The organism is Arthrobacter sp. UYCo732, assembly GCF_040547265.1.
Taxonomy (GTDB): Bacteria; Actinomycetota; Actinomycetes; order Actinomycetales; family Micrococcaceae; genus Arthrobacter.
The window spans coordinates 1-54590 of sequence record NZ_JBEPPJ010000013.1; the positions used below are offsets into that span (position 1 = coordinate 1).

53 protein-coding genes, 3 tRNA genes and 4 pseudogenes (1 of these 60 running past the window's edge) are annotated in these 54590 nt (G+C 65.7%); 35 read left to right on the top strand and 25 right to left on the bottom strand.

Going from position 1 to position 54590, the window contains the following annotated elements; genetic code table 11:
• Positions 1–206: 206 nt before the first annotated feature.
• From ABIB45_RS15335 to ABIB45_RS15350, 4 genes are all read right to left on the bottom strand, one after another.
• A complete protein-coding gene (locus ABIB45_RS15335) occupies positions 207–1418 on the bottom strand; it encodes a YhjD/YihY/BrkB family envelope integrity protein (RefSeq protein ID WP_354216707.1) in 1212 nt (403 codons plus the stop codon).
• Between the two features lie 93 nt (positions 1419–1511).
• Complete coding sequence (locus ABIB45_RS15340; protein ID WP_354216708.1) at positions 1512–2120, bottom strand: DUF3618 domain-containing protein; 609 nt, start codon at positions 2118–2120, stop codon at positions 1512–1514.
• Entirely contained in the window at positions 2117–2548 is a 432-nt protein-coding gene (locus ABIB45_RS15345; RefSeq protein ID WP_354216709.1) for a phage holin family protein, read from the bottom strand. The genes ABIB45_RS15340 and ABIB45_RS15345 overlap by 4 nt, the downstream gene beginning before the upstream one ends.
• Positions 2548–3582, bottom strand: coding sequence for a hypothetical protein (locus tag ABIB45_RS15350; RefSeq protein ID WP_354216710.1), 1035 nt, complete (start codon positions 3580–3582; stop codon positions 2548–2550). Before ABIB45_RS15350 ends, ABIB45_RS15345 begins: the two co-directional genes overlap by 1 nt.
• A gap of 192 nt (positions 3583–3774) precedes the next feature.
• Here ABIB45_RS15350 and ABIB45_RS15355 point away from each other — a divergent pair, with 192 nt between their 5' ends.
• Entirely contained in the window at positions 3775–4464 is a 690-nt protein-coding gene (locus tag ABIB45_RS15355; RefSeq protein ID WP_354216711.1) for a hypothetical protein, read from the top strand.
• Positions 4465–4594: 130 nt separating this feature from the next.
• The gene (locus ABIB45_RS15360; protein ID WP_354216712.1) at positions 4595–5548 is read left to right on the top strand and encodes a spermidine synthase; all 954 of its coding nucleotides are present in this window, start codon (positions 4595–4597) and stop codon (positions 5546–5548) included.
• A gap of 8 nt (positions 5549–5556) precedes the next feature.
• Here the strand turns inward: ABIB45_RS15360 and ABIB45_RS15365 are convergent, their stop codons facing one another.
• A complete protein-coding gene (locus ABIB45_RS15365; protein WP_354216797.1) occupies positions 5557–6468 on the bottom strand; it encodes a LysR family transcriptional regulator in 912 nt (303 codons plus the stop codon).
• A gap of 131 nt (positions 6469–6599) precedes the next feature.
• Between ABIB45_RS15365 and ABIB45_RS15370 the strand changes: the two genes are divergently transcribed.
• Positions 6600–7982 carry an MFS transporter gene (locus ABIB45_RS15370; protein ID WP_354216713.1) on the top strand — a complete coding sequence of 461 codons (1383 nt, stop codon included), beginning with the start codon at positions 6600–6602 and terminating at the stop codon, positions 7980–7982.
• A 70-nt stretch (positions 7983–8052) separates the two neighbouring features.
• Positions 8053–8802 (top strand): 3-hydroxybutyrate dehydrogenase, encoded by a 750-nt coding sequence (locus ABIB45_RS15375; RefSeq protein WP_354216714.1) that lies wholly within the window; start codon positions 8053–8055, stop codon positions 8800–8802.
• A gap of 98 nt (positions 8803–8900) precedes the next feature.
• Here ABIB45_RS15375 and ABIB45_RS15380 read toward each other — a convergent pair whose 3' ends face one another.
• A complete protein-coding gene (locus tag ABIB45_RS15380; protein WP_354216715.1) occupies positions 8901–9164 on the bottom strand; it encodes a hypothetical protein in 264 nt (87 codons plus the stop codon).
• A gap of 224 nt (positions 9165–9388) precedes the next feature.
• Positions 9389–9661: pseudogene (locus tag ABIB45_RS15385) on the bottom strand (winged helix-turn-helix transcriptional regulator); the annotation flags it as partial.
• Between the two features lie 2 nt (positions 9662–9663).
• Here ABIB45_RS15385 and ABIB45_RS15395 point away from each other — a divergent pair.
• Positions 9664–10339, top strand: a pseudogene (locus tag ABIB45_RS15395) (NAD(P)H-binding protein).
• Between the two features lie 105 nt (positions 10340–10444).
• Here the strand turns inward: ABIB45_RS15395 and ABIB45_RS15400 are convergent.
• On the bottom strand, positions 10445–11929 hold the full coding sequence (locus ABIB45_RS15400; RefSeq protein ID WP_354216717.1) for an amino acid permease: 1485 nt from the start codon (positions 11927–11929) through the stop codon (positions 10445–10447).
• 240 nt (positions 11930–12169) lie between these two features.
• On the opposite strand from ABIB45_RS15400, the gene ABIB45_RS15405 reads away from it, so the two are divergent.
• The 4 genes from ABIB45_RS15405 to ABIB45_RS15420 all read left to right on the top strand — a co-directional run bounded on the left by ABIB45_RS15405 (position 12170) and on the right by ABIB45_RS15420 (position 15292).
• Positions 12170–12325 (top strand): hypothetical protein, encoded by a 156-nt coding sequence (locus ABIB45_RS15405; RefSeq protein ID WP_354216718.1) that lies wholly within the window; start codon positions 12170–12172, stop codon positions 12323–12325.
• Positions 12319–12552 carry a helix-turn-helix transcriptional regulator gene (locus tag ABIB45_RS15410; RefSeq protein ID WP_354216719.1) on the top strand — a complete coding sequence of 78 codons (234 nt, stop codon included), beginning with the start codon at positions 12319–12321 and terminating at the stop codon, positions 12550–12552. Before ABIB45_RS15405 ends, ABIB45_RS15410 begins: the two co-directional genes overlap by 7 nt.
• The gene (locus ABIB45_RS15415) at positions 12549–13520 is read left to right on the top strand and encodes an NAD(P)-dependent alcohol dehydrogenase (protein ID WP_354216720.1); all 972 of its coding nucleotides are present in this window, start codon (positions 12549–12551) and stop codon (positions 13518–13520) included. The genes ABIB45_RS15410 and ABIB45_RS15415 overlap by 4 nt, the downstream gene beginning before the upstream one ends.
• 353 nt (positions 13521–13873) lie before the next feature.
• Complete coding sequence (locus tag ABIB45_RS15420) at positions 13874–15292, top strand: HNH endonuclease signature motif containing protein (protein ID WP_502914537.1); 1419 nt, start codon at positions 13874–13876, stop codon at positions 15290–15292.
• Between the two features lie 21 nt (positions 15293–15313).
• Here ABIB45_RS15420 and ABIB45_RS15425 read toward each other — a convergent pair.
• Positions 15314–15759, bottom strand: a pseudogene (locus ABIB45_RS15425) (mycothiol transferase).
• A gap of 139 nt (positions 15760–15898) precedes the next feature.
• Between ABIB45_RS15425 and ABIB45_RS15430 the strand changes: the two are divergent.
• From ABIB45_RS15430 to ABIB45_RS15445, 4 genes and pseudogenes are all read left to right on the top strand, one after another.
• Positions 15899–16675 (top strand): IclR family transcriptional regulator, encoded by a 777-nt coding sequence (locus ABIB45_RS15430; RefSeq protein WP_354216800.1) that lies wholly within the window; start codon positions 15899–15901, stop codon positions 16673–16675.
• Positions 16676–16962: 287 nt separating this feature from the next.
• Complete coding sequence (gene hutU / locus ABIB45_RS15435) at positions 16963–18681, top strand: urocanate hydratase (RefSeq protein ID WP_354216721.1); 1719 nt, start codon at positions 16963–16965, stop codon at positions 18679–18681.
• A 9-nt stretch (positions 18682–18690) separates the two neighbouring features.
• Positions 18691–20267 (top strand): annotated as a pseudogene (hutH, locus tag ABIB45_RS15440) (histidine ammonia-lyase).
• A 159-nt stretch (positions 20268–20426) separates the two neighbouring features.
• Positions 20427–20663 (top strand): hypothetical protein, encoded by a 237-nt coding sequence (locus ABIB45_RS15445; RefSeq protein ID WP_354216722.1) that lies wholly within the window; start codon positions 20427–20429, stop codon positions 20661–20663.
• 74 nt (positions 20664–20737) lie between these two features.
• Here ABIB45_RS15445 and ABIB45_RS15450 read toward each other — a convergent pair whose 3' ends face one another.
• The 5 genes from ABIB45_RS15450 to ABIB45_RS15470 all read right to left on the bottom strand — a co-directional run bounded on the left by ABIB45_RS15450 (position 20738) and on the right by ABIB45_RS15470 (position 24760).
• Positions 20738–20995 (bottom strand): hypothetical protein, encoded by a 258-nt coding sequence (locus tag ABIB45_RS15450; RefSeq protein ID WP_354216723.1) that lies wholly within the window; start codon positions 20993–20995, stop codon positions 20738–20740.
• Positions 20996–21183: 188 nt separating this feature from the next.
• Positions 21184–21564 carry a universal stress protein gene (locus ABIB45_RS15455; RefSeq protein WP_354216724.1) on the bottom strand — a complete coding sequence of 127 codons (381 nt, stop codon included), beginning with the start codon at positions 21562–21564 and terminating at the stop codon, positions 21184–21186.
• Positions 21565–21633: 69 nt separating this feature from the next.
• Positions 21634–23241 carry a tripartite tricarboxylate transporter permease gene (locus ABIB45_RS15460; protein ID WP_354216726.1) on the bottom strand — a complete coding sequence of 536 codons (1608 nt, stop codon included), beginning with the start codon at positions 23239–23241 and terminating at the stop codon, positions 21634–21636.
• Entirely contained in the window at positions 23241–23753 is a 513-nt protein-coding gene (locus ABIB45_RS15465; protein ID WP_354216727.1) for a tripartite tricarboxylate transporter TctB family protein, read from the bottom strand. The genes ABIB45_RS15460 and ABIB45_RS15465 overlap by 1 nt, the downstream gene beginning before the upstream one ends.
• Entirely contained in the window at positions 23750–24760 is a 1011-nt protein-coding gene (locus ABIB45_RS15470) for a Bug family tripartite tricarboxylate transporter substrate binding protein (RefSeq protein WP_354216728.1), read from the bottom strand. Before ABIB45_RS15470 ends, ABIB45_RS15465 begins: the two co-directional genes overlap by 4 nt.
• Between ABIB45_RS15470 and ABIB45_RS15475 the strand changes: the two genes are divergently transcribed.
• From ABIB45_RS15475 to ABIB45_RS15485, 3 genes are read left to right on the top strand one after another with little or no spacing between them, the layout of a single operon-like run.
• Complete coding sequence (locus tag ABIB45_RS15475) at positions 24759–24947, top strand: hypothetical protein (protein WP_354216729.1); 189 nt, start codon at positions 24759–24761, stop codon at positions 24945–24947. The two genes, ABIB45_RS15470 and ABIB45_RS15475, sit on opposite strands and share 2 nt — an antisense overlap.
• Positions 24948–25004: 57 nt before the next feature.
• Entirely contained in the window at positions 25005–26582 is a 1578-nt protein-coding gene (locus ABIB45_RS15480; RefSeq protein WP_354216801.1) for a sensor histidine kinase, read from the top strand.
• Positions 26579–27244 carry a response regulator gene (locus ABIB45_RS15485; protein ID WP_354216730.1) on the top strand — a complete coding sequence of 222 codons (666 nt, stop codon included), beginning with the start codon at positions 26579–26581 and terminating at the stop codon, positions 27242–27244. Before ABIB45_RS15480 ends, ABIB45_RS15485 begins: the two co-directional genes overlap by 4 nt.
• A gap of 34 nt (positions 27245–27278) precedes the next feature.
• Here ABIB45_RS15485 and hutG read toward each other — a convergent pair whose 3' ends face one another.
• Together hutG and ABIB45_RS15495 are read right to left on the bottom strand one after the other, a co-directional pair.
• Positions 27279–28238 carry a formimidoylglutamase gene (gene hutG, locus ABIB45_RS15490; RefSeq protein ID WP_354216731.1) on the bottom strand — a complete coding sequence of 320 codons (960 nt, stop codon included), beginning with the start codon at positions 28236–28238 and terminating at the stop codon, positions 27279–27281.
• A gap of 97 nt (positions 28239–28335) precedes the next feature.
• Positions 28336–29778, bottom strand: coding sequence for an NCS2 family permease (locus tag ABIB45_RS15495; protein ID WP_354216732.1), 1443 nt, complete (start codon positions 29776–29778; stop codon positions 28336–28338).
• A gap of 171 nt (positions 29779–29949) precedes the next feature.
• Here ABIB45_RS15495 and ABIB45_RS15500 point away from each other — a divergent pair, with 171 nt between their 5' ends.
• Positions 29950–32343 (top strand): ATP-binding cassette domain-containing protein, encoded by a 2394-nt coding sequence (locus tag ABIB45_RS15500; protein ID WP_354216733.1) that lies wholly within the window; start codon positions 29950–29952, stop codon positions 32341–32343.
• Between the two features lie 62 nt (positions 32344–32405).
• The gene (locus ABIB45_RS15505; RefSeq protein WP_354216734.1) at positions 32406–33062 is read left to right on the top strand and encodes a copper resistance CopC family protein; all 657 of its coding nucleotides are present in this window, start codon (positions 32406–32408) and stop codon (positions 33060–33062) included.
• Here the strand turns inward: ABIB45_RS15505 and ABIB45_RS15510 are convergent.
• Positions 33059–33691 carry an NAD(P)/FAD-dependent oxidoreductase gene (locus ABIB45_RS15510; RefSeq protein ID WP_354216802.1) on the bottom strand — a complete coding sequence of 211 codons (633 nt, stop codon included), beginning with the start codon at positions 33689–33691 and terminating at the stop codon, positions 33059–33061. The genes ABIB45_RS15505 and ABIB45_RS15510 overlap by 4 nt on opposite strands.
• 430 nt (positions 33692–34121) lie before the next feature.
• Between ABIB45_RS15510 and ABIB45_RS15515 the strand changes: the two genes are divergently transcribed.
• From ABIB45_RS15515 to ABIB45_RS15535, 5 genes are all read left to right on the top strand, one after another.
• Positions 34122–35159, top strand: coding sequence for a universal stress protein (locus ABIB45_RS15515; protein ID WP_354216735.1), 1038 nt, complete (start codon positions 34122–34124; stop codon positions 35157–35159).
• Positions 35160–35246: 87 nt separating this feature from the next.
• Positions 35247–38015, top strand: coding sequence for a PEP/pyruvate-binding domain-containing protein (locus tag ABIB45_RS15520; RefSeq protein ID WP_354216803.1), 2769 nt, complete (start codon positions 35247–35249; stop codon positions 38013–38015).
• Between the two features lie 87 nt (positions 38016–38102).
• Positions 38103–39401 carry a hypothetical protein gene (locus tag ABIB45_RS15525; RefSeq protein ID WP_354216736.1) on the top strand — a complete coding sequence of 433 codons (1299 nt, stop codon included), beginning with the start codon at positions 38103–38105 and terminating at the stop codon, positions 39399–39401.
• Entirely contained in the window at positions 39398–40462 is a 1065-nt protein-coding gene (locus ABIB45_RS15530; protein ID WP_354216737.1) for an ABC transporter ATP-binding protein, read from the top strand. The genes ABIB45_RS15525 and ABIB45_RS15530 overlap by 4 nt, the downstream gene beginning before the upstream one ends.
• Before the next feature lie 106 nt (positions 40463–40568).
• On the top strand, positions 40569–41375 hold the full coding sequence (locus ABIB45_RS15535) for an ABC transporter permease (RefSeq protein ID WP_354216804.1): 807 nt from the start codon (positions 40569–40571) through the stop codon (positions 41373–41375).
• 99 nt (positions 41376–41474) lie between these two features.
• Here ABIB45_RS15535 and ABIB45_RS15540 read toward each other — a convergent pair whose 3' ends face one another.
• The 4 genes from ABIB45_RS15540 to ABIB45_RS15555 all read right to left on the bottom strand — a co-directional run bounded on the left by ABIB45_RS15540 (position 41475) and on the right by ABIB45_RS15555 (position 45489).
• On the bottom strand, positions 41475–42908 hold the full coding sequence (locus ABIB45_RS15540) for a C40 family peptidase (protein ID WP_354216738.1): 1434 nt from the start codon (positions 42906–42908) through the stop codon (positions 41475–41477).
• Positions 42909–43129: 221 nt separating this feature from the next.
• Positions 43130–44050: a cation diffusion facilitator family transporter gene (locus ABIB45_RS15545; protein ID WP_354216739.1), complete on the bottom strand. Its 921-nt coding sequence runs from the start codon at positions 44048–44050 to the stop codon at positions 43130–43132.
• A 10-nt stretch (positions 44051–44060) separates the two neighbouring features.
• Positions 44061–44489, bottom strand: a complete 429-nt coding sequence (locus ABIB45_RS15550) for a metallopeptidase family protein (RefSeq protein WP_354216740.1) — start codon at positions 44487–44489, stop codon at positions 44061–44063.
• 40 nt (positions 44490–44529) lie between these two features.
• Positions 44530–45489: a DMT family transporter gene (locus tag ABIB45_RS15555; protein ID WP_354216741.1), complete on the bottom strand. Its 960-nt coding sequence runs from the start codon at positions 45487–45489 to the stop codon at positions 44530–44532.
• 129 nt (positions 45490–45618) lie between these two features.
• Here ABIB45_RS15555 and ABIB45_RS15560 point away from each other — a divergent pair, with 129 nt between their 5' ends.
• On the top strand, positions 45619–46314 hold the full coding sequence (locus ABIB45_RS15560; RefSeq protein ID WP_354216742.1) for a DsbA family protein: 696 nt from the start codon (positions 45619–45621) through the stop codon (positions 46312–46314).
• Between the two features lie 9 nt (positions 46315–46323).
• Here ABIB45_RS15560 and ABIB45_RS15565 read toward each other — a convergent pair whose 3' ends face one another.
• Positions 46324–47343, bottom strand: a complete 1020-nt coding sequence (locus tag ABIB45_RS15565) for a PHP domain-containing protein (RefSeq protein WP_354216743.1) — start codon at positions 47341–47343, stop codon at positions 46324–46326.
• A gap of 167 nt (positions 47344–47510) precedes the next feature.
• On the opposite strand from ABIB45_RS15565, the gene ABIB45_RS15570 reads away from it, so the two are divergent.
• The 4 genes from ABIB45_RS15570 to ABIB45_RS15585 all read left to right on the top strand — a co-directional run bounded on the left by ABIB45_RS15570 (position 47511) and on the right by ABIB45_RS15585 (position 48895).
• Positions 47511–47583 (top strand) — tRNA-Glu (locus tag ABIB45_RS15570).
• A 91-nt stretch (positions 47584–47674) separates the two neighbouring features.
• A tRNA-Asp gene (locus ABIB45_RS15575) sits at positions 47675–47748 on the top strand.
• Positions 47749–47796: 48 nt separating this feature from the next.
• Positions 47797–47872: transfer RNA gene (locus tag ABIB45_RS15580), tRNA-Phe, on the top strand.
• 309 nt (positions 47873–48181) lie between these two features.
• Entirely contained in the window at positions 48182–48895 is a 714-nt protein-coding gene (locus ABIB45_RS15585; protein ID WP_354216744.1) for a hypothetical protein, read from the top strand.
• Between the two features lie 632 nt (positions 48896–49527).
• Here ABIB45_RS15585 and ABIB45_RS15590 read toward each other — a convergent pair.
• Both ABIB45_RS15590 and ABIB45_RS15595 read right to left on the bottom strand, forming a co-directional pair.
• Positions 49528–49767, bottom strand: coding sequence for a LapA family protein (locus ABIB45_RS15590; protein ID WP_354216745.1), 240 nt, complete (start codon positions 49765–49767; stop codon positions 49528–49530).
• A gap of 374 nt (positions 49768–50141) precedes the next feature.
• Positions 50142–50315 carry a hypothetical protein gene (locus ABIB45_RS15595; RefSeq protein WP_354216746.1) on the bottom strand — a complete coding sequence of 58 codons (174 nt, stop codon included), beginning with the start codon at positions 50313–50315 and terminating at the stop codon, positions 50142–50144.
• Between the two features lie 275 nt (positions 50316–50590).
• Between ABIB45_RS15595 and ABIB45_RS15600 the strand changes: the two genes are divergently transcribed.
• The 4 genes from ABIB45_RS15600 to ABIB45_RS15615 all read left to right on the top strand — a co-directional run bounded on the left by ABIB45_RS15600 (position 50591) and on the right by ABIB45_RS15615 (position 51744).
• Positions 50591–50908, top strand: coding sequence for a hypothetical protein (locus ABIB45_RS15600; RefSeq protein ID WP_354216747.1), 318 nt, complete (start codon positions 50591–50593; stop codon positions 50906–50908).
• On the top strand, positions 50889–51038 hold the full coding sequence (locus tag ABIB45_RS15605) for a hypothetical protein (RefSeq protein WP_354216748.1): 150 nt from the start codon (positions 50889–50891) through the stop codon (positions 51036–51038). The genes ABIB45_RS15600 and ABIB45_RS15605 overlap by 20 nt, the downstream gene beginning before the upstream one ends.
• Positions 51039–51140: 102 nt before the next feature.
• Positions 51141–51347, top strand: a complete 207-nt coding sequence (locus ABIB45_RS15610) for a hypothetical protein (RefSeq protein ID WP_354216749.1) — start codon at positions 51141–51143, stop codon at positions 51345–51347.
• 145 nt (positions 51348–51492) lie between these two features.
• On the top strand, positions 51493–51744 hold the full coding sequence (locus ABIB45_RS15615) for a DUF2382 domain-containing protein (RefSeq protein WP_354216750.1): 252 nt from the start codon (positions 51493–51495) through the stop codon (positions 51742–51744).
• 304 nt (positions 51745–52048) lie between these two features.
• Here the strand turns inward: ABIB45_RS15615 and ABIB45_RS15620 are convergent, their stop codons facing one another.
• Positions 52049–52657 carry an SDR family NAD(P)-dependent oxidoreductase gene (locus ABIB45_RS15620; RefSeq protein WP_354216805.1) on the bottom strand — a complete coding sequence of 203 codons (609 nt, stop codon included), beginning with the start codon at positions 52655–52657 and terminating at the stop codon, positions 52049–52051.
• Positions 52658–52743: 86 nt separating this feature from the next.
• On the opposite strand from ABIB45_RS15620, the gene ABIB45_RS15625 reads away from it, so the two are divergent.
• The 3 genes from ABIB45_RS15625 to ABIB45_RS15635 form a co-directional block, all read left to right on the top strand.
• Positions 52744–53334, top strand: coding sequence for a TetR family transcriptional regulator (locus ABIB45_RS15625; RefSeq protein WP_354216751.1), 591 nt, complete (start codon positions 52744–52746; stop codon positions 53332–53334).
• Between the two features lie 123 nt (positions 53335–53457).
• The gene (locus ABIB45_RS15630; protein ID WP_354216752.1) at positions 53458–54261 is read left to right on the top strand and encodes a maleylpyruvate isomerase N-terminal domain-containing protein; all 804 of its coding nucleotides are present in this window, start codon (positions 53458–53460) and stop codon (positions 54259–54261) included.
• Positions 54262–54579: 318 nt separating this feature from the next.
• A protein-coding gene (locus tag ABIB45_RS15635) for an LLM class flavin-dependent oxidoreductase (RefSeq protein ID WP_502914539.1) crosses the window boundary here: on the top strand, positions 54580–54590 show its 5' portion. 1027 nt of this gene lie beyond the right edge of the window; only the first 11 of its 1038 coding nucleotides appear in the window; it begins with the start codon at positions 54580–54582; its stop codon lies beyond the right edge, outside the window.

Here is a 54590-nt window from a genome sequence, read left to right on the forward strand (position 1 = left end):
AATGGACGACTCGGCAGGGCCGAACCCGTGACCACAGAACGGTCTGCCCAACCTCCCGCGAACCTTGTATCCTCAGCCTTAGCTGGAACCTCCACGCCTACAAATGTGGCTCTACCGCGTAAACCACCGGTCCCGCGCGGCAACCCACGAATCTATCTGAACCGGAGGTTCCAGCCCGGGACCGGGGGTCTGCCCCTTCATATTGTCTAGCGGTCCTCCCGCCCAGGGTCCCTCCTGGAGACGCGATCCCGAACCTTATCCCGGACCCTGTCCCGGTGCCGTTCCCGGCCTTCGCCCTCGGACCGGTCCTGGTGGTCGTCCCGGCCTGAGGTGGAATCTTCCGTGTCCCCACCATCCTGTGGATTGTGCTTTTCGCGCAGTTCGCGGCCGTGCTTGATGTCTTCTTCTTCCTGCTTCTGCAGCTTCTCGCTCTTTTTGGTGTCCCGCGGCGGCAACTGGATGGTTTCTTCAGCCTCGATGCCGGCCTGGAGTTGCCGGCCGCGCTCCATCTCGGCGTCGAACTCCGCGCCGAAGAGCAGCGACATGTTCAGGATCCAGAGCCAGAGCAGCATAACGATCACCCCGCCCAAGGCCCCGTAGGTCTTGTTGTAATTGCCGAAGTTAGCAACGTAGAAGCCGAACCCGAGTGAAGCCAGCAGGAAGATGACCAGGGCTATTCCGGATCCGAGGCTCATCCATTTGAACTTTGGTTGCTTGACGTTAGGCGTGGCGTAGTAGAGCACCGCGATGACGGCAATCATGAGCGCCACCATCACCGGCCACTTGGCGATTTCCCAGACTGCGAGGAACGCACCGCCCAGGCCGATGAGTCCGCCGACTGCCTCTGCCACGGGCCCGCTGAGCACCAGCATGCCCGCGAGGAGGGCAATGATGACTACTGCCAGCAACGTGACGGCCAGCATGGTCCCACGCAGCTTCACGAACGGGCGGCCCTCATCGACCTCGTAGATGCGGTTCATTGCCCGGCCGAAAGCGCCCACGTACCCTGAGGCGGACCAGAGCGCTGTTGCCATGCCAATGAACAGAGTCAACCCTGCCGCAGGTGCGTTAGCCAGCTCCGCAACCGGGCCGGTGACAGTATTCACCGTCTCAGCAGGGGCGAATCCCCGCACGATCTCCAGTAGGGCCGTGGTAGTTTTCGCCGGATCCCCGAAAAGACCGATGAGGGAAACGAGCGCGAGCATTGCGGGAAACAAGGACAGCACAGCGTAATACGTCAGGGCAGCAGCGAGGTCCGGGCACTGGTCCTTGCTGAACTCCCGCAGAGTTTTTTTGGTGATGTACTTCCAGGACGGCTTGGTGACATCGGTAGGGCTGTCCGGTTTCCGGGAGTCGTCCGGCGCCGGTGCTTGGCCGGCCTTGGCGGTACTGGTTTCGGACGAGTCTTGAGCGGCCATGGGGTGTCCTCTCGGATTGTCATTTGAAAGGCCGGCCCACCCGGGGAGGCGGACCGGCCTGACTGTGATACTGCGGGCGGTTACTCCCGCCGGTCAGGTGTTTTGGACATTGTCCTTGGCATCGGTGGCGCGGTCTTTTACGTCGGCCGCAGCCGCCTGGCCTTCGGCTTTGACGTTCTCGGCGGCGTCTGTGGCGGTGGCCTTAACGTTTTCCATGGCTTCCCGGGCGGGATCCTTCAGCCCTTCGGCCATGTCCTTGGCAGCTTCGGTCAGTTCCGTAGTGAGAGGTTCGGCGGCGGTTCTGAGGGCGTCCGCCGCTTCGCGTTCCTTCTCGCTGGCCGGGATCAGGGACGACAGGAGCAGTCCGGCGCCGAACGCGATAAAACCTGCGGCCATCGGATTCCCCTGGGTCTTGGCCTTCACCTGATGCGGCGCGTCACTGATTGCCTCGCGGGCATCGGTCAGCGCGTTGCCCGCGCTGTCGGTGCGTGCATGAACGCCGCTGTGGACGCGGGTGGTAGCGTCGTCGGCTGCTCCCATGACTTTCTCCTTCACTCCGAACACGGCCTCGCGTACCTTGTCAGTCTGGCGGTGGACGATGTTGGACGGTGACACCTTGTTCGCCACGGCGTCCACGTTGGTGCCCAGCCGGGCGCGGGTTGCTTCAATGTCAGAACGGATGTCGTCCGGGTTGTCGCTCATCGTTTTACCTCACCGGGTTTTAGGGTTGGGGGAATTTCCTGGAGTGTTTCTGCGGTCTGGGGCAGGCCCTTGACAGCTTTGAGTTCCTTCCGGCCGATGGAGGCCAGGACGGCGGCGATGATGCCCCAGATCACGGCTACTACGACGGCGGACCAGCCCAGTCCCATCAGTTCACCCAGGGCATACCAGAGGGCGATTGAGAGGAACAGCAGGACGAAGTGGCCAGCGACGCCGGCGCCGGCGAGCATGCCGCCGCCTTTGCCTGCTTTGCTGGCCGACTCCTTAAGTTCGGCCTTGGCGAGCTCCACTTCCTGGCGCATCAAGGTGGAAAGGTCACGCGTCACGTCACCGAGCAGATCACCCAGCGACGTATTGTCCGCCTTCACGTGTGCCGCCGAGGGGGGAGATTCCGGAATTTGACTGCTCATCACAGCCTGCCAGTCTGGCCGTCCGCGGAGCGGTCCCGGGTCAAGGCGTCGTTGGCCATTGGATCGTCGGCCAGTTCACGTTCGCCCAACGGATCGTCAGCCAGGCGGTTGCGCGGCCACGTCTCGTCCGCGAGCTGGGGGCTGTCCAAGGAACTGGCGGGGCTGTAAGGGTCACTGTAGCTGCTGCCCGGTGCGCCGCCGTCGAACCCTGCCGTGGTGGTGGCCGTACCGGGCAGATCCACCGGCGGAGGCGGGACAGTGCCCCCGGCCGCCGGTGCGTAGGCGCCGCTGGACGGCGTGTAGCCGCCCGGGCCGGCGCCGTACTGACTGCCGGTGCCGTACTGCCCGGTTGCATCGTATTGGCCGCTTGCCCTGCCCGTGGTGGAGTCCGGCGCGCCTGCGCTGAGGCTGCGGGTGAGCCGCCCGGCGAGGACGCCGGCCCCGGCGGCGAGGAGCAGGAAGGTTCCGGGGCGCTGCCTGGCGAAGCTCTTGACTTCGTTCAGGAGCGATCCGGGATCGCGGCCGTCCAGCCACGCAGCGACGGAGGAAGAACGTTCAGCGGCCTGGCGGACCAGGTCGGTAGCCACTCCGGGCTGGTCTGAGGCCTGCGCCATGGCGTGGAGCTCGTCCGAAACTGACCGGAGGCCATTTGCTACCTTCTGCTGCTGCGCGCCAGCCTGATCGGTGAGGTCGCTGCGGGCCTGGTAGAGCAGATCCTTGGCATTGGCCTTCGCTTCGGATGCGACGTTGGCCGCCTCGGTCTTGGCGGTCTCAGCCACGTTTTGTGCCGAATCCGCTGCGGTCCGCGCAACGTCTGCCGTTTCATCCTTGGCGGTATCTGTGCGGGACCCGCCGAGGCCGCCGCCGGTCTTCGGTACTGAGGTTGTGGGCGGGGTTACGGCTGCACCCGTTGCTGCAGTTGTGGGAAACGTGCTGGCGCGGCGTTCCCCTGTGAAGCTGGATTCTTCTGTGGAGCCCGGAATGCTTGGAGGAGCCGTGAATGTCGAGTCCTCGGGCCTTTGGTTCTCTGTCATCTTCGCTCTCTCTTTCCAAAGAAGGCCGGTTGCTGATCAAGAACCAGCCGTGCTAGCCGTAAAATAGTAAGCATGGTTACTAACAGAACGTAAGTACCCTTAGTGGTTGACTTTTAAACGGTTACCGATATCAGCGGATCCAGGCGCCGGTTTTCCGGCGGATCGGAGTCCGGTCGCAGCAAAAAGAAAGTGGTGGGTAGCTTGGACATTGCACCGTGGCTTTGGGTGATTGTTGGCCTTGTTGTTGTGGTCTTGCTGGTCGTGTTCCTGGTGACGGGCCGTCGCCGCCGCGCACTTGAGCAGAAAAGGGACGAATCGAACCGCGAAAAGGCCGCCGAAATGCGCCGGAAGGCGGAGCAGGTGGAGCTCGATGCACGTGAGAACGAAGCCAGGGCCAGCCGCGCCCGCGCCGACGCGGAGCAGGCACAGGTAGACGCCGCACGGCTGAAGCATGAAGCCGAGCAGAAGGCGGGCGACGCTCGATCCCTCCGTGACGATGCGGCCAGGCAGGCCGAGAAGGCCAACGCGATAGACCCGGATGTCCGCCAGGATGAGGACCAGAATCTGAGTCGGGACCGCGACCGGGGCCGCGGCCATTCGAGCCAGGATGTCGGCCAGGATTCAGTTACTGGTATGCGCCGCGCCGAATCCAGCGTCAATTCCCATGACGTTCACGCCGCCGACGCCCGCGGCGACGACCTTCGCCCCCGGGACGCCCGGTCCGGTGAAATGCCGCCCGTTGATGCGCAGTCCCGCGGCGATATCAGTGGCGACAGCGACCCCTACGAGAATGCCGGTGACGGCGCAGAATCTGCCCAGGCCGAGGATCTCCGGAGGCGCCGCGAGCGTGCCGAACGCGACACGCCGCGCTCCGGAATTTGAGCAGGACTGTGTTTCCCGGGCCGCCGACCGGCTGGTGCGCTGGCGGGCCGGTCGGTCAGCCGGTTGCACCGGCCAGCCGATTTGGGCTGAACAACTAGGCTTGGACCATGACTGAAGCGGCAAACGGGTAATGGCGAAACGCGGCAAGTCAGGCGGCAGGAGCAGCCAGCGTCCGACGGCGGGCGTCGTCGAAGTGCCCAAGGGCACCCGCCCGGACGGCCCCGTGGAAGGCGTCTACTACATCGATACCGGTGACTGCGAGCTGATCGCCGACCAGGACAACTCCAATGGCTGGCTGCTCAAGATCAACGGCGTGATGAGCTCCCACATCGACCTCGCCGATCCGCTGTTCCTCGACTTCGAGTACATGCGCTGGATGGCGGCGCTGATCGAATCCCGCTGGCCTGCCAAGGCCACGTCAGGCGGTTCCAAAGCAGGGGCACCCGAAAAGCTGCGCGGGCTGCACCTGGGCGGCGGTGCCTGTTCCCTGGCCCGTTACTTCCACGCTGCCTACCCGGACGCGCGCCAAGTGGTGGTGGAGCTGGACGGCAAGCTGGCCGAGTATGTTCGCGGCTGGTTCGCCCTTCCCAAGGCTCCGCTGCTTCGCCTTCGCGTAGGGGAGGCCCGCGAGGTCACCGAGACGCTCACGCCGGACACCCGCGACTTCATCATCCGCGACGTTTTCGCCGGTTCACTGACCCCGCGGGCGCTCACCACCGCCGAGTTCACCGGGCACATCAGACGCGTCCTCGCGCCCGGCGGCATCTATGTGGTCAACTCCGGCGACGCCCCGGATCTCAAAAACGCCCGCGAAGACGCCGCCACCATCGCGGCCGCCTTCGAGTACGCCGTCATCATCGCCGATCCCGCCATGCTCAAGGGCCGCCGCTACGGAAACATGGTGATGGCAGGCAGCGACACCCCGCTCGACGGCGACCCCCAGCTGGCCCGCCGGCTCCTGGGCGGCGCGGTTCCCGCCCACATCTGGAACGACGCTCAGGTCCGCGCCTTCGCTACCGGGTCCCCGGTGCGCCACGACCCGATCCCGGTGGTTGAGCTTGTCGGAACCCCGCCCGGTGGTTGAGCCGGGGCTCACCCACCGGATTTCCTTCCCCTTCCCAGCAGGTACTCCCGGTGCGCCACCGTCTGCTCCCTGAGCACCTGCACTACGGCGGCCACTGCGGGGCGGCGCATCGAATCCGGCCGCAGCACCATCCAGTAGGGGAGCAGCTCGGCGAATTCGTCGGGGAGAAGACGGACCAGGTCCTCATGCAGGTCGCCCATAAAGCAGGGCAGGAATCCGATGCCAGCGCCCGCACGGGTGGCTTCCACGTGGACGAACACGTTGGTGGAGGTGAGGCCGTCCCGCATGGCCGGCACCAGCCGCCGCGGGGCGTCGAGGTCGTCCACCTGCAGCATTGAATCCACGAAGTACACGAGCGGGTGCTCCGTCAGTTCCGCCACGCTGGCGGGGGTTCCATGCTCGGCAAGGTAGGCACGCGAGGCGTACATCCCCAGCATGTACTCGCCCAGCCGGATGGCTTCGGCCCGGTGGACCTGCGGTTCGCCCACCACCACCTCGATGTCCAGGCCCGAGCGCTGCTGCAGCGCCCGCCGGGTCATGGTCACCACCTCGACGCTAAGCCCGGGGTGGTCCCGGCGCAGCCGCGCCACGGCCGGTGCCGCGATGTAGGCGCTGAAGCCGTCAGTCGCCGTCATGCGTACGACGCCGGCAATCGGGTCGGGTGCCCTGCCTGCCGGTCCCAGCGCACTCACCGCCGCCTCCACCTGTTCCGCCACCCGCACGGCCTGCGTGCCAAGCTCCGTAAGTTCCCAGCCGCCGGCCGCCCGGGCCAGGACCCGTCCGCCCAGCGTCTTCTCCAGCGCCGCTATCCGGCGTGACACGGTGGTGTGGTTCAGGCCCAAAGCTTGGGCCGCCGTCGTAAATCTGGCGGAGCGGGACACCGCGAGGAGGACCAACAGGTCATCTGGATTGGCATACATATCTGCAATTGTGCACATGGAGGGGTGCTGGATTGGTTATTGTACGCCCATGTTTGTGCAGTAATACTCAGTAGACCCATTAGTGCTGTGGACCACAGCGCGTGTCAAAGTGGACACTAAGGAGAAACCTCATGAGCGTAGAGCAGCGCTCGGCAAACAATGCCTCCGGACCCGCAGCCAAGGGATCCGGCCTCAAAAAGATCGTGGCCGCCTCAATGGTGGGCACCGTGGTGGAATGGTACGAATTCTTCCTCTACGCCACCGCCGCAACACTCGTCTTCGGGAAGTACTTCTTCCCCGCCACCGGCAACGAGCTGGACGGCATCATTCAGGCGTTCATCACCTATGCCGTGGGCTTTGTGGCCCGCCCGCTCGGCGGAATCGTGTTCGGCCAGATCGGCGACAAACTGGGCCGCAAGCCCACCCTGCAGCTGACCATCGTGATCGTTGGCGTCGCGACGTTCCTGATGGGCTGCCTCCCGGGTTTCGCTGACATCGGCTACTTGGCCCCGGCGCTGCTCGTAACCCTCCGCTTCATACAGGGCTTTGCGCTCGGCGGTGAGTGGGGCGGAGCGGTTCTGCTGGTGGCTGAGCACAGCCCCAACAATGCCCGCGGCTTCTGGTCCAGCTGGCCCCAGGCCGCGGTGCCGGTGGGCAACCTCCTCGCCACGCTGGTGCTGTTCGTCATGTCCACCACCCTGAGCCCCGAGGCGTTCCTCGGGTGGGGCTGGCGCGTCGCGTTCTGGCTCTCTGCCGTAATCGTCTTCGTTGGCTACTACATCCGCACCCATGTCACCGAGGCGCCCATCTTCCTCGAGGCCAAAGCCCTCGTGGAGAAGGAACAGGCCGTCAGCTACGGCGTCTTCGAAGTAGTCCGCAAATACCCCAAGGGCATCCTGCAAGCCATGGGCCTCCGCTTCGCCGAGAACATCATGTACTACCTGGTGGTCAGCTTCGCGATCGTCTACCTCAAGAGCGTGCACAAGTACGACACGTCCTCACTCCTGCTGGCGCTGCTGATCGCCCACGTCATCCACTTCCTGATCATTCCGCAGATCGGACGCCTGGTGGACAGCTGGGGACGCAAGCCCGTCTACCTCATCGGTGCCATCACCGGTGCGGCATGGCCGTTCTTCGCCTTCCCCATGTTCGATACCCGCAATGCTGTGGTGATCGTCCTGGCCGTGACCATCGGCCTCTGCCTGCACGCGTTTATGTACGCCGGCCAGCCCGCCATCATGGCCGAGCTCTTCCCCACCCGGATGCGCTACTCGGGCGTTTCGCTGGGCTCGCAGGTTACATCCATCTTCGCCGGTTCGCTGGCTCCGCTGCTGGCCACCCAGTGGCTCAAGGACACCGGTTCCTGGGTCCCCACGGCTATCTACCTGGTGGTGGCCTGCGCCATCACCACGGTTGCGGTGCTGAGCCTGAAGGAGACCAAGGGCATCGCCCTGGAGGATGTGGACAAGGCCGACGCCGCCCGCGAGGGTCTGGTCCCGGCCAGCGGCCGCTGAGCGGCTTGAACAGCTAAGGCTTGAGCAGCTAAGCGGTTAGGACAGGTACACGAACGGAATGGGAACTGCAATGGAGAACAGTTTAAACGGCCGCAAGGCGCTGGTCACGGGCGGCGCCAGCGGAATCGGCGCCGCGTGTGTGCGGGAGCTCGCCGCCCGGGGCGCGAAGGTGGTGGTTGCCGACGTCGACGCCGCCGGCGCTGCCGCACTCGCTGACGCGGTGGGTGGCACTTCCTGGGCCGTTGACCTGCTGGACGTGGACAAACTCGGCACCCTGAGACTGGACTGCGACATCCTGGTGAACAACGCCGGAATCCAGCGCATCAGCCCCCTCGAGGAGTTCGATCCCGCGGATTTCCGCCGGATCATCGCACTCATGCTGGAAGCGCCGTTCCTCCTGATCCGGGCCGCCCTGCCGCACATGTACGCCAATGGGTTCGGCCGCATCATCAACCTGTCCTCGGTGCACGGAATCCGTGCTTCCCCGTTCAAGGGCGCGTACGTATCAGCCAAGCACGGCCTGGAAGGGCTGAGCAAGGTGACGGCGCTTGAGGGCGGGGAACACGGTGTCACCTCCAACTGCGTCAACCCCGGCTATGTCCGTACGCCGCTGGTGGAGAAGCAGATCGCCGACCAGGCCATGGTCCACGGGATCCCTGAATCCGAGGTGCTGGCCAAGGTCATGCTCACCGAATCAGCCATCAAACGCCTGGTGGAACCGGCCGAGGTGGCGTCCCTGGTGGCCTGGCTGGCGTCCGATCACGCCGGCATGGTCACCGGGGCCAGCTACACCATGGACGGCGGCTGGTCAGCGCGCTGACCCCGCCCCCGCTGCCCCCGCCCCCGCTGCCCCCCAAAGGTTTTTGTCCAGATATCGCGCGCAAAACACCCTTTAATCCGCGGTATCTGGACAAAAACTCAATCCTGCGGCCTCAGGTGGCGGTGGTCGTAAAAGAAGACTCCCGCCGCAGCGCCGACTTCCACAGACGGACCACGGTGGGACACAACGATCCCCTCGTTCCGGCCGTTGAACGGATCGTCTCCCACCACGGCATCGCCCACCCGGTAGGGGGACCTCGGGCCGAACGCCGCGAGTACCCGGCTCCAGGCACGGGCGACGAGCGTGGAAAGTTTTACCGGCCGGCCCATGCTGGCCAAGTCCTGTACATGTGCTTTCACCATAAGAACCACTCCTTGAAGCAGCGTGAAGCCGCTCACTGGCGGTGCGGTTGCCGGAACGCTCCCAGCAGAGGATGGTCCTCCAATTCCTGGCTGGCACCTTACAGATACGGTAGACGCTATTCCCACCAGTCACACCAGTAACATGTACTCGCTTTTCCGGCCGCCTCTACTTAGTCATTGTGTGGCGTTCTACGGACCGCGGGCCTCCCGCCTTGCGGGCTGAGTCAGCGCTTTCCGCCCAGGATTTCGTGGGCGTTGTTGTAAGTCCAGGCGACCAGCGGCACCAGCAGGGCGGTCAGTTCAGTGCCTCGGGCCGTCAGGCTGTAGTCCACCCGCGGCGGAATGACCGGCTGCGCCTTCCGCAGCACCAGGCCGACACTCTCCACTGTTTTCAGGGTCTGCGCCAGCATTTTCTCGCTGATGCCTTCCGCCCGGCGCCGGAGTTCGCTCCACCGCTGCTCACCCTCCGAGAGAGCCAGCAGGATGAGAACTCCCCACTATCACCGGGGCGACCGGACAGCTTGGCCGCCACGTCGTTGAGGCGCTGCTGCAGCGCAACGTCCCTGCCGCTGAGATCGTCGCCGCGGGCCGCTCCATCGAGAAGCTGGCCAACTTCGCAGCGCGCGGTGTGCAGGTCAGGGCGATGGACTACACGGACGCCGCATGAGCACCAGGCAACCGAAGCCATCCTGGCGGACTCCGGAGTTCCGTTCGCCATCCTCCGCAACGGCTGGTACCTCGAAAACTACACCGAGCAACTGCAGGGAACGCTGGCCCAGGGCGCCCTCGCCGGCAGTGCCGGTGAAGGCAAAGTCAGCGCAGCATCCCGCCAGGACTACGCCGAGGCTGCTGCGGCCGTGCTGATTGCCGAGGACCAGGCCGGCAAGGTCTACGAGCTTGGCGGGGACCATGCCTTTACGCTCACCGAACTGGCCCACGAAATCAGCACCGCGGCGAACAGGCCCGTGGCTTACCAGGATCTGCCGGCCAGCGACCATGCCGGACTGCTGGCCGGATTCGGCGTTCCGCAGCCCTTCGCCGACATCCTGGCTGACTGCGACCTGGGCATCGCCCGTGGCGACCTGCACGTCACCGGCTCCTCCCTCCGCGAGCTGATCGGCCGGCCCACCACGCCAATGTCCGACTCGGTCCGGTCGGCCCTCGCCACCGTCTGACCCTCAACGCTCTATCACTCTCCTCACGAGAGTGATACAGCGTTCGGATTTAACCAGCATCAAGTGATAGAGCGTCGGGAGTCGCTATGACCTGGACGCCGTTTGTTACCGGGCGGACTCAACCACCGGCATCGGTGAGGTCTCGTCCACCAGTTCGGTCCGGCGTCGTCCGTTCCCCTTGACCCACAGCCGGTAGGCGAGCACCAGGAGCCCCAGCCACACGGCGCCCACATAGAGGGCCACTCGGGTGTCCTCGAAGGCGCCCAGGATGGCGATGACCAGTGCCATGAACGCGATGGTCAAGATGGAGGCCGCCGGCCACCACGGCGACGGGAAGTCCGACGCCGGCAGGCCGTTCCGCGCGATCTCTCGCTTCATGGCCACGTGGGACGCCAGGATCATGACCCATACCCAGACCGTGGCGAAGGTGGCGATCGAGGCGATCAGGATAAAGACGTCCTCGGGAATGACCGCGTTCAGGACCACCCCCACCAGCAGGATGCCGGCCATCATCACCACGGTCATCCAGGGGACACCATGGCGGGAAACCCTGCCGAACACTGCCGGCGCGTGACCCTGGCCGGAGAGGCCGAACAGTATGCGGCCGGCGCCGAAGATGTCGCTGTTGATGGCAGAGAGGGCTGCGGTGATCACCACGGCGTTGAGGATGTGCGGTGCCGCCGGGATGCCCAGGCCGCTGAAGATCTGCACGAAGGGGCTGCCGTTGGTGCCGATCTCGTTCCACGGGAAGAGGCTCATCAGGACGCCGAGGGTCAGGACGTAGAACAGCAGGACCCGGACGGGCACCGTGTTGACGGCCTTGGGGATGACCTTTTTGGGATCCGTGGCTTCGCCCGCGGTGATGCCGAGCGTTTCGATCCCGCCAAAGGCGAACATCACCACGGCGAAGGAAGCCAGCAGCCCCTCGAAGCCGTGCGGGAACATCCCGCCGTGCTCTACGAGGTTGCCCAGCCCCGGCGCCACGCTGGAACCGCCGGCCTGGAAGCCAAATGCAATGATGGCCGCGCCGCCGACGATCATGGCGATGATGGCCGCCACCTTGATCAGCGAAAACCAGAACTCCAGCTCGCCAAACACCTTCACGCTCAGCAGGTTCAATGCGGCCAGGAAGAAAATGATGGCCAGGATCCAGATCCAGCGGTCCACCTGGGGAAACCAGAAGCCCATATAGATACTGAAGGCTGTGACGTCGGCGATGGCCACAATTGCCATTTCGAAAACGTAGGTCCAGCCGGTCACGAATCCTGCCAGCGGCCCGAGGTAACGGCTGGCGTACTGGCCGAAGGAGCCGGAAACGGGGTGCCGGACGGCCAGCTCGCCGAGTGCCCGCATCACCATAAATACGGCCGCCCCACCGATGATGTAGGCGAGCAGGACAGCCGGGCCGGCCTTCTGGATGGCGGAGGCCGAGCCGTAGAACAGCCCGGTGCCAATGGCCGAGCCGAGTGCCATAAAGCGGATGTGCCGGACATTCAGTCCCCGGTTCAGGACGCGTCCGACGGCGGCGCCCGGTGTGGTCGTTTCGGCTGGGCTTGCGTCCTGGCTGGCGGCGCTTGGTGCTTGCTGCATACAAATACCTTCTCGTCATTGGGAGGGGGATCGCTAACCAGCAGACCATTTTGGCGCCCGACGTGATGAGCCTCATGGGAGCTTGGTGTCTTCGATCTCAGACTGGCCCGGATGGTGCGTGCTTTTCGTACTGGCATCGTCCAAACCCTTGACACCATGTCAGCTATTCTTTACTTTTGAGATGTTAGCTTTGTTTTACATTTGGTGCTGTTTGCGATGTCAGTTACGACAGGAGCAGAAATGTCCTTCGAAGAGAAGAGTGCGTGGATCATGGGACTAGCCGAATGGCAACACTTTTGGATCGCAAACGTCATCTATCTGGCTTTTGCGCCGTCCGCGATCCTGGGTTCCGCGGCCAAGATCGTCGCCTATCGCCAGGGTTTCCGGCCGTGGTGAAGTCAACGCGCGTCACCAATTCCATCCGCCGGCTGCGGTTCGAACGCGGGGAAATGACCCAGGCCGAACTTGCCGAGCGCGTGGGGGTCACCCGCCAGACCGTCATCGCCATCGAGCAAGGCCGGTATTCCCCATCGCTGGAGAGGGCCTTCCAGATCGCCCAGGTCCTCAGCGTGCCGCTCGAGGACGTCTTCCAGTACCCGCACCATGAAGGAGAAGCATCATGAAAGCTATCGTGCAGGACGTTTACGGGGACGCTGACGTGCTCAAGCTGCGGGACATTCCGCAGCCGGTACCCGGCAACGGCGAGGTGCTCATCAACGTCCGGGCGGCGGGCGTCGACCAGGGCGTATGGCACCTGATGGCCGGGCAACCGTACCTGATCCGGCTCTTCGGTTTCGGGCTGAGGAAGCCCAAGGTGCCGGTCCGGGGCAGGGAGGTGGCAGGCGTCGTCGTCGAAGTTGGCGCCGGCGTAACCCGCTTGCAGCCCGGCGACGAGGTGTTCGGCACCTGCGAGGGGTCCTTTGCCGAATACGTCTGCGCGAAGGAGGCACTGCTGGCCTGTAAGCCCGCCAACCTGACGTTCGAGGAAACCGCGGCCGCCCCTGTCTCCGCTGTCACTGCGCTGCAGGCCGTTCGCGACGCCGGCCAGGTGACGGCAGGCCAGAAGGTGCTGGTCATCGGCGCGGGTGGGGGAGTGGGGTCCTTCGCCGTGCAGGTCGCCAAGTCCTTCCGAGCGAACGTTACGGGCGTCTGCAGCACGGGCAAAGTCGACCTGGTTCGGTCGCTGGGCGCCGATCAGGTCATCGATTACACCAGGGAACATTTCGACGGCGCAGGCGTTCTGTACGACGTCATCATCGATACCGCCGGCAATCGGTCCCTCTCGGTTCTCCGGCGCGCGCTTGGACCAGACGGGACGCTGGTGATCGTCGGGGGCGAAGGCGGCGGGAAAGTGACCGGCGGTTTTGAGCGCTCGATGGCCGCGCCGCTGGCATCCCTGTTTTCCGGCCAGAAATTCAAAGGGCTCGTCTCGAAGGAGAACCACAAGGACCTTGAAACGCTGACAAGGCTCTTTGAAGACGGCGCCGTGAAACCTGCCGTGGACAAGGTGTACCCGCTGTCGGAAGCCCCTGGCGCCGTTGCCTACCTGCGGGAGGGGCTGGCGCGCGGCAAGGTGGTTGTCAGGATCTGAGCGTGGCCAGGTTATCCACATAGGCACGAGTGCACGGTGCTTTGGCCTGAGCCGCGCAGGATGCTGGAGGTATGGAAAGCCGAGCAGTGTGGGAAGCCGAAAAAGCGAAAAGCCATGGAGGCAATCTCCTGGACGCTCTACGCTCTAGGGCGGAGAATCGCCGCCGAGACCTGCCCGGCGACTTCGTATGGGTCCCATGTTGATGCGGTCGCACGGAGAGGCGTGGTCTTGGCGCTTCTTGCCGAAGTCGCCCGGGTGAAAGCAAAGCTCGCTGCCTTGACGGCCAAAGCCGCCGCAGGATATCCAGAGCCGCCATCCTCTGCCCGGTCATTGTCAGTGCCTCGCAGGCTGATATGACCATGGACAACACGGCAGCTGCAGAGGTTCTGGAGGCCATCGCGGCCTCCGCCGCCGGGTTGGCCGGTGTGCTCCGCGGGACTGCCGTTGTCTCGGCGGCCCAGCCGTCCGTGGGGGACGGGGACCTGCTGCGCCAGCAGGCAGAAGCGTGCCTGACCGTCCTGTCCGGAACTGCCGGGATGGAGGCCATGATGGCTGCCGTGAAGGTCCATGCCGCCAACGGTTATGACCATGCCGCGCAGGCGGTTTCAGGCCCTGTGGCGTCCCCGGGAGAGCAGACCGCCCAGGACAGGGGCATCCTGGCCGAAGTCGCCTGCGCCCTGACCGTGAGCGAACGCACGGCGAACGCGCTGCTGGCCGAAGCACATGAATTAACCACCGCGCTGCCGCTGACGCTGGCCGCCCTGGAAGCAGGGTCGATTTCGTGGCAGCACGCCCGGATCGTTGTTGACGAAACGGCCAATCTGGATCCCGCCGGCACGGCGGCGTTGGAAGCACACTTCCTGGATCCGGACGCACCCAACCCGGCGCGGGGCGGCCCGGCCTGGCTCTCCGCCTACCTCCCAGCCGGTCAGGCAGCCGGAATCCGGACCCGAACCACCGCCGCGGCCCGCACCCTGCAGGGCCCAACGGAGTCCAGGACCCTCACCCGGCTCCGGGCGGACATCGCCGCGGCCTGGCTGCTGGGCGGGGAAGCTGATGCCATCCCGTCGCCGAAGGCACAAGTCCTGGTGACCGTTCCGGTGTTCGCGCTCATGAGCCTGACCGACGAGCCCGCCATGCTTGATGGGTACGGGCCCATCCCCCCGTCCATGGCCCGCGCCCTCGTCGCCGGCGGGGCCGATTCATTCCATCGCGTCCTGACCGACCCGCGGGACGGCGCACCTCTGGAAATTGGCCGGGACAGCTACCGGATCCCCACAGCAATGCGCCGGTGGCTCCGGCTCCGGGACGGCAAATGCCCCTTCCCTGGCTGCCACAACCAATCCCTGGACAACGAAGCGGACCACCTCCTCGCCTGGCATCAGGGCGGCACTACCGGCATAGCAAATCTGGGACAGCCATGCCCCCGGCACCACCGGCTCAAACACACCACAACTTGGAGACCCACACCGGCGAGTCCCACCGAACCACCCGGCTGGATATCGCCCGCCGACCGCCACTACGCCAGCGAGCACCCTGACTGGGAACCAACCATCTGGCCGCAGCAACTGGAAGATCCGGGATTCGGGGCGGCCCTGGAATTGGCGGACCAGGAGAGGACAGGCCAGGAACGGACGGACGAAGAACGCTGCGATGCTCAAGCTGGAGGCGCCCGGACCGAACGTCCGGTGGATTCCCAACCTCCGGTGGGTGACAAGTCCCCACTGGACTGGGTGTCGCCTCTGACCACAGGGATGCACTCAGTCACCTAAGCGATGTCCTGGGCCCCACCCCTACCGCGGACGAGCCGCATGTGTCCGCGGTACTCGGCCGCCGCCAAGCCGCCGCCAAGCCGCCGCCAAGCCGCCGCCAAGCCGCGCCAGGTGGTGCGCCCGCTCGGCAACCATATGGACCAGGATCTGATGCAGGGTGACATGCCGCCGGTCCTCGGGCCACCACGGCACCATACCGGCGGCATCAACCGGGAGTGCCCCGATGGTGGCATCGCTGTGTGCCGGGCGAACCGGTGCAGCTCAACGATGTCTTCCCGGCTCTCGTCGGCCGTTACCCAAAGGTTGGCGTCCGGGGCCGCGCCGTCGTCGTACCACGGGAGATGCCGGCCGCTGGGGCGGCCGAAGACCTCGCCGAAGTAGCCCAGCTCCACACTGGTTACGTGCTCCCCAACCAGCCGCCGTAACGTGCAGAATAGTCTCGTATACCGGACACCGGGACAGACCACTTGGTGCCGTGGAGCATAGTTCGGGGCGCAAGCTTAAGTACGGCATCCCGGACTTCCGGGGGCGACGGGACAACCCCCGGCGTAACCCCTGACAACCGGCGACACATCGGAGGACACAGTGGCAGGCCCTGTAGCAAAGATGGCGTCCAAGGTCCCCGCTGCCGAGAACACCCTTCGTATCCTCAAACTGTTGGCCTCGAAGCGCGGGCCGATGGCGGCGTCGAGCATTGCCACGTCCCTGGGTCTGCCCCGTTCCAGCGTCTACCACCTTCTGGGTGTGATGGAGGCAAACGGCTTTGTCCTCCACCTGCACGAGGAACAGCGGTACGGGCTCGGCATCAGCGCCTTCGAACTGAGCTCGGCCTATTCGCGCCAGGAGCCGCTGTCCCGCTTGGGCCGGCCGCTGCTTGCCTCGCTGGTGGACGTGATCGGCGAGAGCGCGCACCTGGCCGTCCTCCACGGCCGGGACGTGCTGTACATCGTCGAGGAGCGGGCCAAGAACCGCCCATCCCTGGTGACCGACGTCGGCGTCCGGCTCCCCAGCCACCTCACCGCCAGCGGCCGGGCCATCCTCGCTGCGCTGCCGAAGTCGCAGGTCAGGGCGCTGTACCCCAACGCCGCAGCCTTCAGTGCCCGGCATGAGGTGGAAGGCGCAATCATGAAGTACTCGGCGCTGTCCTCCCACCTCGACCAGGTCCGGCAGCGCGGCTATGCCACCGAACATGGTGAAGTGACGCCCGGTTTTGGGTCCATCGCGGCGGCCGTCACCGATCACGTCGGATGGCCTACCGCGGCCGTCGCCGTCACGTTCCTGGAGGACAAACTGCCGGCAGACCAGTGGCCCGCGTTCGCCGCCCGGGTGCAAAAGGTGGCCGACGAGCTCTCCGTCCGCATCCACGGCCGTCCTTCGACTTAGAGCCATTCGGCCCGGTGGCAAGCCGGCTGTCGGGTTTTGCCCAATCAATCCGTCGAGCGGCTGCGGTAGGCCCGGCAACTCGGGGCCCGCACGGTGGCCTCGGCGAATGGTGACGCAGAATCCGACACGTCCGCGCAGGGCCGGTCCCATGGTCCGTGAAACGCTCGGCCGACGGGTCTGGAATCCCGGACAGTGCTGTCCCGAAGGCCCTGTCTGCCCGGTCCCGGAGGGGCTTTAGTTGATACAGAACCACTTCCGCTCAGCACGAACACACGAAGGAGCCCCCCATGGCACCCGCCGATTTCACCACCGGTGCCCGCCCGGTCAAAGCTGCCCGCGGCATCGAGCTCACCGCCAAGAGCTGGCAGACGGAAGCCCCGTTGCGCATGCTCATGAACAACCTGGACCCCGAGGTGGCCGAGCGGCCCGATGACCTGGTGGTCTACGGCGGCACCGGCCGCGCGGTCCGGTCCTGGGCCGCGTTCGACGCCATCACCCGCACCCTGGAAACCATGGAAAAGGACGAGACCCTGCTGGTCCAGTCCGGCAAGCCCGTGGGTGTTTTCCGCACCAACGAGTGGGCGCCGCGGGTCCTGCTGGCCAACTCGAACCTCGTGGGCGACTGGGCGAACTGGCCCGAATTCCGCCGGCTCGAGGCCGAGGGCCTGATGATGTACGGCCAGATGACAGCGGGGTCGTGGATCTACATCGGCACCCAGGGCATCCTGCAGGGCACCTTCGAGACCTTCGCCGCGGTCGCCCGCAAACTCACCGGCGACGAGAACGGCACCCTCGCCGGGACCCTGACCCTCACCGGCGGCTGCGGCGGTATGGGCGGCGCCCAGCCGCTCGCCGTCACCCTGAACGATGGCGCCTGCCTGATTGTCGACGTCGACGAAAGTCACCTGCGCCGCCGCGCAGGCAAGCGCTACCTCGACGAGGTGGAAACAGACCTCGACACCGCCATCGCCAAAGTGCAGCAGGCCAAGCAAGAGCGCCGCGGCTGGTCCGTGGGCTACGTGGGCAACGCCGCCGAAGTGGTCCCGGAGCTCCTGCGCCGCCACAAGGCCGGCGCGCTCACCGTGGACATCGTCACGGACCAGACCTCCGCCCACGATCCGCTGAGCTACCTGCCCGAGGGCATCTCCGTGGCCGAATGGCACCGCGAGGCCGCCGCGGACCCGGAAGGCTTCACCAAGAAGTCCCAGGCCTCGATGGCCAGGCACGTCCAGGCCATGGTCGAGTTCCAGGACGCCGGCGCCGAAGTGTTCGACTACGGCAACTCCATCCGCGACGAAGCCCGCAAGGGCGGCTACGACCGCGCCTTCGAGTTCCCCGGCTTCGTCCCGGCCTACATCCGCCCGCTGTTCTGCGAAGGACTAGGCCCCTTCCGCTGGGTTGCCCTCTCCGGCGACCCCGAGGACATCGCCGTCACGGACAAAGCCATCAAGGAACTCTTCCCCGAGAACAAGCACCTGCACAAGTGGATCGACGCCGCGCAGGAACGGGTCGAGTTCGAAGGGCTCCCGGCCCGCATCTGCTGGCTGGGCTACGGCGAACGCGCCAAGGCCGGCCTGCTGTTCAACCAGCTGGTCAAGGAGGGCAAGGTCAAAGCGCCCATCGTGATCGGCCGTGACCACCTGGACTCCGGCTCCGTCGCATCCCCGTACCGCGAAACCGAGGCCATGGCCGACGGGTCCGACGCCATCGCCGACTGGCCGCTGCTCAACGCCCTGCTCAACACCGCCTCCGGTGCCACCTGGGTCTCCATCCACCACGGCGGCGGCGTGGGCATCGGCCGCTCCATCCACGCCGGCCAGGTCTCCGTCGCCGACGGCACCGACCTCGCCGCCCGGAAACTCGAACGCCTCCTCACCAACGACCCCGGCATGGGCGTCATCCGCCACGCCGACGCCGGCTACGACCGCGCCGTCGAGGTCGCTAAAGAGCGCGGCGTCCGCATCCCGATGCAGGAGTCGGCAGACTCCCCAGAAGCAAAGAAGTAGGAACACCCAATGACACTTACAACCCACGAACCGCTCACCGTCACCCTCGGCTCCAGCGGCGTCACGCCCGAGGACGTCGTCGCCGTCGCCCGCCACACCGCCAGGGTGACCATCGCCCCGGACGCGCTGGACAACGTGGCCAAGATCCGCGCGCATATCGACAGACTGGCGCACAGCGAGACGCCGGCCTACGGCATCTCCACGGGCTTCGGCGCGCTGGCCAACCGCCACATACCCAACGAGCTGCGCACCCAGCTGCAGAAGTCCCTCATCCGCAGCCACGCCGCCGGCATGGGACCCGCCGTGGAGCGCGAGGTGGTGCGCGGCATCATGTTCCTGCGCGCCAAGACCCTCGCCTCCGGCCGGTGGTCCTGCAGACCATGGTGGAGGTCCTCAACGCCGGCATCACTCCGGTGGTCCGCGAGTTCGGTTCGCTCGGCTGCTCCGGCGACCTCGCCCCGCTGTCGCACTGCGCCCTGGTGCTCATGGGTGAGGGTGAAGCGGAAGGGCCCGACGGCGTGACTTACGGCGCGCGCGGTGAACAGCCCGTCGCCGTACTGCTCGCCGAACACGGCATCGCGCCGGTCACCCTCGCCGAAAAGGAGGGCCTGGCGCTGGTCAATGGCACCGAGGGCATGCTGGGCATGCTCCTGATGGCCATCGCAGACATCCGCCGGCTGCTCACGACGGCGGACATCACCGCTGCGATGAGCGTCGAGGCGCTGCTCGGTACAGACCAGGTCTTCCTGCCGGAGCTGCACGCGGCCCTGCGTCCGCACCCGGGGCAGGCCGCGTCCGCGGACAACATGCTGCGCGTGCTCTCCGACTCGCCCATCGTGGCCTCGCACCGGGTGGGAGATTCGAAAGTCCAGGACGCCTACTCGCTGCGCTGCGCACCCCAGGTTTCAGGCGCTGTCCGGGACACCGTGGACTACGCCGCGCTGGTGGCTTCCCGCGAACTGGCCGCAGCCATCGACAACCCGGTGGTCCTGCCCGACGGGCGCGTCAGCTCCAACGGCAACTTCCATGGCGCCCCCGTAGCCTACGTGCTCGACTTCCTGGCCATCGCCGTGGCCGACCTGAGTTCCATCGCCGAGCGCCGCACGGACCGGATGCTCGACCCGGCCCGGTCCCACGGCCTGCCTGCCTTCCTCGCCTCAGATCCGGGGGTTGATTCGGGCCTCATGATCGCGCAGTACACGCAGGCGGGCCTGGTCTCGGACAACAAGCGGCTGGCCGTCCCGGCGTCGGTGGACTCGATCCCGAGCTCAGCCATGCAGGAGGACCACGTGTCCATGGGCTGGCACGCCGCACGGAAGCTGTGCAAGGCCGTGGAGAACCTCCGCCGCGTCCTGGCAATCGAACTGGTGACGAGCGCCAGGGCGATTGATATCCGCACCCAACTGTCCGGGGGAAAGCTGCTCCCCGGGCCGGCGGGTACTGCCGTTATCGGTGTACTCCGGGGCGTCGTGGACGGCCCCGGCGCCGACCGGTTCCTGTCGCCCGAACTGGAAGCGGCTGACCGCCTGGTTGCCTCGGGAGAGGTGATCGCGGCCGCCGAATCCGCCGTCGGAATTCTTGCTTGAACAGGAATATTCTTCGGTTCTGCCGGCTTTTCGGGCTAATGGTGAAATATGGTGCAACACGCACATTTCTGGATCCGGAAGTGTAGTAGAACTGAAGGTGTAGTGAAAGTCACATCAAAGAGGCTGTGACGGGACGTATACAAAGGGGTAGAAGTTCAAATGAAAGCACGTGGGGCTGTCCTGTCGAGGCGCAACGCTCATTCCGCCACCGTTTCTGACTGGGGAACATTCCAGGCGGGGGACCAGGTGGAAATCATCAAGCACGCCCATGTCATTGCGGCGGGTGAGGTGGAAGAAGTATCGAAGAGCGGGAATGTGTTGTGGCTTGTACCGGCGGGGCCGTCGGAAGAGCAACTCATCCTGAAATCTGACGGTGTGGAGGTTCGCCGGAGCTGACCTTGACCGCAAAAAAGTCCCTGCCACCCGGACTGACCGGGCCGCGGGGACTTTTTGCGTCTAAGAGGGTTGGATCAGGCGGCGATGGCTTCGTAAGTCTCGCCGAAGGGAACTGACTCGTCCAGGGCAACCGTAAAGCGTCCGGGGTGCAGCCGGGTCACCAGGATGCCGCAGGCTGCATCTTTGGCAGTCTCGATCAGGGTGGCAACAGCGTTGTCCAGCCCTTTGTGCATCTCGTGCGGCGTCGAAAACTGCAGGTCGAGGGACCGGGCATCTGAGGCCTCATGGGCCGCAGCGGCGGCCAGGGGGCGTTCCAATGTAGCTGTAGTCATACCTTCAACTATACCGGCGATGCGCCAATATGTCAGATGACTGCTCTTTTTTGCGATTAGATGCCAAAAGTCGAAGCTTGTTCGCAGGACGCCGCCTTGAGGGCGGGCTTAGCGAACAAGCTTCGGCTTGGCGCAGGTGGCGCAGGAAGCCGCGGCCCCAGCCCCCGGTTAGCTGCCTGTTCCAGCTTTCACGCCAACACTGGACAATCAGCCTCGAGCAGGATCCGCTGCGACGTGCTGCCCATAATCAGTTTGCCCACCGGGGTGCGGCGGCGCAGGCCGATCACAATCAGCTCCGCATTGAGCTTCTCGGCAGCGTCCAGGACCTCAGCGGCGGCGTCGTGGCCGCGGACCGGCTGCTTGATGGCATGGTCAATGCCGTGGGAGGCGAGGCGCTCGTCGATGCTTTGCATCTCGTCTTCCTGCGCGTACCGGTTATCCACCAGGGCGTCGCCCTTGGAGGAGTTGATGACCAGCAGTTTGGTGTTGGCTTTCCGGGCCTCCTCGATGGCCTGGGTCAGCGCCGCTTCGCCCTCGGGGGTAGGGACATATCCCACCACGATCGTCATGGTTGCTCCTTCTTGTCTGTGGGCTCGGTGGTGCCGGAGTGGTGCGTGTCCCGGCGGGACGCGATCGAACTAACCATCGCGGTCACCGGCGCTGTCCCCTGCATGCCGGGGCCCGTGGGGGACGCTGCAACGTGCGGCATCGGCCGGCGCGGCGGCGCCGGAGTTCACCGGCAGACCTGCTGGCACTGCCACCGGCCGGTTGCGGCGGATCAGCTTGAACAGCAGCGGCCACAGCAGGATGAGCGCCACCAGGACGTAGATTCCGACGGCGATCGGCTCGCTCCAGAGTCCGGCGGGGTCGCCGGCGCTCAGCTGCAGCGTCTGGCGAAGCTGCTTTTCGAGGCGCGGTCCGAGGATAACGCCCAGGATCAGCGGAAGGACGGGGAGCCCGAAGCGCCGCATCATGAAGCCCAGTGCGCCCAGCACCATTAGGAGCACCAGGTCGAAGGCCTGCAGGTTCACCGAGTACGCGCCCAATGTAGCGAAGAACAGGATGCCCGCGTAAAGGTAGGGCCGAGGCAGCTGCAGGAGCTTCGCCCACATCGGTGCCAGCGGCAGGTTGATGATCAGGAGCAGGAAGTTGCCGATGAAAAGGCTGGCGATGAGCGCCCACACCAGGGGTCCCTGGCTTTCGAACAACTGCGGCCCGGGCTGTATGCCGTACTGCGTGAAGGCAGCCAGCATGACTGCTGCTGTGGCGTTGGTGGGCAGGCCCAGGGCCAGCATGGGGGTCAGCGTGCCGGCAGCCGCAGCGTTGTTGGCTGCTTCCGGACCGGCCACGCCCTCGATGGCGCCATGGCCGAACTCTTCGGGGTGCTTGCTCAGGCGCTTTTCTGTGACGTAGGAAAGGAACGTGGGGATCTCGGCGCCACCGGCCGGAAGTGCGCCGAAGGGGAAACCGAACGCTGTGCCGCGGAGCCATGGCTTCCAGGACCGCTTCCAGTCGGACTTGCCCATCCACGGCTGTCCCACGGGTATGGCATGCAGGGGAGTGCGGCGCAGGTGCGCGGCAACCCAGAGTGCCTCGCCGACGGCAAAGACGGCCACCGCCACCACCACAATGTCCAGGCCATCGGACAGCAGCGGCACGCCGAACGTGAGCCGCGCCTGGCCCGTGACCACGTCAAGGCCCACCAGGCCGATCGCGAGGCCAAGGCCCAGGGAGGCAAAGCCGCGAAGCCGGGAGGAACCGAGGACGGCGGTGACTGCCAGCAGCGAAAGAACCATGATGGCAAAGTAGCTTGGCGCACCCAGGCTGACGGCGAAGTCCACCACGATAGGTGCGCAGACAGCCAGGAGGGCGGTGCCGATGGTGCCGGCCACGAAGGAGCCAATGGCCGCCGTCGCCAGTGCCTGGGCGGCCCTGCCGGCCTTCGCCATCTTGTTGCCTTCGATGGCGGTGACCACGGACGATGACTCACCGGGCGTATTAAGCAGGATGGAGGTGGTGGAGCCGCCGTACATGCCGCCGTAGTAGATGCCGGCGAACATAATGAAGGCGCTGGTGGGTTCCAGGGCGTAGGTGACCGGAAGCAGCAGTGCCACGGTCATGGCCGGGCCGAGGCCGGGGAGGACGCCGACGGCGGTACCCAGGACTACGCCGATTACGGCGTAGAGGAAATTCATGGGGGTCAGGGCGGTGGCAAAGCCGTCCATCAGGGAGGAAAAGACATCCATCAGAGAATCCCTTCCAGGAGACCGGCGGGCAGTGCAATGCCAAGCCCAAGGTAGAAGCCATAAAAGGTCAGGAGGGACATGGCCACAGAGATGAGGCCGTCACGGACGTAGTGACGGCTGCCGAGCGCCCACACGCTGCCCCAGAACAGGACAGTCCCGGAGATCACCCACCCGGCCCAGTCGATCAACAGGATGTTGGCGACGAAGGCCCCCACAAGCGGAAGCACGGTCTTCCAGTCCGCCGGGTGGCTGAGGTCCACGTCCTCACCGCCCTCAACTTCGCCCTGGCCGCCGCGGAAGACGTTGATGGCCAGCAGCAAAGCGCAGACCAGCAGGAGTCCGCCCACGATGAACGGCAGGGTTTTTGGTCCTACGGGATCAGTCCGGGAGTAAGGGGTGACGATCCGGGCCGCGTCCGCGATGACCACGGCCCCGGCCGCTCCGAGCAAGAGGGCTACCCCCAGCTCGGAGCGGCCTTTGAGCTTTGCAGCCAATGTGGTTGAGGAACTCACGCCAAGCCAAGCTTCGTGAGGACGTCCGCCACCCGCTTGTCCTGCTCGGCCAGGAAGGTTTCAAACTTGGCGCCGGTGATGAAGGCGTCGGTCCAGCTGTTCGTCTTCAGGGCCTGCTTCCAGGCGTCAGTGCCGTGCATCTTTTCAAGTGCGCCGATCAGCTTGGCCTTGTCAGCGTCGCTGATGCCCGGAGGCGCCACGATGCCGCGCCAGTTGGTGAACACGAGGTCGATGTTGGATTCCTTGAGCGTGGGGGCGTCAACGCCGTCGAGCCGCTTCTCGCCGCTGGTGGCCAGGACGCGGACCTCGCCGGATTCGATCTGCTTGAGGTACTCGCCGGCGCCGGAGGCGGCGAAACCCACCTTGTTGCCCAGGATGGCCGGGAGAAGGTCTCCGCCGCCGTCGTAGGATACGAAGTTCACCTTGGTGGCGTCGATGCCCATGGCGCCGGCCAGTTGCATCGGCAGCAGGTGGTCCGGGCCGCCCGGGGAGGAGCCGCCGCCAACGCTGATGGAGCCGGGATCAGCCTTCCACGCGGTAACCAGGTCATCGATGGTCTTGTATGGCGAATCCTTGTTGACCATGATGGCGCCGGGCTCTTCGATGAGCCGGGCCAGCGGGGTGGTGGCCGTCAGCTTGGACTCGGACTTGTTGGTGTAGCTCGCGCCCACCACGCCCAGGCCCATCAGCATGGTGAGGTCGCCGTTGCCCTTTTCGTTCACGATGCGGGCCAGGCCCACGGTACCGCCGGCGCCGGCGAGGTTGAAGACTTCGGTGTTGGTGGCAACCCTCTGGTCGTCGAGGACCTTCGCTGCCACGCGGGCTGTGGTGTCATAACCGCCGCCCGGAGTGTTGGGGACCATGATCTGGAGCCCAGTCACCGGGCCGGCGGCGGCACTGGAGCTGGCTCCGTCGGTTGAGCTCTTTCCGGTGGCACCGCAGCCGGTGGCCATCAGGGCGATGCCGGCGGCGACGGCGGCAATTCGCAATGCGCGGATCTGGCGCATGGTGTTCCTCTTCTCTGAAAAACTTCTGGGAAAACGATCAGCAAAACTGACTGGTGATCCGATGCTAGGTGCAGTGGTGACGGGCATCATTCTTGTGTACGCAGAGAAAGTTAAGTTCATTGCGTTCACGGTTCCGGCAGTCATCCGTTCTCCCTCCGGGGCCCAGGAGGGGACAGAGTTCAGGTAGCCTGACCTCCAGAGGGCCCCATCAGAAGAAAGAACCACAGTGACTCGACGACGAAGAATGTCCCTTGCGGGGCAGTATCTGGTTCTGCAGTTGCTGATTGTCTTCGCAGTCCTGGTGGCCGTGGTGGCCATCTCCCTGGCCCAGTCTGCCAGCGCATTCGAACGGACCGAAGGCCGCCGCGCCCTGTCAGCCGCCGAGGCGCTCGCCGCCAACCCCACCGTGCGCGAACTCCTCCCGGCCGCCGAGCCGCGGGGAGGATCGGCTCTGCCGGCCGTCGCCGAGTCGGTGCGGACAGTGTCCGGATCCTCGCACGTGGCGCTTGCCAAACTGGACCGCACGGTAATTGCATCCTCGGATCCGAGCCTGCTGGACCGGCCGCTGGAACTGGGCGGCAGCCGGGTGCTGGAAGGCCGGGCGTGGACCGGCGTGGTGGAAGGCTCCGGGACCGAGGAACTTTCTGCCCACGTTCCGGTGCTGGACGATTCCGGAAAACTGATCGGCATTGCAGCCATCAGCCGGAACTACCCCTCAACGCTTGACCGGCTCGGCGACGCCGTGCCCAACCTGCTCACGTATCTCGGCGTGGCCAGCGTGCTGGGCGTGGCCGGCTCCCTGCTGCTCTCCCGCCGGGTGAAGCGGCAGACGCTCGGCATGGAACCTAGCGAAATCACCGGCCTGGTGGAGAACCGCGAGGCCATGCTCCACGGCCTCAAGGAAGGAGTGGTTGCCTTGGATCCGCATGAGCGGATCACCGTTGCCAACGACTCCGCCCGCGCCCTCCTGGGCCTTCCCGCGGACTGCGTGGGCAAGAGGCTGCACAGCCTCTCCGTCGAGCCCGCACTCAAGGATGTCCTCACCCGCGAGCAGCCGGGCCCGGACCGGCTGGTGCTGGTCGGTAACCGCCTGGTGGTGCTTAACCGCGTGCCCATCCAGTCCCGTGGACGCGATATCGGCTCGGTCACCACACTGCGTGACCGGACGGAACTCTCCGCCCTCGAGCGGGAACTTGGCACCACCCGGACGGCCACCGACACCCTCCGCGCCCAGGCCCACGAATTCGCCAACCAGCTCCACGTGATCTCGGGCCTGATCCAGATCGGCGAATATGATTCCGTGGTCCAGTTCGTCAATGGGGCCACGCTGGACAGGACCAGGCTGAACGACGAAGTCACCAGCCGCATCGAGGACCCGGCGCTCGCGGCCCTGCTGATCGCCAAGTCCAGCCTCGCCACCGAACGCGGCGTCGCGCTGAAGCTGGACCCGGAATCCGGCCTGGAGCGTGTTGATGATGAGCTGTCGCGCGATCTCACCACCGTGGTGGAGAACCTGGTGGACAACGCGTTCGACGCCGTCGCCGGGCTTCCGGAGCCTGCGGTGCGGGTGCTGGTAGAGGACTCGGCCGACGGCGTCACGGTCACCGTCCGCGATACGGGCCCGGGCGTCGCCGGCGATACGGCGGAGATCTTCCGGCAGGGTTTCACCACCAAGGACCCGGGCCCCGCCGGCAGCCGGGGCTTCGGCCTGGCGCTCTCCCGGGTGGTCTGCCGGCGCAGCGGCGGCGAACTGACGGTGTCTAACGATAACGGGGCGGTCTTCACGGCGCGGTTTGAAAGAACGAGGAAGCTGGAGCCATGATCAATGTCCTGATTGTTGACGACGACTTTATGGTGGCCAAGGTCCATGCGGGGTTCATCCAGCGCACTCCCGGTTTCGCCGTCGTCGGAGTGGCCCATACGGGCGCGCAGGCTGTGACCGAAACTGCCCGGTTGCTGCCCGACCTGGTGCTGCTCGACATCCACCTGCCGGACGTCAACGGGCTGGACCTGATGCAGAAACTGCGGGAAGTGGCTCCCGAACTGGATGTGCTGGTGATCAGCGCCGCCCGTGAAGTGGACACGGTGCGCAGGGCCCTCCGCGGCGGGATTGTGCACTACCTCATTAAGCCCTTTTCGCAGACTGACCTGCAGGAACGGCTGGAGCACTACCGCAATGCTTACCAGGGCCTGGACTCGACCAAGGACGTGGCGGAGCAGTCGGACGTGAACCGGGTGTTCGGACTGGACCGGACCGAGCGGCCGCTGCCGAAGGGCTGCAGCATCGAGACCCTGAAGCTGGTGGAAGGCGCCCTGAAAGAGGCCGACGGCGACCTGTCCGCCTACGAAGTTGCCGTCCGGTTGGGCACGTCCCGGGTCAGCGCCCGCAGGTATCTGGAGTACCTCAACGATGAGGGGGCGCTGGAGGTCCGGCTCAAGTATGGTGTGGGCCGACCGGAGCGGCGCTACGTGCTGAAGGTTTAGCCGTACGGAAGAACGTGCTGGACGGAAATCTTGGCTAGCGAAGGAGCGTGTTCACCAGCCGGGCGGCCACCCGGGCGGTCCGGCCGTCGATGTCGAATTCGGGGTTCAGTTCTGCCACGTCGAGGTGCAGGAGCCTCCCGCTTTGGGCCACCTGGCGGCAGACCGCACTAATCACCGGCAGGGGCACGCCGTAGGCTGCGGGTGCGCTCACGCCGGGTGCCACGGACGCCGGCAGGACGTCCAGGTCGATGGTCAGGTACAGCACGTCCACATTGTTAAGAAACTGCGCCACGAACTCCTCCACGCGATCCGCCGTGCAGTTCTCGTCGAGCAGGTACTGCACGCCCAGCCGGTCTGCCGTGCTGAAGAGCGCCCGGGTGTTGTTCGGCTCAGAAATGCCGACGACGGCGTACCGGAATTCGCGGCCCGCAGCGGCTTCCGCCTGGGCCATCTGGAAAAACGGCGTGCCCGAACTGGGCACAGGCTCCTCCCTGAGGTCAAAGTGGGCATCAAGGTTGAGGACGCCCAGCAGCCGGCCGGTGCGCACTGCTTCGGAGCCTGCCACTCCCAAATAGCTGGCGTAGGCGGTTTCGTGCCCGCCGCCGAGCACCACTGTGAGGCTGCCGGCGTCGAGCATGGCGGCGATCGACTGACCTGCGCGGGCCTGCCCGGCTTCCAAGGCGCCGTCCGCGACCACCACGTCGCCGGCGTCGGACACTGCGCGGTCCAGATGGAAGGCCAAGGGCCCCAGGGCTGCGCGGAGGGCCGCCGGTGCCAGTGCGGCACCGGTCCGGCCCTTGTTGCGGCGCACGCCTTCATCGCTGGCAAAGCCGACGATGACGGCCGGGCGGGCGGCTGGAGGCTCGGCCCCGGCAGTGCCGTGGACGTAGGGTGTGACCGCCTGCCACCAGCGCCGGTGGTCGCCGCCGTCGCCGTCGAACCGCCCGGTCCAGGGCTGCGGCGGGACATCAACGGCGGGTGCAGGGAGGGTCATGCTCCAAGCTCACCGCATGCCCGCCGCGAAAGCGAGCCGGACCGCAGTCGTCCTGTCTGGAATTCCGGACCTTCCCCATTAGCGCAGGGAATAGGTCTTAGATCATGCCCAGGGCGGCCTCGATGGGTCCCACGGCGAAGAAGAGCAGGAACGCGGCGGCCACGGCCCACATCAGCGGATGGACTTCGCGTCCACGGCCCTGGAAGGTGCGGATGATGACGAAAGCGATGAAGCCGGCACCCAGGCCGTTGGCGATCGAGTACGTGAACGGCATCAGGGCGAACGTCAGGAAGGCCGGGATGGCAATCCCCCAGTCCTGCCAGTCGATTTTGCCCACCTGGGAGACCATCATGAACCCGACCACCACGAGGGCCGGTGCCACCGCTTCGAACGGGACAAGGTTGATCAGCGGGGTGAAGAACATGGCCACCAGGAACAGCAGGCCGGTGACGATCGAGGCCAGGCCAGTGCGGGCCCCCTCGCCGATGCCGGCACCTGACTCGACGAAAAGCTGGTTGGATGACACGGACGCGCCGCCGCCCACGATCGCACCGAGTGCGTCGACCTGAAGCACCCGGTCCACGTTGGGGATGTTTCCGTTCTTGTCCACGGTGCCGGCCTCGTTGGCCAGGCCCACCATGGTGCCCATGGCATCGAAGAAGATGCTGAGCAGGATCACGAACGCCAGCAGGGAGGCTCCCACGAAGCCCAGGTGCGCGAACGCGCCGAACGGGTTGGCCTTGCCGATCAGCGACAGGTCCGGAGCCGCCCATTCGGTGAACGTGGGGGCCACAAGGGACCAGCCCTGCGGGTTGAACTTCCCGTCACTGACGCTGGGTCCGATGTGCAGGGTAAATTCCAGGATCACGGACAGGATGGTGGAGGCGATGATGCCGATCAGGATGGCGCCCTTGACCTTGCGGACCAGCAGGCCGATGGTCAGGATGAGGCCGAAGACGAACACCAGCGTGGGCCAGCCCAGGAGCTTGCCGTCGAAACCGAGCCCAACGGGGACAGTGGTGCCCGCGGCGTCGGGGATGCGCCGGACAAAGCCGGCGTTGACCAGCCCGATCAGGGCGATGAACAGGCCGATGCCCACCACGATTGCCGTCTTGAGTCCGTCCGGAACGGCTCTAAACACGGCGGTCCGGAAACCCGTGAGGACCAGGATCAGCATGGTCACACCGGAGATCACCACCAGTCCCATCACGTCGGGCCAGGTCAGCCCAGGGTTGGTGGCTACCGTGACGGCGATGAAAGCGTTGACACCGAGCCCCGTGGCCAGCGCGAACGGGTGTTTGGCCCAGGCGCCCATCAGGATGGTGAGGATGCCCGCCACGAAAGCCGTCACCGCTGCAACCGCGGGGAACCCCAGGGTGGTGCCGCTGGAGTCCGGCCCGGAGAGGATCAGGGGGTTCAGCACCACGATGTAGCTCATGGCAAAGAACGTGGCAAAGCCGCCGCGGATCTCGCGGGAGAGATTGGAGCCTCGCTCGGAAATCATGAAATACCGGTCCAGGGCAGAGCCTTGCTTAAGCATTAGTCCTCCGGGGAAAGTGTTATGGGGATACCTGAATACTAAAGGGCGGCGGGCCTCCGCCCGGGACAACGTAGCCCCGGTCACAGCCGAACTCCGTCGAAGGTACGCTGTCGCAGGCCAAGCCTAGAATGACTGTCAGGAACTTCACAACGCCCAAACGATGGAGACACCATGCCCACTGCCACCTCGACGGACGAGCAACTCCCGTCGGCCCACGTGGCCGACACTCACGATCTGATCAGTGTGCAGGGTGCCCGGGAGAACAACCTCAAGGACATCAGCATTGAGATCCCCAAGCGCCGGCTGACGGTATTCACCGGGGTGTCCGGCTCAGGCAAGAGCTCGCTGGTCTTTGCCACCATCGCCGCGGAGTCGCAGCGGATGATCAACGAGACCTACAGCGCCTTTGTGCAGGGCTTTATGCCGAACCTGTCCCGGCCCGAGGTGGACCGCCTCGAGGGACTGACCACGGCGATCATCGTTGACCAGGAGCGCATGGGCGCGAACCCCCGCTCCACGGTGGGCACAGCCACGGATGCCAACGCCATGCTTCGGATCCTCTTCAGCCGGCTGGGCACCCCGCAGGTGGGCCCGCCCACGGCATTCTCCTTCAACGTCCCCACGCGCAAGGCCAGCGGTGTGCTGAGCACCGAAAAGAGCGGCGGCCGGGTGGACAAAAGCGTGGTGCAGAACGCTGTGTACCTGGGCGGTATGTGCCCGCGCTGCGAGGGCATGGGTGCGGTCTCCGACTTCGACCTCACTGCGCTCTATGACGACAGTAAATCGCTCGCCGACGGTGCCCTGACGGTTCCCGGCTACAGCATGGATGGCTGGTACGGCCGCATCTTCAGCGGCGCCGGCTTCATCATGGACAAGCCCATCGCGAAATACACCAAAAAGGAAATGCACGACCTCCTGTACAAGGAGCCCACCAAGATCAAGGTCGAGGGCATCAACCTCACCTACGAGGGCCTGATCCCGAAAATCCAGAAATCGATGCTCTCCAAGGACGTCGACGCGATGCAGCCCCACATCCGGGCGTTCGTGGAGCGTGCCATCACCTTCCAGGCCTGCCCCGAGTGCGAAGGAACGCGGCTCAGCGCGGTAGCGAGGTCCTCGGAGATCCAGGGGAAAAACATCGCAGACCTCTGCAAACTGCAGATCAGCGACCTCGCCGGCTGGGTCCGCGACCTCAAGGAGCCGTCGGTGGCGCCGCTTCTCAAAGGCCTGCAGCACCTGCTCGACTCGTTCGCCGAAATCGGCCTGGGCTATCTCTCCCTGGACCGGGCCGCCGGCACGCTCTCCGGCGGAGAGGCCCAGCGCACCAAGATGATCCGGCACCTGGGCTCCTCCCTGACGGACGTCACCTATGTGTTCGACGAGCCCACCATCGGCCTGCACCCGCACGACATCGAGAGGATGAACCAGCTCCTGCTGCAGTTGCGCGACAAGGGCAACACCGTGCTGGTGGTTGAGCACAAGCCTGAGACGATCGCCATCGCGGACCACATCGTTGACCTTGGTCCGGGTGCCGGGACCCAGGGCGGCAGCGTCTGCTTCGAAGGCACGGTGGACGGGCTGCGGGCCAGCGACACCATCACCGGACGCCACCTCGACGACCGGGCCGCGGTCAAGGAATCGGTGCGTTCCTCGTCCGGTGCGCTGGAGGTCCGCGGGGCCTCGATGCACAACCTCAAGGACGTCGACGTCGACGTCCCGCTCGGGGTGCTGTGTGTGGTCACGGGCGTCGCCGGTTCGGGCAAGAGCTCGCTGATCCACGGTTCCGTGGCCGGCCGCGACGGTGTGGTGGTGATCGACCAGGGCGCCATCAAGGGGTCGCGCCGCAGCAACCCGGCAACATATACGGGACTGCTGGAGCCAATTCGCAAGGCCTTCGCAAAGGTCAACGGCGTGAAACCGGCGTTGTTCAGCTCCAACTCAGAAGGTGCCTGCCCCACCTGCAACGGCGCGGGCGTGATTTTCACCGAACTCGGCGTGATGGCCACTGTCGAGTCCACCTGCGAGGACTGCGAGGGCCGCCGTTTCCAGGCGTCGGTCCTGGAATACCAGCTGGGCGGGCGCAACATCGCCGAGGTGCTGGCGATGTCGATGACCGAGGCAGCAGTGTTCTTCGCTGAAGGCGAAGCCCGGACCCCGGCCGCCCACAAGATCCTGGACCGGCTCGTGGACGTGGGCCTCGGGTACCTCACTCTCGGCCAGCCCCTCACCACACTGTCCGGCGGTGAGCGGCAGCGCGTCAAACTCGCCACCCAAATGGCGGAGAAGGGCGATGTCTATGTCCTCGACGAGCCGACCACCGGCCTTCACTTGGCCGACGTCCAAAACCTGCTGGGCCTCCTGGACCGTCTGGTTGACTCCGGAAAATCGGTGATCGTTATCGAGCACCACCAGGCGGTCATGGCGCACGCTGACTGGATCATCGACCTCGGCCCCGGCGCAGGGCACGAAGGCGGCAAGGTGGTTTTCGAGGGGACGCCGGCGGAGCTTGTGGCGGCCAAGCCGACGCTCACCGGCAAGCACCTCGCCGTATACGTGGGCGCCTAGGGAGGGCAGTCAGCGCAGCGGCTAGGCTTGGAGGACGCCAACTTTGAGGGAGCAGTCCACCGATGCGATCCATCCGCCGCCAAATGCTGAGCCTTTTGCTTGGGACCTTCGTTGTCGCCGTCGCGCTGCTGGGGTTATCCGCCCCTGCCGTGGCGCACGACGCCGCCGAGTCCAGCAGCCCCGCGCAGGGAGCCACGGTGGCGTCGCCACCGGAGAAGGTTTCGGTCACGTTCAGCAAGAATCCATTGGGCATCGGCGCACAGTTTTCCGTCAAGGATGCCAGCGGCGCCGAGTGGGCCAATGGGGCCGTTGAGATCGTGGACAACGTGGCTTCCCAGCCGCTGAAGGGCGGCGCCCCGGCGGGCGCCTTCACGGTGGCCTGGCGCGTAGTCGGCTCGGACTCCCATCCGATCGAGGGGGCGTTCGGCTTTACGGCGACCGCCGCGGCGGAGGGGGCATCGCCGTCGGGCCTTTCAACGCCCGGAACAACGGTCGGCCCGACGGCGTCCGCGGCCATTCCGGGGATGGGAACCGCCCAGCCGGGAACCATCGTGGCACCGGAACCGGCGGCGGATGCGTCCGAACCGTTTCCCTGGAGCCTGGTGATCTTTGCCGCGGTGGCGTTGGGCCTGCTCGTGACCATCGGAATCCTGGCGAAGCGCCGACTCACGTCCGGCAGTGACGACGAATACGCGGAAGAAGGCACAGCCAGGTCCTAGCCGGCGGAACTCCCCGCCAGGATGGCCGGGCCGGCCTCAGGGTAAACCTTGGACGAGATTGCCTGGCCCACGGTTTTTGCCTGCCGCAGCACTTCCTTGGGCGAGGGCGTAATAAGGTCGCCGACGCCCACCAGGTAGATGCCGATCTTCCGCATGGCGGCCACCAAATTGCGGCCAACGGTGATGCCGAAGTCGCTGAGCATGCGCCGCAGCTGGCTGTGCGCGCAGCGGGTCAGCACAATGTGGTCTGCCAGCAGGATTCCGGTGGGGGTATGAACTTCCCACTGCCGGGCCGGGGACTCTATCTGCGACGCAGCGGCTGTTGGGCCCCCCACCATGGTCAACTGAACGGCGCGGGTGGTGGTGCGTACATCCATGTGGTGGCTGGCTGCATAGTTGCGCAGGTGCCGGAGGATCTCGTTGCGTTCCTTGAGGGAGTCGGAGTCTGCTGCGTCGCAGCGCTGCAGCGAAGTGGTGTTTGCCGGTTGCCCGGCGCCCAGGATGTCCAGCCCGTCCACCACGATGGCACCCACGCCACGCCGGCGCAGTTCTGCGCCGACCGCGAGGCCGGAGAGCCCGGTGCCGATGATCACCGTGGTGGTCCGCTCGGTCCCGCCAGTCACAGACATGGTTGACACTACAGTTCTCCTCCTTGAAGGCATTCGGCTGATGCAGGCGTCGTCGCACTGCATGCGTGCCCTAACCCCCAAAGTCCGGCCGCAACAGCGGCCCGCGATGCCCCCTTGGAGAGGCATCACGGACCGGCAGTGCCTCGAAGACTACAGAAGATTGGTGACGGGGGATAGCCCACCACGAAACATTCGTGTTAACGATGGATACGGTTGCCGTTCCGTTTGCCATGGGCTGTGGATAACTGCCCATCGCTGGCTCTGGCGGCCTTGCTAAGTGTCCGCGGACCGAGAATAGTGATAAGCGGAAGCAGAGTATTCCTGACCAGCCCCGATGTCCATGCGGCGGGTGCAGGCAAGCCCTTAGCTTCTGGCAGAATGGCCCGAACATCAGCCGGAAAACTAGGCAGTACCGCGAGGAGGCGGCCCGATGGGCGCACATGAGATGCAACCGGACCCGGAACGGGAGAACATGGCCAATTCCACCGCTCCCCAGGGAATCGTTGTGGGTGTAGACGGATCCGACCACGGCCAGTGCGCACTGGTTTGGGCAGCCCGGGAAGCCGAACGCCGCCGTCGGCCGTTGCACATTGTCACCGCCTATTCAGTGCCCATCTTTGCTGCGTCGGGGCTGGACGGCGGCTACGCCACAGTGGATGATTCCGTGATCCGCGAGGGTGCCGAAGCGATCATCCAGCAGGCGATGGACAAGGTTTCGGGCTACAACATCGACGTCGATGCCTCCGTGGAGAACGGTGACGCCTCGGGTGTCCTGCTGGAAATGTCGGAAACGGCTGAGCTGCTGGTGTTCGGCACCCGCGGCCGCGGCGGATTTGTGGGCCGCCTGCTGGGCTCGGTGAGCAGTGCGCTTCCGGCCCATGCCAAATGCCCGACGGTAACTGTGCCCCTGGTCTGTTCGGACCGGCTGGGCGAAACAACGGACGACAAGCGCATCCGGGCCGAACAGGCCAAAGAGGGACACAAGCAGGTTGAAAACGTGGTGGTGGTAGGCGTGGACGGGTCCGAGCAGGCGCGGGTCGCCGTGCTGGAGGCCGCAGACCAGGCTGAACGGCTGGGGGCAACCCTGCGCGTGATCTGCGCCGTGCCCCAGTTCAGCGGATCCGTGGCCTGGGTCCCCGCCCCGATGGACCGGCAGGGCCTGTTTGAAGACATTCAGAACCAGTTGGATGCCGGGAAGGCCTGGCTGAAGAGCCACTACCCGAACCTCCGTGTGGAGTCGGAAGTGAAGGATGGCTCGGCCGTGGATGTCATGGTGGACGCCAGCAGGCACGCGGAACTCGTGGTGGTGGGCACCAGGGGCCGTGGCGGTTTCACCGGCATGCTGCTGGGTTCCACATCCGGGGGGGTCCTGCACCACACCAAGGGGCCTGTCCTGGTGGTCCCGGATCGCGACGACCCCCGGCTCGCGGACCGGGCGAAGTTCGGACCCATCCTCGGCGCGGCCTGACCGAACGCCTTCGCACCAGGAGCTATCAAAGTGCCAGGCGACGGCGACGGATCTCCCATCCTGGGGTTGGAGACCCTCCGCGCGGCCATGGTGCCCCTCGTCGGTGGAAAAGCCGCCAACCTCGGGGAACTGCTTTCCGCCGGGCTGCCTGTGCCGGACGGCTTTTGCCTCACGACGGCGGCCTACCGACTGGCCACCGGCGGTGACGCGAACGGAGCCGCCGGCCCGCTCGCCGGGATCCATCAGGCCCTGCAAACGACTGCCGACGGCGACCTGCCCGCCATGGCAGCGCTGGCCGGCCAGGCACGGGACATCATCAGAAGTGCACCGGTCCCGCCCGGGATAGCAGAAGCCCTGCAGGCGGCGTACGCGGCGCTGGGCAACGACGTGCCGGTGGCGGTGCGGTCCTCGGCCACTGCCGAAGACCTTCCTTCCGCGAGCTTCGCCGGGCAGCAGGACACCTACCTCAACGTGGTGGGTGCGGCCGCCGTTGTGGAGGCGGTACGCAGCTGCTGGGCTTCGCTGTGGACCGACCGGGCTGTCAGTTACCGGGCCACGCGGGGGATCGACCCTGCCTCGGTGGCACTCGCCGTAGTAGTCCAGCGGATGGTGGATGCCACGGCCGCCGGTGTGTTATTTACAGCAAACGCGCTGACCGGCCGCAGGCAGCAGGCGGTTATCGATGCCAGCCCGGGGCTGGGGGAGGCCGTGGTGTCCGGAGCGGTAAATCCGGACCGTTTTGTGGTTGATCCGGTGGCCGGGAGGGTCCTGGAACGGCACCTTGGCGATAAACGCATCGCCGTCCGGCCGATCTCCGGCGGCGGAACCCGCACAGTGGCCGTCAGCAACGGCGGGGCCGCGGCCTGCCTGACGGACCAGCAGGCCGGAGACCTTGCGGCCCTTGGACTCCGCGTGGAGCAGCATTGCGGCGCGCCGCAGGACATCGAATGGGCCATCGACGGCGGCGGGCAGCTGTGGCTGACGCAGTCGCGGCCCATCACCACCCTGTTCCCGGTTCCCCAGCGGACCGGCCGCGGCGCGGGGACGCCCGCACCCGGGACAACGGGCGGAGCCGGTAGCGCTGCCAAAAGGGCTGTCGGGGAAGGCGCCCGCGTGTACCTCTGCTTCAGCCTGGCGCAGGGCCTGGTCCGCCCCATCACGCCCATGGGCCTCGCAGCCTTCCGGCTGATCGCCTCGTCGGTGGCCCGCGCGGCCCAAATTGACGTGCCCGAGCCACGCAACGGCCCGCCGCCCTATGCCGAGGCGGCGCAGCGGATCTACTTCGACATGACGGCTGTTGCGCGCAGCACTACAGGCCGGCGGATCGTGCCCAGGGTCTTTGACGTGATGGAGGCGCGCTCGGCTACGGTGCTGCGGAAGGTCTTCGAGGACCCACGGTTTTCCGTGACCCGGCGGACGCCGCTGGCCCTGTTGCGCCATGTGCTGCCCGCGGCAGCGCATGCCCGGATGCCGGAGACGCTGCTCCGGGCCGTATTCCGCCCGAACGTTGCCCTCCGCCGGGCCAACCGGCTGCCACGGGAGTTCGGCGACTCCATCCAGTTGCCTGCCGGCGCCACACCGCTGCGGCGCCTCGACCATGCCGAACATGTCCTGAGCACCCGCATCTTTTCGGTGGTCCCGTCCATCCTGCCGCTTCCGGCGCTCGGGTTCGCCGCACTGGCGCTGGCCGGGAAACTGCTGGGCGGTGGCCGCTGGGATGACCTGGAGGTAGTGCTCCGCGGGCTTCCCAACAACGTCACCACTGAAATGGACCTGGAACTGTGGCGCCTCGCCCGGGTGATTAGAAACGACGGCGGTTCCCGCGCCGCCGTGACCGGCCGGAAACCCGCTGCGCTCGCCGAAGACTATAAGGGGGGCCAGTTGCCCGCGGAGCTGCAGGCCGGGCTGGCGCGCTTCATGGGCCAGTACGGGCACAGGGCTATCGCCGAGATCGACGTCGGCATGCCGCGATGGTCCGACGATCCCACCCACATTCTTGGCGTCCTGGCCAACTATCTGCGGCTGGACGCGGGCGCGACGGCGCCGGACGCCAAGTTCAGCAACGCCGGCGAGGAAGCAGAAGCCCAGGTGCTGCGCCTGGTGGCGGAGGCGCGTGCCCGCGGCCGGCTGAGGGGTGCTGTAGTCCGGGCAGCACTGCGGCGTGCGCGGTTGTTTGCCGGGCTGCGCGAACTCCCCAAGTTCCAGCTGGTGGTGGGTCTTGCCGAAGTACGGAAGCAACTGGCCATGGTGGGCGAGGCGCTCGCCGCGGCCGGTGCCGTGGACGCACCGGATGACGTCTTCTTCCTGAACCTGGACGAAGCCAGGGCCGGCCTCCTGAAGGGCAAAGCAGCGGGAGCAGCAGAGGGCGCGGACGGGGAACCGGGAGCAGGACCCGCTGACATGCGCGGCCTGGTGGCCGGCCGGCGCGAGGCGTATGCCCTGGAACTGAAGCGGCGCCACGTGCCGCGGGTGCTGCTCTCGGACGGCACCGAACCGGAGGCCCTGCAGCCTGCGGGCACCTCCAAAGAGCCCGCGGTGCCCGGCACCCTGACCGGGAGCCCGGCGTCGGCCGGAACGGTCACCGCCGCCGCCCGCGTCATCCTGGACCCCGTGGGCGCGCACCTGGAGCCGGGGGAAATCCTGGTGGCCCCGTCCACCGACCCCGGATGGACCCCGCTCTTCCTCACCGCGGGCGGATTGGTGATGGAGATGGGCGGCCCCAACTCCCACGGCGCCGTCGTCGCCCGGGAGTACGGTATCCCGGCGGTGGTGGGCGTCCCCGATGCCACCCTGCTGCTTACCAGTGGCCAGCAGATAACCGTCGACGGCGGCGCTGGCACCGTAGTGCCTTCGTAGCGGGTCAGGCCATACCCAGGAGGGGTGTGCACAGCCGTCCGCAGGCGTAACCTGAAGTATGGGCTCCAACGATGAACGGGGGCTGGCATGAACCGCGCATGGAAGCGCTGGGTGCCCGCCGCTACTGTACCGGCCGTGATCGCCGCTGGTGTGCTGGTGGGATCCATCCCGGCGCGGGCAGGTGATCCGTTGCCGGAGAAGTCTCCGGCCGAGGTCCTCACTCTCCTGGGCCAGCACAGCACCAGCACGTTCTCCGGCACCATTGAGCAGGTCTCTGACCTTGGACTGCCGGAACTGCCCGCCGCCGGCCCCACCTCGGGGCCCGCCTCGGCAGGCGGGCCGGCGTCGATCGCGGAGCTCCTGACCGGCGAGCACACCGCGCGGATTTTTGTGGACGGCCCGGCCAAAATGAGAGTCCAGGTCATGGACCGGCTGGCTGAACGCGATGTCATCCGGCGCGACCACGACGTCTGGTTCTACAACTCCAAGGACAACTCGGCTGCCCACCTGACCCTGCCGGCCTTCGCCAGCGACCTGCCCCTGCAGGTTCCTGAGGCTTCCGGCCCGCACAATCCCCGCCCGCTGCTGCCCGCCCCCTCGGATCCCGCCGTCCTGCCGGACCCGGGCGTGCCTGCCAAAGACCTGTCTGCCCCCGACCTGCCCGGCCGCGACATGCAGATGCCGGACATGCCCGCACACACTTTCCCCACCCCTGCGGACCTCGCTACGAAGTTCCTCGCCATGGCTGACAGTTCCACCGCAGTAACCGTCGGGCCCGAGGTCCGGGTGGCCGGGCGGTCGGCCTACAGTCTGGTGCTGGCGCCGCGCACAGAAAGGACCTTGCTGGAGAAAGTGGTTATCGCCGTCGACGGGCAGACCGGCCTGCCGCTTCGGGTGACAGTGGCGGCGCGGGGCCAGGCGCAACCCGCTTTTGAGGCCGGCTTCACAAGCCTGTCCCTTGAAACGCCTGATGATGCCGCCTTCAACTTCGTTGCTCCGCCGGGTGCCACGGTCAAAGAGCTGCCTGTGCCTCCAGTGCCGTCCGCGCCCATGATGCCCGCCCTGCCGGGGGAGCCCGGCATGATCACTCCGGACCACAACCCCGGCGATGGGCCCAAGCAGCAGCACGGTGACCAGCCCAAGCCGACAGTGACGGGCAAGGGCTGGGAAACCGTGGTGGGGTTCCCGGCGTCACCTGACGGGCAGGGGGCTCAGTCGGCCGAAGCGTTGCTGAACGTTCCGCTCCTGTCCCAGGCTGCCGTCGTCGTTCCCGGTGGACGACTCCTGTCCACTGCGTTGGTCAACATCCTGCTGACCGACGACGGCAGGATCTTTGTGGGGATGGTTCCGGCGGACCGGCTGCAGGCCGCCGCCGGCGCAGCGTGACCGCGGCCGGCAGCGCGGCTGCCGGACTGACCATCGAAACCCAGGGTCTCACCAAGCGGTTCGGCCACCAGTTGGCCGTGGACAACGTGGACCTCGCCGTCCCGCACGGCGCCGTATTTGGCTTTTTGGGGCCCAACGGATCCGGCAAGACCACCACCATCCGGATGCTGCTGGGCCTGGCCGCGGCGTCGGCCGGAACCGTCAGCGTCCTGGGTTTGCCGATGCCGCAGCGGCTGCATGAGGTGCTTCCGCGGGTTGGCGCGTTGGTGGAGGGTCCGGCGTTTTATCCCTTCCTGTCCGGCACCGCCAACCTGCACCGGCTGGACGCCGCCAGCCGGCACGGAACGCCCGGTACCCGGAAGGCGCGGGTGGCTGCGGCGCTGGAGCGGGTGGGGCTCTCGCACGCTGCCGGCAAGCGCGTGCACGCCTACTCGCTTGGCATGAAGCAGCGGCTTGGCATCGCCAACGCGTTGGTCTCCCCACGGGACCTGCTGGTGCTGGATGAGCCCACCAACGGCCTCGATCCGCAGGGTACGCGCGAGGTGCGCAGCCTGGTCCGCTCGCTGGCCGCGGACGGTACCACCGTCTTCGTCTCCAGCCACCTGCTCGCCGAGGTGGAGCAGATCTGCACGCACGCGGCGATTATGAGCGCGGGCCGGCTGGTGGCGCAGGGGCCGCTGGCAGAGCTCCGGCAGGACGGCGGCGTGCGGGTGCGCCTGTTAACGCCCGACGCCGGCACCGCCTGTGAGGTACTGCTTCGGTTGGGCATGACTCCGGGGAGGGGGAACGCCGATGCGGGAAGTCCCGGCGTGGACGGGGAAGTGGTGACGGCAGGCGCCGCTGTGCCGGGTGGTGCGGTCAGCCGGGAAGGTGCGGTGGCTGGGGCTCAACCGGGCAACCCCCCGCCCGCCATGACACCTGCCTCCATGCCACCTGCGGAAGACATCGTGTCGGCGCTCGTGGCGGCAGGGGTGCGGGTCCGAGGCTTTTCCGTGGAGCAGGAAAGCCTCGAGGAACGATTCGTTGCCTTGACGGGGGAGGGGTTCGACGTTGCCCAGTGATGCCTCGCCCAATCGAGCTTCGCCCGCGGATGCTTCGCGGGCCGGAAGCCGCTCACCGGCCGTCGCCATCCCCCGTGACCGCGATATCCCGGCGGCCGCGTCCAGCATGTCGCTCCTGGCGTCCGAACTGAAGACTCTTTTCCGGCGTCGCCGGACCGTGGCAATGCTGGTGGCCCTGGCCGCGATACCGGTGCTGATCGCCGTCGCGGTCCGGCTGTCCTCGGCTGTTCCTCCCGGCCGCGGGCCGGCATTTCTGGACCGGATTACCCAGAACGGGTTGTTCGTGGCCGTCACGGCGATGCTGGTGGCCGTGCCGCTGTTCCTGCCGCTCACCATCGGTGTGGTGGCAGGGGACACCATTGCCGGTGAGGCAAGCCTGGGCACCCTGAAGTATTTGCTGGTGGCACCCGCCGGGCGAGTCCGGCTGCTGTTGGTGAAGTATGCCGGGGCGCTGGCCTTTTGCCTGGCCGCGCCCGTGACGGTGGCCCTTGCCGGAGCAGCGATCGGAGCGTCCCTGTTCCCGATCGGGCCAGTGACGCTCCTGTCCGGCGATGTGGTGCAGCCGGCCGAGGCGGCGTGGCGGCTTGTCCTGATTGCGGCTTATCTGGCGGTGTCCCTTGCCGGGTTGTCGGCAATTGGCTTGTTCCTGTCAACGCTGACCGTGGTGCCGGTCGGGGCGATGGCTGCCACGGTGGTGGTCTCCGTGGCGTCGCAGATCGCGGACCAACTGCCTCAGCTGGAGTGGCTGCACCCTTGGTTGTTTACGCATTACTGGTTCGGGTTCGCGGACGTCCTTCGCCAGCCGGTGCTGTGGGATTCCTTCACCAGCAACGCCCTGCTGCAGGGCGGGTACGTGGCCGTCTTCGGGGCGCTGGCGTATGGCCGGTTTGTCACAAAGGACATCCTGTCCTGAGGAGGTCAGGTCTGAGCTGGGAGCCCTGTTTCGACGCGGGCCGCACTTGAGCTGGAGTGCTGTCCCGCGGCTGGGGTACTTGCTGGGTCGCGGGCCGGGTCAGTAGCGGGCAGCGTAGGGGTGTAGCTGCATCCCGGACATCCTGCTCAACTGGGTGACCCCGATTCCTTCATCCGGGTTCAACGCCTGCACCACCTGGCCATTGCCGAGGTAAATGGCTACGTGATAAAAACCCGGGGCCGAACCCCACACCAGCAGGTCGCCGGGGCGGGCCTGTGAGATGGGCACATGCGTGGGAGCTGCCGCGTACTGCTGGGCTGCGGTGCGGGGCAGGTATTTGCCGGCCGCGGCGAAGGCAGTCTGGACCAGCCCGGAGCAGTCGAAACCGTTGGGACCGGTGCCGCCGTATTGGTAGAAATACGGCGCTCCCACTTTGGACAGTGCCACCGAAATGGCTATCTCATTGGAACCGCCCGGTGCCGGCGCGGGCGGGGGTGTGGGTGTAGGGGCCGGTGCTGGCGCTGGGGCAGGCCCGGGAGCCGGTGCGGGACCAGCCTGCGCGGGCGCGGGAGCCGGAACTGGAGCCGGAACAGGCGCCGGAACCGGAACCGGAGCCGGAGCCGGAACAGGTGCCGGTGCCGGTGCCGGGGCGGCCGCCTGCGGTGCAGGCCCGGCCGGTGCAGCGGGGGCCGAGGCAGCCTGACCGGACGCAGGCCGGTCGGCGGCCGCAGAGATGGCCACAAGCCTGGCCTCTTCGCGTTGCCGGTCGAGTTCATCCACCCGCGCCGATTCCAGCGCAACAGTGGTGTTCCTCAACTGCGCCAGCTGGTCCACCAGAATGGTCCGTTGTGCCTTCGCTTCGGCCACGGCCCGGACCTGTGCTGCGTTGGCCGCTTCGGCCTGTGCCTTGCTGGCTTCGGCTGTCTTGGCTGCGTCGTCGGCGGCCGTGTTGGCGTCCTGCGCCGCGGCCGTCAGCGACCGCGCCGCGGCGGCCGCCGTCTCCGCGGATTCAAAGGCCCGGCTGCGGCTGGCCGAAATGGCCTGCAGTGTTGCGGCCTGCTGCAGTGCCTCCCCGTTACCGCTGACGAACGTGGTCAGAGTCGGGTTCAGGCCGCCGTTCCTGTACAGGTCGCCGGCAAGCTGGCCCACCTGCTTTCGGGTCTTCTCTTGTGCCTGCACTGCCAGTTCTGCGCGGGCGCTGGCCACGTCCGCTGAGCTCCGGCGGTCCTGAAGCTCCACCAGGGCTTCGCTGTAGTTGTTGTTTCCCTGCAGCGTCAGGGCAAAGGTGGCCTGCTGGGCGCTGGCCGCGTCCGCCAGGAGGCGTTCGATTGCGGTGACCTGGTCCGCCGTCGCCCGTTCAGTGGACTTCGCGGCCGCGATGTCCTCCGCGGACGGAATCTCCGGCGAAGCCGGACGCTGAATGGTCGGAGCCAGGAGAATGGGCGATGCCTGCGCAGGGAGGGCGAGGCTTCCGGAAAGGACGACGGCGGTACACAGCACGGCGGCCTTCAGGCCGGATCCGGACAAACCCATTCGCAGAACCTCGCAGGACAGTCAGGCTGGGGAGCGAGGTCTGATGGCGGCACAAAGGGCCCCTCTGCTGATCGCCCAGCAGTCCGAGGCTACGTGACGTCCTGCACTTTGGCAACACTGGTCACATGGATAACATAAACAACAAGAGTCTAATTGCGTCACACCCGGCTCGGTGTGTCGGAACGGGTGCTCCGGAGGACGTCAGCCTCACCGCCCGGGCGTCAGGCGTGCTGGTGCGACTCGTGCTCGGAATGGCTGGCAGGCTCCAGCTGGAAAGTGCAGTGCTCGGTGTCGAAGTGGGAGCCGAGGCAGGCGGTGAGCTTGTCGAGGACCTGGTCAGCGCCCCGGGCGTTCAGGACGCCGTCCTCCACCACCACATGTGCGGAAAACACCGGCACGCCGGAAGTGATGGTCCAGATGTGGATGTCATGGACGTCCACCACCCCGTCCACGCTGAGGATGTGTTGGCGGATCATCTGAACCTCCACACCCTTGGGGGTTGCCTCCAGGAGCACGTCCACCACATCGCGCAGCAGGTTCCAGGCCCGCGGCAGGATCATCAGGGCAATGAGGACCGACGCGATGGTATCCGCGGCCTGGTAGCCGGTGAACATGATGACCACGGCGGCAATGATCACGGCGAAGGAACCCAGCAGGTCGCCGAGCACTTCAAGGTAGGCGCCGCGGACATTCAGGCTGTCCTGGTGTGCCCCGTGCAGGATCAGCAGCGACACCAGGTTGGCCACCGCGCCCAGGATGGCGGCGAAGAGCATGATGTCGGTCTGGACTTCGGGCGTGGAACCGATGCGCCGGATAGCCTCCGTGAAGATGACCACGGAGATGACAATCAGGATCAGCGCGTTGGCCAGCGCGGCCAGGACTTCCGCCCGCTGGTAGCCGTAGGTCCGCTGGTCACTCGCCGGCCGCCCCGCGATCCAGGCGGCCAGCAGCGCGATGGTTACGCCGGCCGCATCGGACAGCATATGGCCGGCGTCCGCCAGCAGGGCCAGGGAGCCGGACAGCGCCGCGCCCACTACCTGGACCAGGACCACCGTCAGCGTGATGGCCAGAACGGCGATGAGGCGCTTGCGGTGCCGGCCTGTTGCCGTGATGCCGTGTGTGTGGCTGTGGTCGTGTCCCATGCCTACAAGGCTAGTCCCAGCCGAGTTCGTGCAGCCGGTGGTCATCGATGCCGAAGTGGTGGGCGACTTCGTGCACCACCGTCACGGCCACCTCCTGGATCACCTCGTCGCGGGACGCACAGATGTCCAGGATGGGCTGGCGGAAGATGGTGATCCGGTCCGGCAGCGAGCCGGCGCCCCACCAGGAATCGCGCTCGGTCAGCGGGACGCCCTCATAGAGGCCCAGCAGGACGGTGTCCGGGTCTTCGCCTGGCTGCGGGACGTAGTCGTCCTCGATGAACACCGCCACGTTGTCCATGGCGGCCGCAAGTTTCGGCGGGATCAGGCCCAGTGCGTCGGCGACAGCGGCTTCGAAGTCGTCAGCGGACATCTCGAAGGGAAGCGGCTCGTGCGGGCCGTCCGGGATGATGGGCAGTCCGGGCGGCAGATTGGCGGGCATGTCCACGACTGTAGCGCGAAACCAACACCACCGGCCGCGGTCAGGAACGGATGACGGCCCGCGACCTGCGCCGGGTCAGGCCAACGCCCACCAGGCAGACCACGCCGCCCACCAGGCCCCAGACGGAGGGGACTTCGCTGAGGAGTAACCAAGAGATCAGGATGGTGGTGCCGGGGACCAGATATGTGGTCGCCGCCAGCTTCCCGGCGTCGATCAGCGACAACGCGTAAGCCCAGGTGGTGAAGGCGATGGCCGTGGGGAAGACCCCGAGGTACACCAGTCCCAGTGTTGCGGACATCGGGGCTGCCTGCAGTTCGGACACCAGCTGGCCGGTGAAAGGCAGGCAGCAGACCGCGCCCACCACGATGCCGAACCACGTGGCCTGGCCGGCAGGGATCTTCCGCAGCACCGGTTTCTGGATGATCACGCTGACAGCGGCGAGCACGGCGGCAAGGAGGCAAAGCAGCATCCCCGCAACATCCGCCGTCGAACGTTCACCGGCCGCCGGAGTGGAGCCGAGCGCGATCAGCGCCACCCCGCCAAAAGCCACCAGGCTCCCGATAATGAGCCAGCTCGGGAAACCTTCCTTGAGGATGAAGCCCGCCATGACGGCCACGAGGATCGGGTTCACGTTGATCAGCAGGGCCGCGGTGCCTGCGTCCAGAAGGTGTTCCGCGGCATTGAGGGCCACGTTGTACCCGCCAAACCACATCACGCCGTATCCGAGGATGGGCCACCACTCACGGCCGCGCGGCACTACTTTGCTTTTGCGCAGTTGTGGCAGTACCAGGGCGCCGAGCACGACGGCGGCAACCGCCAACCTGCCCAGCGCCAGGGAGCCGGGGGAGAAGCTTGGTCCGATCGCCCGGATGCCAACAAACGCCGACGCCCAGAGCACCACGGTGACCAGTACGGCTGCGATGCCCGGGGCGCTGATGCCACCGGGGCGTGTGGGAAGCGCGGCCGATGGTGCGGAGTTGGTGGGGGAAGATGAAGCCATGCTGCCAATCTAGCCCTGCCCCGGCGCCGGCGGCTGGCGGAAATCGGTCACGTCTCATCAACTACTTCCTGCCATCCTGTGGCCCCGGAATGGCCGGTCGATACCGACGCCTCGGTTAGGATACGTTTTATGGCCTCAGCTTCAACTTCGTCCCGAGGGTCCGCCCCTGACCCAGCTAAACGGATCCGCCTGGTCGTTTGGATCCTGCTCGGAGTCATCGTGGCCGCCGGGGGTGCCTGGTACGCGGTGCTGACATTGAACAAACCCGCGGCAGCGCCCGCCCCGGCGGCACCTACGGAACAGTTGGTGCGGGCGGACAGCCACCGGCTCTCCACACCTGCGGTTGAAAAGGCGCAGCTGGTGGAGTTTCTGGACTTCGAATGCGAAGCCTGCCGCTCCATCCATCCTTTTGTGGAGGAGCTGAGGCAGGAGTTTGGCGACAGGATCACCTTCGTCAACCGCTACTTCCCGCTGTCCTCGCACCCGAACTCCGGCACCGCCGCGCTCGCTGTGGAAGCCGCCGCGCAGCAGGGAAAATTTGACGCCATGTCCGCAAAAATGTTTGAAACCCAGGACCAGTGGCATGGAAAGCCTGAATCTCAGTCTGCGCTGTTCCGGGGCTTCGCCGAAAAACTTGGGCTGGACCTCGCCGCGTTCGACGCGGCGGTTGCGGACGACAAAACGAAGGACCGCATCCGCGCTGATATTTCGGACGGCACCGCCCTTGGCGTGACCAGCACGCCGACGTTTTTCCTGAACGGCGAGAAGCTGACCCTGACCACCAGGCAGGATTTCCGGCAGAAGCTCACAAACGCCGTGAAATAGCCCGCTGCGTCAGGCTTTCCCGGCCCACGCCAGAAGCCGGTCCAGAAGCCAGGTTGTAACGATGCGCTCGGCCGGTACGTTGTTCAGGGCCGCACGGGCCGCGCCGTACTGGAGAAAGTCCAGTTGCCCGGGAGCGTGGGCATCGCTGTCGATGGAGAACAGGCACCCGGCGTCCAGGGCCAGTTGGATCAGGTTGTCCGGCGGGTCCTGCCGCTCCGGCCGTGAGTTGATCTCCACAGCCACGTTGTGTTCCGCGCAGGCGGCAAACACTTCCTTGGCATCAAACTCGGACGGGGGCCGGGTGCCCCTCGATCCTTCCACCAGTCGGCCCGTGCAGTGGCCAAACACGTTGGTGTGCGGATCCCGGATGCCCGCGAGCATTCGCTGTGTCATGGTGGTCCCGTCCGCGCGCAGTTTGGAGTGGACGCTGGCCACCACAATGTCCAGCCGGCCCAGCATCTCCGGCGACTGGTCCAGGTCACCGGATTCCAGGATGTCCACTTCGATGCCGGCCAGGAGCCGGAAACCGTTGGTGTTGCCGGCGTTGAGCTCTGCCACGACGTCGAGTTGTTCGGCGAGGCGTTCCACGCTGAGCCCGTTGGCGATGGTCAGGTTGGGAGAGTGGTCCGTCAAAGCCAGGTATTCGCGGCCCAGGAGGCGCGCGGCATCAGCCATCAGGGGGATGGGGGACCCGCCGTCGGACCAATCGCTGTGGCTGTGGAGGTCGCCGCGGAGGGATCCGTGAAGCCCTGCGCCGCCGTCGGCCAGTGGCTCCTGCCCGCGCTCGCGCAGGTCCGCAAGGTAGTCAGGTACCTCGCCGTCCACCGCCTGGCGGACCACCTGGTAGGTCCTGTCGCCGATTCCCTTCATGCTTTTGAGCCGGCCGTCCCGGGCGCGGGTTTCCAGCTCGGCGGGGTCCAGTCCGGCGATGACCCCGGCTGCCTTCCGGAATGCCTGGACTTTGAATGTGGCAGCGCGTCCGCGCTCCAGCCAAAAGGCGATCTCGTTGAGTGCAGCGACGGCATCCATCTGTCCATCTTCGCCTGTTTCGGCGGCTTTTTTGCGGCCTTGCGGGTCGATTTTGGATTATTCCCGCCCAGGCCCTATAGTTTTAGAGTCCAGTTCGGAGAAACACGAAACGGCAAAGACTGACAGCCTTGGCTCGAAGCCTTTTCTTTTGTTCCGAACGGGTTCTGGCCCCCATCGTCTAGCGGCCTAGGACACCGCCCTTTCACGGCGGCGGCACGGGTTCGAATCCCGTTGGGGGTACGCAAGGAACTGGTCAGGCAGGCTGAAAATGTCTGGTAAGCTTGAAGCCTTGAAAAAAAGCGGTAGCGATACTGCGAAGCAAGAAAAGCAAGGCCCTGTAGCGCAGTTGGTTAGCGCGCCGCCCTGTCACGGCGGAGGTCGCGGGTTCAAGTCCCGTCAGGGTCGCTCTGGTTGTCGGAAGAGATTTCGACGGTCATGGTGACATGTCACCTAGGCTCTGTAGCTCAGTTGGTAGAGCGTTCGACTGAAAATCGAAAGGTCACCGGATCGACGCCGGTCGGAGCCACCAGCTAGAACCCCGCAGTTCCCCTCGTTTGCATGGGAACCGCGGGGTTTCTTTTTTGTCCCGTGAAGCGGATGCTTCACCTGGATCACCCGCAATCAGCCGAGTTCTGGGACGGTCCTTGGTATTCCCTTGGTATGCGAGTGAGTCTTGACGCTGCGATGGGGCCCGAGGTGACTGCACTCGACCGCTGTCTTGCCTTGAGGGTGGTCGGTTATCCCTGCGGATGGTGCCTCGACGCTCAGATCAGTGTTCATAGCCGGCCCACTCCCGACATGGGCGATACCGTGAGCCGTCGTCAAACGGACAGGTTCGGTGGCTACACTCCTGACTATGAACGCCGACGACGAACCGCAGGCCCCTGCGGAGCACCGCTGGCCCGCCGTCATTGGCCTGCTCGTCGCGCTCGCCCTGTACGCGACGCTGCCAACGGCTTTTCTGCCGGGCGTTCGCTACGCGGTTGTCATCGTCGGACTGGGACTCCTGATCCCGCTCATCGCCCTGAATCCCCGCCGCCTCACCCGCGAAACCCGCTGGTCCAGGTACCTTTCTCTAGGCCAGGCGCTGCTGCTGGTCGTAGCGAACGAGGCCGCCCTGGTGCAGCTGGTCATCGCCCTCACAAGCTCGAACAACAGCAACGGCCCCACCCTTCTGCTCGCCGCCCTCCAGGTATGGGTAACGAACGTCATCGCCTTCGCTTTGGTCTACTGGGAACTGGACCGGGGCGGCCCCGTCGCCCGCCGGCACACCCCGCGCCATGAATTACCCAGGGCAGACTTTCGCTTCCCCCAGGATGAGGACCACGACGCCGTGAAGGAAGTTGCCGCCAGGTCTTCGGTCAAGAGCGGCTGGACGGCGTCGTTCATCGACTACGTATACTTTTCTCTCTCCAACTCCATGGCCTTCAGCCCCACGGACACGATGCCGCTTTCCGCGCGGGCAAAATCGCTGATGGGGCTGGAGGCCTTCGGCGGCTTCGTGCTGCTTGCACTCGTCATTGCCCACGCCGTATCACTGCTCGGCCAATAGCATCCCACCGGGATGGAGAGGGTTAAGTATCTGCCGCACGGCGAACCTGGCGGGGGCTGAGAAGGCCTGTACGGAGGAGCCATCTGGTCGCCGTATTACAGCCGAACTTGGGCACCTCCAACACACCATGGACCCGGGCCAGCTTTCGGACAGACATATCTTTAACTCTCGCATCGCGGCGGATACGCTCGAATTGTTCCACTCTCGATCTCTCTTTCAAACCCGTTCCGTTCTCTAAGTCTTGGACGACAAAGCGAACGCTACGGGCGGGTCGAGGGTGGGGCCAATTCAAGCGACTAAAAGCCCTACAGGTGGGGCCAGTTCAGGATGCCATACCCACCCATGGACCGTTCACGCGGCGTGCTGCCGCCGGTAGTGCGCAGCCGGCCCTCATACAGATGGAAAGCCAAGCCTCGACGAAGCACGTCCGAACCCTGAAACTGTGGAGTTCCCGGACGGCCACACTGTCAGCGAGCCGGAAAAGCTTGACCGCATGGCCTGGGATCAGCCGCTGCACTGACTCCGCCCTCTGCAGGCACCGGACTTTTTATTCTCCACCGCCGGACCGTGCGCCTTCAACGGACGCACAGTCGTGTGAGCCAGGATTTGAACGGCTCAGCGCAGCGGCCACATCAGTGGCCTTGGGTATGTCTGCGGCGCCGTTCGGCAGCGCGCAACTGCAGAATCCGGGCACCTCCGGCTGCGGCGACGAGTAGCCCGCCAGCGACGGCTGCGATCAGAAGGGCCACGCCCAATGCGACGGTTCCCTGCAGCCCGAAGTACTTTACCTGCACCGCCTCCTGGTTCTGGAGGATGAGCACGATGAGCAGCACCAATACGATCAATGAGGTTGCCACAGCAACCCACGTCATCCCCGTTCGTGTTGCTCTCGGCGCGGATCCCGAAGTCGCTGTCCCAGCTCTGGTTCCATCGGTCCGGGAAGGCGTGTCTGCGGTTGGGAATGTGGCACCGGTGCCCGGTCTTGTGGCGGCCGGTCTCTTAGGCTCCGCGGGCTCTGGCTGTTGATACTGGCTCATGTAGGACGCTCTCCCTTTAGGACTCCCGTACGGGAAGTCGGGGTGGCGGCCGGTCCGTTCAAAGGACAGGCGCCACAGACATCATAAATACGTTCAACGGAATCTAGTAAGCAGGCTTATTAACATGATAGCTGCTAGGTCTGCGCCATCAGGAAAGCGGAAGGCCGGTTTCATCAGGACCGCGTCGCTGCGAGGTCATAAGGCGCCTATCAATTGTCGGCACGCCGGATCAGCGCGCGAACGGGGAGGGTGATGAGCCTGGTGGTCCCGGCCATAACCAGAAGGACAGCCAGGGCGGTGAGTTGACCGATGAACATCAGAGCAGCCACTGCCAGCGTTCCCACGTAAGTCAGTACGAACGAAATTGTTGCAGCATCACTCATCGGCGGCTGCCTCCGGATTAGTTGAGGGGAGCGGGTCTGGAGGCGGCGAAAAGCCCCGCAGCACGAGTCAGTAATGCGGGGCCTCTCTGGCAACCGCTCCGCCTGATGGGGGACAGGCGAAGAAGCTACAACCAAACTAATAGAAAGCATGCTTACTTTCAAGTTGCCTGACGACATCGGCCATTTGCCGCAAGGCCCTGACAAGCTGCTCGAAAAGTGGGCTTCGACCGGCTCGTTGCACGCGGCGGGGTCAAGAGGCCCTCGCCCGCTCGTCCATGGACGCCAGTGACATCATCATCGTCATCATCAGCGCCTCGGTCGCCGCAGGCGTGAAGACACTTATCCAGGGTTCCCTCGGCGGACTCTTTTACGGCAGCACACTGGGAAACATCGCCAGCATCTTCATTCTCGGCATCGGCATCGGCATCATCGCCGCCCTGAACCAGGTCGACATCGCCACCACCGTGACCAACCCGATCCTCATCGCAGTCCTCGCCGCGATTGTCGGCGTCATCATCGTAGGCGTTGGCGGCGGACTCATTTGGGCCGATGTCTCGCCGCTGGGAAGGCTACTTGAGCAAGGCAGAAGCTGAAGCGCCGCGGTTCAAGGCCGAGGCCGGATCCTCCCCGTCCGCCACAGACCAGCTGACGGCCAAGGCCAAGGAGGCGGCAGGCTCCAACAGCCACGGCGGAGCGCACGCGACCAAGAACCCCCTCGCCTGATCCCTACCGTTTCACCATTTCACCAATGCTGCATCAGAAACGAGAACACCATGATTACCACTGACAACCTCTCTGCACTGGCCACCGCCGGCGGAAACGTCGTTGGTTCCGACGGGCCACAAAATCGGCTCCATCGGACAGATCTATGTCGATGACCACACCTCAGAACCCACCTGGGTCACCGTCAAGACCGGACTGTTCGGAAGTAACGAATCCTTCGCCCCCATCGGTTCTGCCACCCAGGAAGGAAGCGACCTCGTCGTCCCTTATACCAAGACGCCCCGAACGTCGCACCCGACGGGCACCTGAACCCTGACGAGGAAGAACAGCTGTACACCTACTACGGCCTCTCCGCTGGCACCGACTACACCCGCACCGAACGCGGCACGGAAACCGGGACAGCGGACCGCGCCACGGCCGGGCACGCCTGCGCAAATACGTCGTCACCGAAAACGTGACCACCACCGTCCCGGTGCAACGCGAAGAGGTACGCCTGGAGTGTGAACCCATCACCGGGGGCAACGTCGGGGACGCCATGGACGGCCCGGCCATCAGCGAGGAAGAATACGAAGTCATTCTGCACGCAGCACGCCCCGCCGTGGAAAAGAAAACCGTCCCCGTCGAACGCGTCCGGCTGGTAAAAGACACAGTGACCGAACAGCACAAACGTCACCGAAGAATTACGCAAAGAAGAAATCGAAGTTGACGACGACGGCACCGCCAACGACCGCACCAGCCGCTAGCTCCCCGCCTGCCAGCCAGCAGCCTGTAAGCACCACCTAGCACCACAGCTGAGGTCCGTCTCCAAATGGGAGACGGACCTCAGCTTGCCAAGCGGGCAGCTCAGGGCGACGGCGCGCGGGCGGGGCGCTGTGGCGGCCAGCCGTCCGGCCGCACGGATCGAACACCGCCCGTGACTTCTAGCGTGCAGCGGCGCCAAATTTCAACTTTCGTCTTCACTGCCAATCCACATCTGCAGCCAGATGGAGGCGCATAGGCTGCCGGCGGCGTCAGTTGGCCCGCCGCTTGACTGCCCGCTGCAGCAAAGAACTCGGTTCCCATCGCACCGGGTGAGATGGCGAGGACGCGCAGGCCGGTACCCGCGCCTCCTCCCACAATGATTCGGTGAAGCTCAGGACGAAGGCCTTCGAGGCACCGTAAACACTCAAGCACGGCGACCGCAGGAAGCCAAGCAGGCTGGCAACGTTGATCAGGACCGCCGGCTCCTTGGCTCTGAATGAATCAAAGTAGGCGTGGCTAAGGTCCACGAGCGCCCCGATGTTCAGTGCCACAAGCTCCTGCAGGCGGTCGGATCTTCCTGACCGAAGGGATTTATGGGTACCGAAACCGACATTGTTGACCAGACCGGTGGCGAAAATTCCCCTGCTTTCAAGCTCGGCGCGCCGGGACCTGCCTGCGTCGGGGGCGCCAAGGTCCCGGGTGATGATGGTCACGCTGATGCCGTGGTCGCGGGTCAGTTCGCTGGCCAGCAGCTGAAGCCTGTCCTCCCGCCGCGCTACCAGGACGAGGGTTGCCCCCGGCGCCGTGCAAGCTGGAGGGCGAATTCGGCCCCAAGTCCGGAGCTGGCTCCCGTCACGATGATGGTCTGGGTGCCGCAGTCAATTTTGGTCAGGCAAGCACTATATGTAGAAATATGCACTGAATGCAATTTACTTGTCTAACTGCACAGATGTACCATGAGTGCATGAATTCCGCTCCGTCGTCCATCCGTACGCAAACCCGCGCCGTCATGCGTTCACTCCTGGCCCAAACCGCGATGCAACTCTTCTCGGAAAAAGGTTTCGACGAAACCACCGTGGACGAGGTTGCTGTAGCTGCAGGCGTATCCCGAAGGACCCTGTTCAACTACTTCCGCACGAAGGAAGACCTTGCGTTGAGCGGACTCAACGAGCAAGGAGAGGCCATCGCGGCTCGCTTGGCCGCGCGACCCGCAACGGAAGACGCCTGGGCATCCCTCCGTCAGGCTTTCCTCGTTCTTGACGAAATGGCGGCAACGCCAGAACACCAGTTGGAAATTGTCACCATGCTCTTCGACAATGATTCCCTGCGTGCCGGTCATGCCGAGAAACAGGCCCGTTGGACTGACCTTCTGGCACCGCTGATAGAACCACGCCTGGCAGAGTCCGCATCGCGTGAGTACAACGCGCGGGTCATCGCTTCAGTCGCCATCACCTGCCTCCAAATGGCAAACGAGGAATGGTTGCGGCGTAAGGGCAGCATGGCACTGTTCGATCTCTACGACGCGGCCATCGCCGCCGTCCGCTCTTCGAACTAACCTCCCATCCCGCGCCGGCTCCGGCTGGCTTCCCACGCGGCGCGACACTGGACGCGACGGCCGCTCGCGCGAACGCAGGCCGGGGTCCTCTACGCATCCCACCCTGACGAAAGGTGACAACGCATGCCCCCTCAACTTCCCAGCCCCGATCTGAAGAACCTTCTCACCGCACTGCGGGCAGAAAGTGCGCTCATGCTCGACTTCGCGAATGACCTCACCACCCAGCAGTGGAACAGTCCCAGCCGCGCTACCGGCTGGACCGTGGCGGACATCGTAGGACACATCGGATCTACCGCCCACAACTTCTATATCCCCGCAGGAATACGAGCCGCCCGCCAACCAAGCTTGGAAAAAGCCAACGAAGGCCCCGTAAGGGTCCGCCGGGGGTGGGACCGGGAACAGGTCATGGACGAATTCGAAAAATCCACCCGATCAGTGGCGAACATGCTCGCCTTCGTCAGGCACACACCGCTTCGCTCACTCCCCACCCGGCTCAATGAACTCGGCACCTATCCACTAGGGCTCCTCATTGGAGGAGCCCTCGCATTCGACCTCCACACCCACCTCCGCCATGACATCGCCCCCGCTCTCGGCGTGAGCGCACCCGAAACCGACGCCGACAGGATGCGCGCAGTCCTGACCTGGATGACTGCCGTGCTCAGTAACCAAACCAAGGCCGCACCCTCCACCGGCATCGAAGCCGGCCTCACCCTTACCCTGACCGGCCCAGGCGGTGGCAGCTGGCGGGTCGACGAGACCGGCCTGGCCAGCTCCGCCCAGCGCCCGACCGCCGCACACATCACCGCCCCCGCCATCACGTTCCCCGACTGGGGTACCCGCCGATCGTCATGGCACGACTCCCCACTCCAGATCGACGGCGACCACGAAATGGCTTCGCGCTACCTCAACACAGTCAACGTCATATAACGGGCCGGGGGCATGAAAGCCGATAAGAGAGGGCCGGCTTTGCGGGAAGAAGCCCAAAGTCTCACCCACGCAGGAAGCACTTGGCCGCGTCAGTGAGAAGGGTCGAAAGCCGCCATCTTGAACGGTGAAATAACCGCCATATTGTGCTACCAGTTACACCCTGCCTGTTAACTTGTTGGCGCTAGTTCACAGTTCCACAGGACGAGTCTGGATTCCTCCGACCTGGGCGCGACGCTGACTTGGGAACTGCAGATGCCCGCCGTGCTGCGGGAGGGGCGTGAGGCCGAGGCCCCGCGGGGAATAGGAACCGCCGCCACCATGTTGGCTTC

What these genes read in the sequence shown, in the direction of transcription:
- ABIB45_RS15540 (WP_354216738.1), bottom strand. Translation starts at nt 42,908, where the DNA reads ATGGGTTTGTCCGGATCCGGCCTGAAGGCCGCCGTGCTGTGTACCGCC.
- ABIB45_RS15565 (WP_354216743.1), bottom strand. Translation starts at nt 47,343, where the DNA reads ATGGATGCCGTCGCTGCACTCAACGAGATCGCCTTTTGGCTGGAGCGC.
- ABIB45_RS15550 (WP_354216740.1), bottom strand. Translation starts at nt 44,489, where the DNA reads ATGCCCGCCAATCTGCCGCCCGGACTGCCCATCATCCCGGACGGCCCG.
- ABIB45_RS15335 (WP_354216707.1), bottom strand. Translation starts at nt 1,418, where the DNA reads ATGGCCGCTCAAGACTCGTCCGAAACCAGTACCGCCAAGGCCGGCCAA.
- ABIB45_RS15415 (WP_354216720.1), top strand. Translation starts at nt 12,549, where the DNA reads ATGAAAGCTATCGTGCAGGACGTTTACGGGGACGCTGACGTGCTCAAG.
- ABIB45_RS15445 (WP_354216722.1), top strand. Translation starts at nt 20,427, where the DNA reads ATGAAAGCACGTGGGGCTGTCCTGTCGAGGCGCAACGCTCATTCCGCC.
- ABIB45_RS15350 (WP_354216710.1), bottom strand. Translation starts at nt 3,582, where the DNA reads ATGACAGAGAACCAAAGGCCCGAGGACTCGACATTCACGGCTCCTCCA.
- ABIB45_RS15475 (WP_354216729.1), top strand. Translation starts at nt 24,759, where the DNA reads ATGGTGTTCCTCTTCTCTGAAAAACTTCTGGGAAAACGATCAGCAAAA.
- ABIB45_RS15455 (WP_354216724.1), bottom strand. Translation starts at nt 21,564, where the DNA reads ATGACGATCGTGGTGGGATATGTCCCTACCCCCGAGGGCGAAGCGGCG.
- ABIB45_RS15420 (WP_502914537.1), top strand. Translation starts at nt 13,874, where the DNA reads ATGACCATGGACAACACGGCAGCTGCAGAGGTTCTGGAGGCCATCGCG.
- ABIB45_RS15400 (WP_354216717.1), bottom strand. Translation starts at nt 11,929, where the DNA reads ATGCAGCAAGCACCAAGCGCCGCCAGCCAGGACGCAAGCCCAGCCGAA.
- ABIB45_RS15630 (WP_354216752.1), top strand. Translation starts at nt 53,458, where the DNA reads ATGCCCCCTCAACTTCCCAGCCCCGATCTGAAGAACCTTCTCACCGCA.
- ABIB45_RS15470 (WP_354216728.1), bottom strand. Translation starts at nt 24,760, where the DNA reads ATGCGCCAGATCCGCGCATTGCGAATTGCCGCCGTCGCCGCCGGCATC.
- ABIB45_RS15340 (WP_354216708.1), bottom strand. Translation starts at nt 2,120, where the DNA reads ATGAGCGACAACCCGGACGACATCCGTTCTGACATTGAAGCAACCCGC.
- hutU (WP_354216721.1), top strand. Translation starts at nt 16,963, where the DNA reads ATGGCACCCGCCGATTTCACCACCGGTGCCCGCCCGGTCAAAGCTGCC.
- ABIB45_RS15595 (WP_354216746.1), bottom strand. Translation starts at nt 50,315, where the DNA reads ATGAGTGATGCTGCAACAATTTCGTTCGTACTGACTTACGTGGGAACG.
- ABIB45_RS15545 (WP_354216739.1), bottom strand. Translation starts at nt 44,050, where the DNA reads ATGGGACACGACCACAGCCACACACACGGCATCACGGCAACAGGCCGG.
- ABIB45_RS15430 (WP_354216800.1), top strand. Translation starts at nt 15,899, where the DNA reads ATGGCGTCCAAGGTCCCCGCTGCCGAGAACACCCTTCGTATCCTCAAA.
- ABIB45_RS15365 (WP_354216797.1), bottom strand. Translation starts at nt 6,468, where the DNA reads ATGTATGCCAATCCAGATGACCTGTTGGTCCTCCTCGCGGTGTCCCGC.
- ABIB45_RS15460 (WP_354216726.1), bottom strand. Translation starts at nt 23,241, where the DNA reads ATGGATGTCTTTTCCTCCCTGATGGACGGCTTTGCCACCGCCCTGACC.
- ABIB45_RS15380 (WP_354216715.1), bottom strand. Translation starts at nt 9,164, where the DNA reads ATGGTGAAAGCACATGTACAGGACTTGGCCAGCATGGGCCGGCCGGTA.
- ABIB45_RS15370 (WP_354216713.1), top strand. Translation starts at nt 6,600, where the DNA reads ATGAGCGTAGAGCAGCGCTCGGCAAACAATGCCTCCGGACCCGCAGCC.
- ABIB45_RS15515 (WP_354216735.1), top strand. Translation starts at nt 34,122, where the DNA reads ATGGGCGCACATGAGATGCAACCGGACCCGGAACGGGAGAACATGGCC.
- ABIB45_RS15600 (WP_354216747.1), top strand. Translation starts at nt 50,591, where the DNA reads ATGGACGCCAGTGACATCATCATCGTCATCATCAGCGCCTCGGTCGCC.
- ABIB45_RS15625 (WP_354216751.1), top strand. Translation starts at nt 52,744, where the DNA reads ATGAATTCCGCTCCGTCGTCCATCCGTACGCAAACCCGCGCCGTCATG.
- ABIB45_RS15535 (WP_354216804.1), top strand. Translation starts at nt 40,569, where the DNA reads ATGTCGCTCCTGGCGTCCGAACTGAAGACTCTTTTCCGGCGTCGCCGG.
- ABIB45_RS15590 (WP_354216745.1), bottom strand. Translation starts at nt 49,767, where the DNA reads ATGACGTGGGTTGCTGTGGCAACCTCATTGATCGTATTGGTGCTGCTC.
- ABIB45_RS15510 (WP_354216802.1), bottom strand. Translation starts at nt 33,691, where the DNA reads ATGTCTGTGACTGGCGGGACCGAGCGGACCACCACGGTGATCATCGGC.
- hutG (WP_354216731.1), bottom strand. Translation starts at nt 28,238, where the DNA reads ATGACCCTCCCTGCACCCGCCGTTGATGTCCCGCCGCAGCCCTGGACC.
- ABIB45_RS15405 (WP_354216718.1), top strand. Translation starts at nt 12,170, where the DNA reads ATGTCCTTCGAAGAGAAGAGTGCGTGGATCATGGGACTAGCCGAATGG.
- ABIB45_RS15485 (WP_354216730.1), top strand. Translation starts at nt 26,579, where the DNA reads ATGATCAATGTCCTGATTGTTGACGACGACTTTATGGTGGCCAAGGTC.
- ABIB45_RS15450 (WP_354216723.1), bottom strand. Translation starts at nt 20,995, where the DNA reads ATGACTACAGCTACATTGGAACGCCCCCTGGCCGCCGCTGCGGCCCAT.
- ABIB45_RS15345 (WP_354216709.1), bottom strand. Translation starts at nt 2,548, where the DNA reads ATGAGCAGTCAAATTCCGGAATCTCCCCCCTCGGCGGCACACGTGAAG.
- ABIB45_RS15555 (WP_354216741.1), bottom strand. Translation starts at nt 45,489, where the DNA reads ATGGCTTCATCTTCCCCCACCAACTCCGCACCATCGGCCGCGCTTCCC.
- ABIB45_RS15375 (WP_354216714.1), top strand. Translation starts at nt 8,053, where the DNA reads ATGGAGAACAGTTTAAACGGCCGCAAGGCGCTGGTCACGGGCGGCGCC.
- ABIB45_RS15505 (WP_354216734.1), top strand. Translation starts at nt 32,406, where the DNA reads ATGCGATCCATCCGCCGCCAAATGCTGAGCCTTTTGCTTGGGACCTTC.
- ABIB45_RS15500 (WP_354216733.1), top strand. Translation starts at nt 29,950, where the DNA reads ATGCCCACTGCCACCTCGACGGACGAGCAACTCCCGTCGGCCCACGTG.
- ABIB45_RS15560 (WP_354216742.1), top strand. Translation starts at nt 45,619, where the DNA reads ATGGCCTCAGCTTCAACTTCGTCCCGAGGGTCCGCCCCTGACCCAGCT.
- ABIB45_RS15495 (WP_354216732.1), bottom strand. Translation starts at nt 29,778, where the DNA reads ATGCTTAAGCAAGGCTCTGCCCTGGACCGGTATTTCATGATTTCCGAG.
- ABIB45_RS15520 (WP_354216803.1), top strand. Translation starts at nt 35,247, where the DNA reads ATGGTGCCCCTCGTCGGTGGAAAAGCCGCCAACCTCGGGGAACTGCTT.
- ABIB45_RS15480 (WP_354216801.1), top strand. Translation starts at nt 25,005, where the DNA reads ATGTCCCTTGCGGGGCAGTATCTGGTTCTGCAGTTGCTGATTGTCTTC.
- ABIB45_RS15525 (WP_354216736.1), top strand. Translation starts at nt 38,103, where the DNA reads ATGAACCGCGCATGGAAGCGCTGGGTGCCCGCCGCTACTGTACCGGCC.
- ABIB45_RS15360 (WP_354216712.1), top strand. Translation starts at nt 4,595, where the DNA reads ATGGCGAAACGCGGCAAGTCAGGCGGCAGGAGCAGCCAGCGTCCGACG.